Annotated in this window: 52 protein-coding genes (2 of these 52 cut by a window edge); 26 read left to right on the top strand and 26 right to left on the bottom strand. The window is 73.1% G+C overall.

Going from position 1 to position 56,049, the window contains the following annotated elements:
- Positions 1–969 carry the 3' portion of an extracellular solute-binding protein gene (locus tag ABD292_RS03985; RefSeq protein WP_344205261.1) on the top strand. It extends 135 nt beyond the left edge of the window, so the window shows 969 of its 1,104 coding nt (coding positions 136–1,104); the start codon falls outside the window, past its left edge; its stop codon occupies positions 967–969.
- 16 nt (positions 970–985) lie between these two features.
- Here the strand turns inward: ABD292_RS03985 and ABD292_RS03980 are convergent, their stop codons facing one another.
- Positions 986–1,186 (bottom strand): hypothetical protein, encoded by a 201-nt coding sequence (locus ABD292_RS03980; RefSeq protein WP_344205259.1) that lies wholly within the window; start codon positions 1,184–1,186, stop codon positions 986–988.
- Positions 1,187–1,395: 209 nt separating this feature from the next.
- On the bottom strand, positions 1,396–2,724 hold the full coding sequence (gene gabT / locus ABD292_RS03975; protein ID WP_344205257.1) for a 4-aminobutyrate--2-oxoglutarate transaminase: 1,329 nt from the start codon (positions 2,722–2,724) through the stop codon (positions 1,396–1,398).
- A 91-nt stretch (positions 2,725–2,815) separates the two neighbouring features.
- Between gabT and ABD292_RS03970 the strand changes: the two genes are divergently transcribed.
- Entirely contained in the window at positions 2,816–4,345 is a 1,530-nt protein-coding gene (locus ABD292_RS03970) for a PucR family transcriptional regulator (RefSeq protein ID WP_344205256.1), read from the top strand.
- Here the strand turns inward: ABD292_RS03970 and ABD292_RS03965 are convergent.
- Positions 4,317–4,940 carry a TetR/AcrR family transcriptional regulator gene (locus tag ABD292_RS03965; RefSeq protein WP_344205254.1) on the bottom strand — a complete coding sequence of 208 codons (624 nt, stop codon included), beginning with the start codon at positions 4,938–4,940 and terminating at the stop codon, positions 4,317–4,319. The two genes, ABD292_RS03970 and ABD292_RS03965, sit on opposite strands and share 29 nt — an antisense overlap.
- A gap of 293 nt (positions 4,941–5,233) precedes the next feature.
- Between ABD292_RS03965 and ABD292_RS03960 the strand changes: the two genes are divergently transcribed.
- Complete coding sequence (locus ABD292_RS03960) at positions 5,234–6,661, top strand: aldehyde dehydrogenase family protein (RefSeq protein WP_344205253.1); 1,428 nt, start codon at positions 5,234–5,236, stop codon at positions 6,659–6,661.
- Positions 6,662–6,689: 28 nt separating this feature from the next.
- On the opposite strand, the gene ABD292_RS03955 is transcribed toward ABD292_RS03960, so the two are convergent.
- Positions 6,690–7,118 (bottom strand): nuclear transport factor 2 family protein, encoded by a 429-nt coding sequence (locus ABD292_RS03955; RefSeq protein WP_344205252.1) that lies wholly within the window; start codon positions 7,116–7,118, stop codon positions 6,690–6,692.
- A gap of 141 nt (positions 7,119–7,259) precedes the next feature.
- Between ABD292_RS03955 and ABD292_RS03950 the strand changes: the two genes are divergently transcribed.
- Both ABD292_RS03950 and ABD292_RS03945 read left to right on the top strand, forming a co-directional pair.
- On the top strand, positions 7,260–7,868 hold the full coding sequence (locus ABD292_RS03950) for an RNA polymerase sigma factor (protein WP_344205251.1): 609 nt from the start codon (positions 7,260–7,262) through the stop codon (positions 7,866–7,868).
- A gap of 2 nt (positions 7,869–7,870) precedes the next feature.
- The gene (locus tag ABD292_RS03945) at positions 7,871–8,983 is read left to right on the top strand and encodes a CU044_5270 family protein (protein ID WP_344205250.1); all 1,113 of its coding nucleotides are present in this window, start codon (positions 7,871–7,873) and stop codon (positions 8,981–8,983) included.
- Between the two features lie 37 nt (positions 8,984–9,020).
- Here the strand turns inward: ABD292_RS03945 and ABD292_RS03940 are convergent, their stop codons facing one another.
- Positions 9,021–9,461 (bottom strand): MarR family transcriptional regulator, encoded by a 441-nt coding sequence (locus ABD292_RS03940; RefSeq protein WP_344205248.1) that lies wholly within the window; start codon positions 9,459–9,461, stop codon positions 9,021–9,023.
- A 101-nt stretch (positions 9,462–9,562) separates the two neighbouring features.
- Here ABD292_RS03940 and ABD292_RS03935 point away from each other — a divergent pair, with 101 nt between their 5' ends.
- Positions 9,563–10,432: an alpha/beta hydrolase gene (locus ABD292_RS03935; RefSeq protein WP_344205246.1), complete on the top strand. Its 870-nt coding sequence runs from the start codon at positions 9,563–9,565 to the stop codon at positions 10,430–10,432.
- Positions 10,433–10,440: 8 nt separating this feature from the next.
- On the opposite strand, the gene ispG is transcribed toward ABD292_RS03935, so the two are convergent.
- Complete coding sequence (gene ispG / locus ABD292_RS03930; RefSeq protein ID WP_344205245.1) at positions 10,441–11,616, bottom strand: flavodoxin-dependent (E)-4-hydroxy-3-methylbut-2-enyl-diphosphate synthase; 1,176 nt, start codon at positions 11,614–11,616, stop codon at positions 10,441–10,443.
- A gap of 39 nt (positions 11,617–11,655) precedes the next feature.
- Positions 11,656–12,858: a 1-deoxy-D-xylulose-5-phosphate reductoisomerase gene (dxr, locus tag ABD292_RS03925; protein ID WP_344205244.1), complete on the bottom strand. Its 1,203-nt coding sequence runs from the start codon at positions 12,856–12,858 to the stop codon at positions 11,656–11,658.
- A gap of 196 nt (positions 12,859–13,054) precedes the next feature.
- Between dxr and ABD292_RS03920 the strand changes: the two genes are divergently transcribed.
- Positions 13,055–14,200: a trypsin-like serine peptidase gene (locus ABD292_RS03920; protein ID WP_344205242.1), complete on the top strand. Its 1,146-nt coding sequence runs from the start codon at positions 13,055–13,057 to the stop codon at positions 14,198–14,200.
- A 55-nt stretch (positions 14,201–14,255) separates the two neighbouring features.
- Positions 14,256–15,383 (top strand): trypsin-like serine peptidase, encoded by a 1,128-nt coding sequence (locus ABD292_RS03915; RefSeq protein WP_344205241.1) that lies wholly within the window; start codon positions 14,256–14,258, stop codon positions 15,381–15,383.
- Between the two features lie 9 nt (positions 15,384–15,392).
- Here ABD292_RS03915 and ABD292_RS03910 read toward each other — a convergent pair whose 3' ends face one another.
- Complete coding sequence (locus ABD292_RS03910) at positions 15,393–17,930, bottom strand: NACHT domain-containing protein (protein WP_344205240.1); 2,538 nt, start codon at positions 17,928–17,930, stop codon at positions 15,393–15,395.
- Between the two features lie 161 nt (positions 17,931–18,091).
- Here ABD292_RS03910 and ABD292_RS03905 point away from each other — a divergent pair, with 161 nt between their 5' ends.
- Both ABD292_RS03905 and ABD292_RS03900 read left to right on the top strand, forming a co-directional pair.
- Positions 18,092–19,714, top strand: a complete 1,623-nt coding sequence (locus ABD292_RS03905) for an alpha/beta hydrolase (RefSeq protein ID WP_344205239.1) — start codon at positions 18,092–18,094, stop codon at positions 19,712–19,714.
- A 72-nt stretch (positions 19,715–19,786) separates the two neighbouring features.
- The gene (locus ABD292_RS03900) at positions 19,787–20,629 is read left to right on the top strand and encodes a GNAT family N-acetyltransferase (protein ID WP_329592622.1); all 843 of its coding nucleotides are present in this window, start codon (positions 19,787–19,789) and stop codon (positions 20,627–20,629) included.
- A 4-nt stretch (positions 20,630–20,633) separates the two neighbouring features.
- Here the strand turns inward: ABD292_RS03900 and ABD292_RS03895 are convergent, their stop codons facing one another.
- From ABD292_RS03895 to ABD292_RS03880, 4 genes are all read right to left on the bottom strand, one after another.
- Entirely contained in the window at positions 20,634–21,011 is a 378-nt protein-coding gene (locus ABD292_RS03895) for a DUF3037 domain-containing protein (protein ID WP_329583563.1), read from the bottom strand.
- Positions 21,008–21,817 (bottom strand): HipA family kinase, encoded by an 810-nt coding sequence (locus ABD292_RS03890; protein WP_344205237.1) that lies wholly within the window; start codon positions 21,815–21,817, stop codon positions 21,008–21,010. The genes ABD292_RS03895 and ABD292_RS03890 overlap by 4 nt, the downstream gene beginning before the upstream one ends.
- Positions 21,818–21,931: 114 nt before the next feature.
- Positions 21,932–22,804, bottom strand: coding sequence for a TIGR03619 family F420-dependent LLM class oxidoreductase (locus ABD292_RS03885; protein WP_344205236.1), 873 nt, complete (start codon positions 22,802–22,804; stop codon positions 21,932–21,934).
- Between the two features lie 14 nt (positions 22,805–22,818).
- The gene (locus ABD292_RS03880) at positions 22,819–24,066 is read right to left on the bottom strand and encodes an LLM class flavin-dependent oxidoreductase (protein WP_344205235.1); all 1,248 of its coding nucleotides are present in this window, start codon (positions 24,064–24,066) and stop codon (positions 22,819–22,821) included.
- Positions 24,067–24,154: 88 nt separating this feature from the next.
- Here ABD292_RS03880 and ABD292_RS03875 point away from each other — a divergent pair, with 88 nt between their 5' ends.
- The 3 genes from ABD292_RS03875 (at position 24,155) to ABD292_RS03865 (ending at position 28,660) form a co-directional block, all read left to right on the top strand.
- A complete protein-coding gene (locus ABD292_RS03875) occupies positions 24,155–24,982 on the top strand; it encodes an LLM class F420-dependent oxidoreductase (RefSeq protein WP_344205234.1) in 828 nt (275 codons plus the stop codon).
- Positions 24,983–25,000: 18 nt separating this feature from the next.
- On the top strand, positions 25,001–26,449 hold the full coding sequence (locus ABD292_RS03870; protein WP_344205233.1) for a serine/threonine-protein kinase: 1,449 nt from the start codon (positions 25,001–25,003) through the stop codon (positions 26,447–26,449).
- Between the two features lie 108 nt (positions 26,450–26,557).
- Positions 26,558–28,660, top strand: a complete 2,103-nt coding sequence (locus ABD292_RS03865; RefSeq protein WP_344205232.1) for a protein kinase domain-containing protein — start codon at positions 26,558–26,560, stop codon at positions 28,658–28,660.
- Positions 28,661–28,677: 17 nt separating this feature from the next.
- Here ABD292_RS03865 and ABD292_RS03860 read toward each other — a convergent pair whose 3' ends face one another.
- Complete coding sequence (locus ABD292_RS03860) at positions 28,678–29,208, bottom strand: TetR/AcrR family transcriptional regulator (RefSeq protein ID WP_329583547.1); 531 nt, start codon at positions 29,206–29,208, stop codon at positions 28,678–28,680.
- A 99-nt stretch (positions 29,209–29,307) separates the two neighbouring features.
- On the opposite strand from ABD292_RS03860, the gene ABD292_RS03855 reads away from it, so the two are divergent.
- Positions 29,308–31,530: an MMPL family transporter gene (locus tag ABD292_RS03855; RefSeq protein ID WP_344205229.1), complete on the top strand. Its 2,223-nt coding sequence runs from the start codon at positions 29,308–29,310 to the stop codon at positions 31,528–31,530.
- 3 nt (positions 31,531–31,533) lie between these two features.
- On the opposite strand, the gene ABD292_RS03850 is transcribed toward ABD292_RS03855, so the two are convergent.
- Genes ABD292_RS03850 through ABD292_RS03835 form a run of 4 tightly spaced genes read right to left on the bottom strand, consistent with a single transcriptional unit; the run spans position 31,534 to position 34,142 of the window.
- On the bottom strand, positions 31,534–31,875 hold the full coding sequence (locus ABD292_RS03850; protein ID WP_344205227.1) for a hypothetical protein: 342 nt from the start codon (positions 31,873–31,875) through the stop codon (positions 31,534–31,536).
- Positions 31,876–31,887: 12 nt separating this feature from the next.
- Positions 31,888–32,520, bottom strand: a complete 633-nt coding sequence (locus tag ABD292_RS03845; protein WP_344205225.1) for an ArsR/SmtB family transcription factor — start codon at positions 32,518–32,520, stop codon at positions 31,888–31,890.
- Positions 32,520–33,014, bottom strand: coding sequence for a cupin domain-containing protein (locus ABD292_RS03840; protein WP_344205224.1), 495 nt, complete (start codon positions 33,012–33,014; stop codon positions 32,520–32,522). The genes ABD292_RS03845 and ABD292_RS03840 overlap by 1 nt, the downstream gene beginning before the upstream one ends.
- 39 nt (positions 33,015–33,053) lie before the next feature.
- A complete protein-coding gene (locus tag ABD292_RS03835; RefSeq protein WP_344205223.1) occupies positions 33,054–34,142 on the bottom strand; it encodes an alcohol dehydrogenase catalytic domain-containing protein in 1,089 nt (362 codons plus the stop codon).
- 127 nt (positions 34,143–34,269) lie between these two features.
- Here ABD292_RS03835 and ABD292_RS03830 point away from each other — a divergent pair, with 127 nt between their 5' ends.
- Genes ABD292_RS03830 through ABD292_RS03820 form a run of 3 tightly spaced genes read left to right on the top strand, consistent with a single transcriptional unit; the run spans position 34,270 to position 38,869 of the window.
- Positions 34,270–35,526 (top strand): ABC transporter substrate-binding protein, encoded by a 1,257-nt coding sequence (locus tag ABD292_RS03830; protein WP_344205222.1) that lies wholly within the window; start codon positions 34,270–34,272, stop codon positions 35,524–35,526.
- Entirely contained in the window at positions 35,523–38,126 is a 2,604-nt protein-coding gene (locus ABD292_RS03825) for an ABC transporter permease subunit (protein ID WP_344205221.1), read from the top strand. The genes ABD292_RS03830 and ABD292_RS03825 overlap by 4 nt, the downstream gene beginning before the upstream one ends.
- Before the next feature lie 2 nt (positions 38,127–38,128).
- Positions 38,129–38,869 carry an ABC transporter ATP-binding protein gene (locus ABD292_RS03820; RefSeq protein ID WP_344205220.1) on the top strand — a complete coding sequence of 247 codons (741 nt, stop codon included), beginning with the start codon at positions 38,129–38,131 and terminating at the stop codon, positions 38,867–38,869.
- Here ABD292_RS03820 and ABD292_RS03815 read toward each other — a convergent pair.
- Entirely contained in the window at positions 38,857–39,600 is a 744-nt protein-coding gene (locus ABD292_RS03815) for a dienelactone hydrolase family protein (protein ID WP_344205218.1), read from the bottom strand. The genes ABD292_RS03820 and ABD292_RS03815 overlap by 13 nt on opposite strands.
- A 69-nt stretch (positions 39,601–39,669) precedes the next feature.
- On the opposite strand from ABD292_RS03815, the gene ABD292_RS03810 reads away from it, so the two are divergent.
- Genes ABD292_RS03810 through ABD292_RS03780 form a run of 7 tightly spaced genes read left to right on the top strand, consistent with a single transcriptional unit; the run spans position 39,670 to position 45,028 of the window.
- The gene (locus tag ABD292_RS03810) at positions 39,670–40,635 is read left to right on the top strand and encodes an alpha/beta hydrolase (protein ID WP_344205217.1); all 966 of its coding nucleotides are present in this window, start codon (positions 39,670–39,672) and stop codon (positions 40,633–40,635) included.
- Between the two features lie 45 nt (positions 40,636–40,680).
- Complete coding sequence (locus ABD292_RS03805; protein WP_344205216.1) at positions 40,681–41,790, top strand: acyl-CoA dehydrogenase family protein; 1,110 nt, start codon at positions 40,681–40,683, stop codon at positions 41,788–41,790.
- Positions 41,787–42,731: an acyl-CoA dehydrogenase family protein gene (locus ABD292_RS03800; RefSeq protein WP_344205215.1), complete on the top strand. Its 945-nt coding sequence runs from the start codon at positions 41,787–41,789 to the stop codon at positions 42,729–42,731. Before ABD292_RS03805 ends, ABD292_RS03800 begins: the two co-directional genes overlap by 4 nt.
- Positions 42,728–43,564, top strand: coding sequence for a TIGR03619 family F420-dependent LLM class oxidoreductase (locus ABD292_RS03795; RefSeq protein ID WP_344205214.1), 837 nt, complete (start codon positions 42,728–42,730; stop codon positions 43,562–43,564). The genes ABD292_RS03800 and ABD292_RS03795 overlap by 4 nt, the downstream gene beginning before the upstream one ends.
- Positions 43,565–43,578: 14 nt before the next feature.
- Complete coding sequence (locus ABD292_RS03790) at positions 43,579–44,211, top strand: TetR/AcrR family transcriptional regulator (RefSeq protein WP_344205213.1); 633 nt, start codon at positions 43,579–43,581, stop codon at positions 44,209–44,211.
- 2 nt (positions 44,212–44,213) lie between these two features.
- Positions 44,214–44,654, top strand: coding sequence for an acyl-CoA thioesterase (locus ABD292_RS03785; protein WP_344205211.1), 441 nt, complete (start codon positions 44,214–44,216; stop codon positions 44,652–44,654).
- Positions 44,648–45,028, top strand: a complete 381-nt coding sequence (locus ABD292_RS03780) for a hypothetical protein (protein WP_344205209.1) — start codon at positions 44,648–44,650, stop codon at positions 45,026–45,028. Before ABD292_RS03785 ends, ABD292_RS03780 begins: the two co-directional genes overlap by 7 nt.
- Here ABD292_RS03780 and ABD292_RS03775 read toward each other — a convergent pair.
- The 7 genes from ABD292_RS03775 to ABD292_RS03745 form a co-directional block, all read right to left on the bottom strand.
- Entirely contained in the window at positions 45,025–47,064 is a 2,040-nt protein-coding gene (locus ABD292_RS03775) for a CHAP domain-containing protein (protein ID WP_344205207.1), read from the bottom strand. The genes ABD292_RS03780 and ABD292_RS03775 overlap by 4 nt on opposite strands.
- 267 nt (positions 47,065–47,331) lie before the next feature.
- Positions 47,332–48,081 (bottom strand): glucose 1-dehydrogenase, encoded by a 750-nt coding sequence (locus ABD292_RS03770; RefSeq protein WP_344205205.1) that lies wholly within the window; start codon positions 48,079–48,081, stop codon positions 47,332–47,334.
- Positions 48,068–50,131, bottom strand: coding sequence for an acetate--CoA ligase family protein (locus ABD292_RS03765; protein ID WP_344205203.1), 2,064 nt, complete (start codon positions 50,129–50,131; stop codon positions 48,068–48,070). The genes ABD292_RS03770 and ABD292_RS03765 overlap by 14 nt, the downstream gene beginning before the upstream one ends.
- Positions 50,128–51,648 (bottom strand): class I adenylate-forming enzyme family protein, encoded by a 1,521-nt coding sequence (locus tag ABD292_RS03760; RefSeq protein WP_344205201.1) that lies wholly within the window; start codon positions 51,646–51,648, stop codon positions 50,128–50,130. Before ABD292_RS03760 ends, ABD292_RS03765 begins: the two co-directional genes overlap by 4 nt.
- 25 nt (positions 51,649–51,673) lie before the next feature.
- Positions 51,674–51,997 (bottom strand): VOC family protein, encoded by a 324-nt coding sequence (locus ABD292_RS03755; RefSeq protein ID WP_371252946.1) that lies wholly within the window; start codon positions 51,995–51,997, stop codon positions 51,674–51,676.
- Positions 51,994–52,392, bottom strand: a complete 399-nt coding sequence (locus ABD292_RS03750; protein WP_344205200.1) for a Zn-ribbon domain-containing OB-fold protein — start codon at positions 52,390–52,392, stop codon at positions 51,994–51,996. The genes ABD292_RS03755 and ABD292_RS03750 overlap by 4 nt, the downstream gene beginning before the upstream one ends.
- Before the next feature lie 49 nt (positions 52,393–52,441).
- Positions 52,442–54,205 carry a protein kinase domain-containing protein gene (locus tag ABD292_RS03745; protein ID WP_344205199.1) on the bottom strand — a complete coding sequence of 588 codons (1,764 nt, stop codon included), beginning with the start codon at positions 54,203–54,205 and terminating at the stop codon, positions 52,442–52,444.
- 177 nt (positions 54,206–54,382) lie between these two features.
- Between ABD292_RS03745 and ABD292_RS03740 the strand changes: the two genes are divergently transcribed.
- Together ABD292_RS03740 and ABD292_RS03735 are read left to right on the top strand one after the other, a co-directional pair.
- Complete coding sequence (locus tag ABD292_RS03740) at positions 54,383–54,964, top strand: cysteine hydrolase family protein (RefSeq protein WP_344205197.1); 582 nt, start codon at positions 54,383–54,385, stop codon at positions 54,962–54,964.
- Positions 54,965–54,972: 8 nt separating this feature from the next.
- Positions 54,973–55,710 (top strand): SDR family NAD(P)-dependent oxidoreductase, encoded by a 738-nt coding sequence (locus ABD292_RS03735; RefSeq protein ID WP_344205306.1) that lies wholly within the window; start codon positions 54,973–54,975, stop codon positions 55,708–55,710.
- Positions 55,711–55,715: 5 nt separating this feature from the next.
- Here the strand turns inward: ABD292_RS03735 and ABD292_RS03730 are convergent, their stop codons facing one another.
- Positions 55,716–56,049: the 3' end of a serine hydrolase domain-containing protein gene (locus ABD292_RS03730; protein WP_344205196.1), read on the bottom strand. Its footprint extends 860 nt past the window's final position; the window shows 334 of its 1,194 coding nt (coding positions 861–1,194); its start codon lies off the right edge, out of view; the stop codon is at positions 55,716–55,718.

Below are 56,049 nucleotides of genomic sequence, written 5' to 3'. Positions count from 1 at the left end.
ATCCTCACCTACCGGGGCTTCGCCGAGTACGGCGGCGTCAGCCCCCGCTTCAACTGGGTGGGCGACTTCGAGAAGGAGACCGGCTGCCGGATCGCCAAGCTCGACACCGTGCAGACCGCCGAGGACATGATGCGCCAGCTCCAGACCAGGTCCTACGACCTGGTCTCGGCCGGCCCCGCGCTCGCCGCCGGCCTCGTCGCGGCCAAGCAGGTGCAGCCCGTCGATCCGGCGAAGATCAGCAGTTACGGCGACCTCGACAAGCGCTTCCGCGACATGACGACGGTGTCCGGCAAGGTCTACGGCGTCCCCTACCTGTGGGGCTACCACGAGTTCGTCTACGACCCGGCGCGGGTCAAGGGCGAGCTGAAGGAGGCGTTCACCTCCGAGCGCGCCGCGCTCCGCGACAGCCCGATGACGATCGCCGACGCCGCGCTCGCGGCCGGCGAGGACGACCCCTACGCGCTCACCGAGGAGCAGCTCGACACGGCCATGGGGCTGCTGGAGGGGGCGAAGGCGCGCACCTACTGGTCCAACCCGCTCGACCTGGTCAAGGGCTTCGCCACGGGCGAGCTCGACTACGCCCAGGCCACCCCTTACTACCGGCTGCTGCTGCAGAAGGCCGGCAAGCAGGTCAAGACGGTCCCGGCGGGCGAGACGACCGGCTGGGTCGACTCCTGGATGCTGGGCGCGAACGTCCCCGACACGTCCTGCGCCTACCGCTGGCTCAACTGGATGGCCGCGCCGGACGCGCAGCGCGACGCGGCCGCGTGGGTGGGCCTCGCGCCCGCCAACGACAAGGCGTGCAAGGGGCGGGCCAGGCAGGTCTGCCAGATGTACGGGGTGGGCGACGCCAAGAGGCTGTCGCGGGTGCGTTTCGCCGAGCGGCCGCCGGCGGACTGCCGGGCGGGGGAGGGCGGGTGCCCTGACTACGACGCCTGGGCCGAGCGGTGGCGCGAGCTGGCGAAATAGAGCCGGAGCGCGGTACTTAACGGGACGGGAAGGCCACCACGGTGGCGAGGGGCGCGGGCATGAGGGCCTCGGCGCAGTCGGCGCAGGCCAGCACGGCCGAGTCGTCGGGCAGCCGGCCCACGCGCACGCGCGGCCGCGGCCACCGCTTGTGGCAGACGACGCACACGTCACCCTCGCGCTGAGCCCAGCTCAGGCCCTCAGGGTCGAACGTCAACATACTCCGCGCCGTTCTTGTCGGACCCCAGTTCATCACGTTCCCAGCAGCCATCGCCCATCCGTACGTCGGATCCGTTATAACCCCTGACCGCGGCCATGAGCGTCCAGCTGAGCGTCAAGTCAGGGTGAATTCTCTACCCAACTGACCGGCTTTACACCAACAAAATCGGGCATCCAGCCACAAGCTGGATGCCCGATATCGATTGGTATCTACAGTTCGGCGATGGCTTTCTCAAGGATCCCCAGGCCCTCTTCGAGCAGGTGCTCGGGCATGACCAGCGGGGGCAGGAAGCGCAGGACGTTGCCGTACGTGCCGGCGGTCAGCACCAGCAGGCCCTCGGCGTGGCAGCGCTTGACGACCGCCTGGACGGCGGTGGGGTTCGGCTCCTTGGTGCCGGGCTCGACCAGCTCGATCGCGATCATCGCGCCCCGGCCGCGCACGTCGCCGATCACGTCGAAGCGCTCCTTCATCGACTCCAGGCGCGGGAGCATGATCTCGCCGATGCGGCGGGCCTTCGCGACGAGGTCCTCCTCCTCGATGGTCTCCAGCACGCCCAGGGCGGCCTCGCAGGCGAGGGGGTTGCCGCCGTACGTGCCGCCGAGCCCGCCGACGTGCACCGCGTCCATCAGCTCCGCGCGGCCGGTCACGGCGGCCAGCGGCAGGCCGCCCGCGATGCCCTTGGCGGTGGCGATGATGTCGGGGACGACGCCCTCGTCCTCGCAGGCGAACAGGGTGCCGGTGCGGGCGAAGCCGGTCTGCACCTCGTCGGCCACGAACACGATGCCGTTGTCCTTGCAGAACTCCGCGATGCGCGGCAGGAAGCCCCTGGCCGGCACGATGAAGCCGCCCTCGCCGGCGATCGGCTCGATCACCACGGCGGCCACGTTCTCGGCGCCGATCTGCTTGGTGATGGCGTCGATGGCCTGCGCGGCGGCCTCCTCGGCGCAGTTGTCCGGGCCGGTCGGCCACCGGTACGGGTACGCCAGCGGCACCCGGTACACCTCCGGCGCGAACGGGCCGAACCGGTGCTTGTAGGGCATGTTCTTGGCGGTCAGCGTCATCGTCAGCAGCGTGCGGCCGTGGTAGCCGTGCTCGAAGACGACGACCGCCTGGCGGCCGGTGGCGTGCCTGGCGACCTTCACGGCGTTCTCGACGGCCTCGGCGCCCGAGTTGACGAGGAAGGTGCGCTTCTCGTGGTCGCCCGGGGTGAGCTCGTTCAGCTTCTCGCAGACCCGGACGTACGACTCGTACGGGGTCACCATGAAACAGGTGTGGGTGAAGTCCGCGACCTGCTTCTGGACCCGCTCGACGACCTTGGGCGCGGCGTTGCCGACGTTCGTGACGGCGATGCCGGAGCCGAAGTCGATCAGCGAGTTGCCGTCGGCGTCCTCCACGACGCCGCCGCCGGCGCGGGTGACGAAGACCGGCAGTGTGGTGCCGATGCCGGCCGGGACGGCCGCCTGCTTGCGGGCCAGCAGCTCCTGGGACTTGGGGCCGGGGATCGCGGTGACGACGCGCCGCTCCTGCGGAATGCTCATGTCTCCGACGCTACGGTGGCCTTCTACCTGGGCCGATACGTCGATATGGCACACTGGGGGTGCTCGTCTTCGCCGGAATGGACAAAACCGTATGCCGCCTACGCTGCAGACCGTCGTGCGCCGGATGGGCCTGCGGCCGCTGGCCGGAGGGCTGCCGCCGGACACCGTGGTGCGCTGGGTGGCGGTGAGCGAGCTGGCCGACCCCACGCCCTACCTGGAGGGTGACGAGCTGCTGCTCACCACCGGGCTGCGGCTGGAAGGCGACCTGGCCGGATATGTCGGGCGGCTCGTGGCGCGGGGCGTCGCCGGGCTCGGCTTCGGCGTCGGGGTCTCCCACGCCGAGGTGCCCCCCGCCCTCGTCGAGGCGGCCGGGCGGGCGGGGCTGCCGCTGCTGGAGGTGCCGCGCGAGACGCCGTTCATCGCCATCGGCAAGGCCGTCAGCGAGCTGCTGGCCGCCGAGCAGTACGAGGAGATCACCCGCGCCTTCGCCGCGCAGGGGCGGCTCACCCGGGCGGCGCTGCGGCCCGAGGGCATGCACGCGGTCGTCGACCGGCTGGCCAAGGAGGTCGGCGGATGGGCGGCGCTGCTCGACGAGACCGGCGCGGTCCGCCACGCCACGCGCGGGGCCCGTACGGAGGGGGTCACGGCCGAGCTCGGCCGGCTCCTCACCGGCCACCCCAGGCCCTTCGCGGCGGGGGAGGAGCGGCCGGGGGAGGGCGGCCGGGGGCGGTGGCCGGCCAGCCTGGCGCTGTCCGGGCCGGGGGAGCACATCGTGGTGCAGCCACTGGGCGGCGCACGGCCTCGTGGGTTCTTCGCCGTGGGGGCCAGGGAGGCGTTCTCGCCGGTCACCCACACGGTGATCAACGCCGCGGGCTCGCTCCTCACGCTCGCCATGGAGCAGGGACGCACCCAGGCCGCGGCCGAGCGCCGCGTCCGGTCGGCGGCGCTGGACCTGCTGCTGTCCGGGGCCGGGCAGCAGGCGCGTGACGTGCTGGCCGCGCTCGGCGGGCGGCTGCCCGAGCCGCCGCTCACGGTGCTCGCCGCGCGGGCCGACGCCCTGGACGTGCTGGAGACCCGGGTCTTCGCGGCCCCCGAGCCCCACGCCGGCGACGTGGTGTTCGCGCTCGTGCCGGAGGCGCTGGTGGAGGAGGTGGCGGGGGAGGCGGACGCGCCCGTCGGAGTCAGCCTGCCCGCCACGTACGACCCGGCGTCCCTGACCACCGCCCTCGACCAGGCCAGGCGTGCCCTCGCCGCCGCCCAGCACCCCACCGGCCCTCGGGTGGTGCGGTTCGGGGAGCTGGCCGGGCAGGGTCTGCTGGGGCTGCTGGACCAGGCCACGGCCCAGGCGTTCGCGACCGCGCTGCTGGCGCCGCTGACGGCGTACGGGTCCCGCGCCGATCTGGTCGAGTCGCTGCGCGCTTATTTGGAGAGCAACGGCCACTGGGACGCCGCCGCCCAGCGGCTCGGCATCCACCGGCACACCCTGCGCTACCGCATGCGCCGGGTCGGCGACCTGCTGGGCCGCGACCTCGACGATCCCGGAGTGCGCGCGGAGCTGTGGCTCGCCCTGGAGGCGGCCCGCCGTTACCCGGTCACTTCTTGCGCGACCGGTAGCAGCTGACGACGGCGGTGGTCACGGTCTCGTACGTGCTGCCGTCGCGCAGGTGCCCGGCCCGCTCCAGGCTGATCGCCCCCTGGGCGGCGGCCCACAGCGCGTCGGCGACCTTGCGCGGCTGGGTCGGCGCGAGATAACCGGCCGAGATGCAGTCGGCGATCACCCGGTCGAGGATGTTGAGCGCGGCCCGGGCCAGCGTACGGGCGCGCTCGCTCGGCTCGAACCCGGGGATGGCCCGCTCGAACATGAGGCTGTAGTAGCCAGGCTCGGCCAGGCACGCCTCCCGGTAGGCCGGCCCGAGGGCGTTGAGGTGCTCCAGCGGGTCGCGCCGCTGCGGCACCGACTCGAGAAAACGGCGGAAGCGCTCGAACCCCTCCAGATAGAGCGCCTCCGCCAGGCCCTCCCGGTTGCCGAACATCGTGTAGATGACCGTCGTCGTGCAGCCCGCCTCGGCGGCGATGCGGCGCATCGTCAGGCTCTCGGGCCCGTCCGTCTCCAGCAGGTTGACCGCCACGTCGAGCAGGCGGGAACGCAGTTCGTCATGGCCGGCGCGCTCTCCCAGGAGATAGGCGCCCTGCAGCCCCATGGGCGTCGAGGTCATGAGACCACCTCCCCGGCGGCCGAGGACTTCGTCGTCCTGGTGACCTCACGCTGCTCGGTCACGGGGCCCACGCCTTTCTGATCGGGGGCCCGCCGCGCTGGAGACCCGCACTCGATGACTTAGCCAAGGCGGAGTTCCCTCAAACCCCTCCCCACGGTAAACATCCCGAATTAGGTCTACTTCTGTTACATCCTGGGTATACAGAGGGGCTTGTACTTAACGGTGAGCGGTCGCGAGGCTCTTGTGCAACGTGGTGTAATTCCCCGGTCCCGGGCGTGACATAACGTCTCCGTATGGACGTGCGTAGCTTCTGGCTGAACGGCAGCCCGGCGACCGGGGACTCCGAGCTCACTGTCACCAACCCCCACGACGGCCGGGAGGTCGGCCGGCACTCCGTGCCCACCGACGCCCAGGTGGAGGAGGCCGTCGCGGGCGCCCACGCGGTCGCGAAGGAGGCCGCCGCCCTCCCCGTGCACGTGCGCGCCGAGGCCCTGGCCCACGTCTCGCGCCGGCTGGCCGAGCGGGCCGACGAGATCGCCCGGCTCATCTCCGCCGAGAACGGCAAGCCCATCCTCTGGGCGCGCGGTGAGGTCTCGCGGGCCGTCGCCACGTTCCGCTTCGCCGCAGAGGAGACCCGCCGCTGGTCGGGTGAGGTCCAGCGGCTCGACACCGAGCCGGCCGCGAACGGGCGTCTGGCGTACGTGTCGCGGGTGCCGAAGGGCCCCGTGCTGGCGATCACCCCGTTCAACTTCCCGCTGAACCTCGTCGCGCACAAGGTGGCCCCGGCCCTCGCCGTCGGCGCGCCGGTCATCGTCAAGCCCGCGCCCGCCACCCCGCTGTCGGCGCTGGTGCTCGGCGAGATCCTGGCCGAGACCGACCTGCCCGCGGGCATCTTCTCGGTGCTGCCCCTGCCGAACGAGCGCGCCGCCGCCCTCGTCGACGACCCGCGCCTGCCGGTCGTGTCGTTCACCGGCTCCGCGCCCGTCGGCTACGCCATCGCCGACCAGGTGCCGCGCAAGCACGTGACGCTGGAGCTGGGCGGCAACGCGGCGGCCGTCGTCCTCGCCGACGCCGACCTCGACTGGGCCGCCCAGCGCGTCGCCCTCTACTCCAACTACCAGGCCGGGCAGAGCTGCATCGCCGTCCAGCGGGTGATCGTCGAGCAGCCCGTGTACGACGCCTTCGTCGAGCGCCTGCTGCCCGCCGTCGAAGCCCTCGTCACCGGCGACCCGGCCGACGAGAAGACCCAGGTGGGGCCGCTCGTGTCGGAGGCCGCCGCCGAGCGGGTCGAGCAGTGGGTCCAGGAGGCCGTGGCCGGCGGCGCCCGCCTGCTGGCCGGCGGCACCCGCGACGGCGCCACGATCGCGCCGACCGTGCTCGCCGACGTCCCGCAGGACGCCAAGGTCGCCTGCGAGGAGGTCTTCGGCCCGGTGCTGATCCTGCAGCCGGCCGCCTCGATCGACGAGGCGTACGCGATGGTCAACGACTCGAAGTACGGCCTGCAGGCCGGCGTCTTCACCCGCTCCCTCGACGCCGCCTTCCGCGCGAACCGTGAGCTGGAGGTGGGCGGCGTCATCATCGGCGACGTGCCCTCCTACCGGGCCGACCAGATGCCGTACGGCGGCGTCAAGGACTCCGGGATCGGCCGCGAGGGGCTGCACTCGGCGATGGAGGATTACACGTACGAGAAGGTCATGGTCCTCACCGGCCTCACCCTCTGATCTCCGCGGCCGACCGTGGCGCGCGTCCTCACCCCTGAGAGCTGAGGGCGCGCGCCACCGTCAGGCTGTCCTCATAAATGTGGTAGCGGGTGATGAATCCGCCCTCGACCGTCAGCCGCAACGCGAACGGCGAGCTGTACGCGGCCCCGCCTTCCCCCCGCACCGTCTGGACGATCTCGCCGAACACGACGGCGTCCCTCCCGTCCACCAGGACCTGGGTCACGGACGTGCCGTTCAGCTCGGGCACGTGATACGCCGCGAGGGTCCGGAAGTGGTCCGCGACATCCGCCCTGGTCCGGCGGGGCCGGATCCACGGCACCGCCGGGTGCCCCTCGTCCGGCCAGTCGAGCCGCCAGTCGACCGGCTCGGCGAACAACGCGGCGACGCGCTCGTGATCGCCCGCGGCCATCCTGGTCAGCAGCTCTTCCACGACCTCACGGGTGCTCTTCTCGCTCATGCACCGACCCTCCCACCCCGGAGGTCAAGCCGTCGATTACCTCCCAGGTAGCCTCGGCCCGGCGGAATCCGGGGGGGAAGGCGACGGTGGACTTCGGACAACAACAGGTGACCGACGTCCTCACCACCGCGAGGCTTTCGCATGCATGAGCCCTATCTGACCGCTCCTCCGGATGCACCGTCGCAGGACGACGCCGTGTGGATCGAGCGGTCCTGGGACGAGCCCGAGTGTTTCGGCGCCGTTTTCGACGCCCACTACGCCGAGATCCACCGGTACGCCTCCCGGCGGCTCGGCCCGTACGCGGCCGACGACGTCGCCGCCGAGACGTTCGCCCTGGCCTTCCGCCGGCGCCGCCGCTTCGACCTGGGTCACCGCAGCGCCCGCCCCTGGCTGTACGGCATCGCGACCAACATCGTCAGCCGGCACCGCCGTGACGAGGTGCGCCTCCTGCGAGCCGTGGACCGGCTGAACCCCCTGGCGGAGCCGCCCCGGGGCCACGAGGACGAGGTGGCGGCCAAGGTGAGCGCGCAGCACGTCAAGGGCACGCTGGCTCGCGCCGTCGCCGCCCTGCCCGCCGCCCAGCGGGACGTGCTGCTGCTGGTGGCGCTCGCCGGGTTGAGTTACGACGAGGTGGCGCAGGCCCTGGACGTGCCCTTCGGCACGGTGTCCTCGCGGCTCAACCGGGCTCGCGGGAAGCTGCGCAAGGCGCTGGGCGAGAAGAACCCCCTGCTCGATGAGGAAGAGGCCTGACGATGAACGACCTGGATCTCGTCCGCGGCGTCTACGACGACCCGCCTCCTCCGTCCACGGCCACCGCGGCGGCCGCCCGCCGTCGCATGCTGAGCCAGGACGACCGACTGCCGGCGCGCCGCCTCACGTGGCGCATGCCGCTCGGCCTGGTGGCCGCCGCCACGGCCACGGCGGTGGCGGCGGTCCTGGCGTTCTCGCCCGGTGGCGACTCCGTACGACCTCGTCCCAGCGTGACGATGGACCAGTCGCCCCGCGGCATGATGCTGGCCGCCGCCACCCAGGCGGAGCTGCAGCAGGAGGGCCGCTACTGGTACACGCACCAGCGCACCGCCTTCGCGGCGCTCGCGCTCGGCCGCACCGGCGGGTACGTCGTGGAGGAACGCACCGAGTTCTTCGCATGGACGGGACAACGCCGTGGCGACGGCGCTTCCTTCTACGGTCGTGACTTCCCTGGCAAGCTGCAGACCGAGGCAGACGTGGACGCCTGGCGCGCGGCGGGCTCCCCGTCGAGCTGGCAGATCCGTTCGTCGGGCCGTACCAGGACTCTCGCGGCCAAGCCCGGCCCCTGGCAGGAGGCCGACCCGGACGCCCGGGGCGGCGGCGCGTTCGACATCGGCGGCCTCGGCCACTTCACCTACCAGGAACTCCAGGACCTGCCCACCGACCCGCAGGACCTGCGCGAGCTGCTGTGCGAGGGCTCGATCAAGCTCGCCGACGGCCGCACCGGCGCGCCGAAGAGCTGCGAGGAGCCCACGAGCGTGCTCGACCAGGTCTTCTCCCTGCTCGCGAACACGCCCGTCCCGCCCAAGGTGCGAGCCGGTCTCATGCGCCTGATCACCGACCATCCCGGCGTGCAGCGGCTGGGGGCCGTCAAGGATTCACTCGGACGTGCCGCGGTCGGGCTCGCGGCCCCGTTCGAGAGCGCCGACGGCCGCGGGACGATCCAGCGGCAGGTGCTCTTCGACCAGCGCACCGGCGAACTGCTGGGCAGCCGGGACATCCAGCTCGAACCGGGCCCGGACAGCGAGAAGTGGCAGGTCACCGGCCGGGTGCTGGACTACTGGGCGATCGTGGACTCGGGCTGGACCGATGCCCGGCCCGTCCTGCCCAGGTAGCCGACGCCGAGGAGGTCCTTCGGCCCGCTGCCGATCCTCAGAGATCCCTTCCGGCCTCTGACTTGGACAGCCGGTGAGCCAAGGACTCCAGCGTGGCGATGATCTGGGTGACCTCCGCAGGCTCGACGCCCAATGCCCTGGCCAGGACGTCATCGACCGTCGCCGCGTCGGCCTGCCGCTGTCCTTGCTCACGCATGCCCGGCGCGGGGCGTACCAGAGTGCGCCGCCGGTCGGTGGGGTCCGGCTCGGTGACCATCACCCCGGTGTCGCGGAACTTGGCGACCGTCGCCGACACCAGGCTCTGCGGGAAGCCGGTGCGATCGGTGATCTCGCCGATGGAGCTGCCGGAGTGCTCGAAGACGTCGACGAGGATCGTGCGGGCACTGGCCGGCAGCGCGTGGAAGCCCGACCGGGGAATGGCGTCCTGACCGATCCGGATCAACTTGTGTCCCAGCAGGAACAGTTCGAGCCCGTTCATGACGTCCATGATGCACCAATCGACAGATGTATCTGTAATCTGATACATCTGTTTTTAGATGCATCTCTGAGTCGATGCATCACGGATGAAGGGCACCGCTGATGATCTCGAAGAACCTGCACGTCCCCGGAGCGCGACTGCGCTACCTTCTGCGCGGCACCGGTCCGCTGCTTCTCCTGGTCGCGGGCGGGGACGGAGACGCCGCCGCCAGTGACGACCTGGCCGCCCAGCTCGCCGACAGGTACACGGTCCTCACCTACGACCGCCGTGGCCTGTCGGCCAGCACCCTCGACGACCCCGGTGATCCTCCGACCGTCACCACCCATGCCGATGACCTGCACCACCTGCTCGCCGCGCTCACCACCGAGCCCGCCTACGTCTACGGCAGCAGCATCGGCGCGCTGATCTGCCTCGAACTGGTCTCCCGCCACCCTGAGCAGGTCGGCGTCCTGGTCGCGCACGAGCCTCCCGCGACGCAACTGCTCCCTGAGCCCGAGCGCAGCCGCGCCAGGCAGGAGCAGCAAGAGGTCGAGGACACCCACCGGGCACAAGGCGCTCTCGCCGCCCTGCGGAGGTTTGCGGCTCTCGCGGCCATCGACCCGGCCGACCGTGAACCCGACGTCGCGACGACGCCGCCCGGGCCGGAGCGTCTGCCCAATCTGGAGTTCTTCCTGACCCACGACGCGCCGGCGGTCCGCCGTCATCTGCTGGATCTGTCCGCGCTCAAAGCGGCGTCCACCCGCATCCTGCCCGCTGTCGGTGAAGCCTCCGCGCACATCTGGGCACACCGATGCGGCCGCCTGCTCGCGCAGGAGCTCGGTGTCTCGTACGTGGAGTTTCCCGGCGGCCACAACGCGGGTGTGTTCCGGCCGCGCGCCTTCGCGGCACGTCTCCACGAGGTGCTCGACTCGGCGGGGGCTGCGCCCGGCCCGCTCGGGACGGACCGGGCGGGTGATGAACCCGCCCGGTGAAGGCCGTGTCAGCCGACCGTGACGACCGGGCCCGAGGTGGTGGGGGAGTCGTCGTCGAGGTCGATCTCGACGCCCATCTCCTCGGCCAGGCGCAGCGCCTCCTCGATCAGCGTCTCCACGATCTGCGACTCGGGGACGGTCTTGATGACCTCGCCCTTGACGAAGATCTGGCCCTTGCCGTTGCCCGAGGCGACGCCGAGGTCGGCCTCGCGGGCCTCGCCGGGGCCGTTGACGACGCAGCCCATCACGGCCACCCGCAGCGGCACCTTCAGGCCCTCAAGGCCGGCCTGCACCTGGTCGGCCAGGGTGTAGACGTCGACCTGGGCGCGTCCGCAGGACGGGCAGGAGACGATCTCCAGGCCGCGCTCGCGCAGGCCCAGCGACTCCAGGATCTGGGTGCCGACCTTGACCTCCTCGACCGGAGGGGCGGACAGCGAGACGCGGATGGTGTCGCCGATGCCCTCGGCGAGCAGGGCGCCGAAGGCGACCGCGGACTTGATCGTGCCCTGGAAGGCCGGGCCCGCCTCGGTGACGCCCAGGTGCAGCGGGTAGTCGCACTTGGCGGCGAGCAGGCGGTAGGCGTTGATCATGACGACCGGGTCGTTGTGCTTGACCGAGATCTTGATGTCGCGGAAGCCGTGCTCCTCGAACAGCGAGCACTCCCACAGGGCGGACTCGACCAGCGCCTCGGGGGTGGCCTTGCCGTACTTCTGCAGCAGGCGGGGGTCGAGGGAGCCGGCGTTGACGCCGATGCGGATCGGCACGCCGTGGTCGGCGGCGGCCTTGGCGATCTCGCTCACCTTGTCGTCGAACTTCTTGATGTTGCCCGGGTTGACCCGGACGGCCGCGCAGCCCGCCTCGATGGCGGCGAAGACGTACTTCGGCTGGAAGTGGATGTCGGCGATCACGGGGATCTGCGACTTCTTCGCGATGATGGGCAGCGCTTCGGCGTCGTCCTGGGACGGGACGGCCACGCGTACGATCTGGCAGCCGGACGCGGTCAGCTCGGCGATCTGCTGCAGGGTGGAGTTGACGTCGGCGGTCACCGTGGTCGTCATCGACTGCACCGAGACCGGCGCGTCGCCGCCCACGGGCACGTTGCCCACCATGATCTGGCGGGAGTGGCGACGTTCGGCGAGCGGCTTGGGACGGACCGACGGGATGCCGAGAGCTACGGAAGACATTTCAACCCTTACTGTGGCGACGAGTTCAAGTTTATGTAGCTAGCGGGACTGCCCCGCCGTGAGTTCGGCCGCACGGGCGCGGGCCCAGGCGTCGGCCGCGAGCACCTCGTCGACGGACTCGGCCGCGGTGACCCGGTGCTCCTCCACCACCTTGGCGACCGTGTCGACGATCGCCAGGAACGGCAGCCTGCCCCCCAGGAACGCCTCCACGCACACCTCGTTGGCGGCGTTGTAGACGGCGGGCGCGGTGCCGCCCTCGGTGCCGACGTGCCTGGCCAGGGCGACCGACGGGAATGCCACGTCGTCGAGGGGCTCGAAGGTCCAGGTGTGGGCCTTGGTCCAGTCGACGCCGCGGGCCGCGCCGGGGACGCGGTGCGGATGGCCGAGCGCGAGCGCGATCGGCAGGCGCATGTCGGGGGGACTGGCCTGGGCCATGGTGGAGCCGTCCACGTACTCGACCATGGAGTGGATGATCGACTGGGGGTGGACCACCACGTCGATGCGGTCGAAACCCAGGTCGAACAGCAGGTGCGCCTCGATGACCTCCAGCCCCTTGTTGACCAGGGTGGCCGAGTTGACGGTGATGACGGGGCCCATCGACCAGGTGGGGTGGGCCAGCGCCATCTCGGGCGTGACGCCGGTCAGCTCCTCGCGCCGCCGCCCGCGGAACGGGCCGCCGCTCGCGGTGACGACGAGGCGGCGGACGCTCGCCGGGTCGTACGCGCCGGGCCCCGCCGCCCACAGGCACTGCTGGAGCGCCGAGTGCTCGGAGTCGACGGGCAGGATCTGGCCGGGCGCGGCCAGCCGCTTGACCAGCGGGCCGCCGATGATCAGGGACTCCTTGTTGGCGAGGGCGAGGGTGCGGCCCGCCTCCAGCGCGACCAGCGTGGAGGTGAGGCCGAGCGCGCCGGTGATGCCGTTGAGCACGGTGTCGCAGCGCCAGGCCGCCGCCTCGGCGACCCCCTCGGGACCGGCCAGGACCTTGGGCCGGACGCCGTGCCCGGCCAGCGCCTCCTTCAGCGCGGGCACCGCCGCGGGGTCGGCCACCGCCACCGCCTCGACGCCGAACTCGGCCGCCTGCCGGGCGAGCAGGTCGACCTTGGCGCCGCCGGCCGCCAGCGCCACGACCTCGAAGCGGCCGGGGTCGGCGGCGACGACGTCGAGGGCCTGCGTGCCGATGGAGCCGGTGGAGCCGAGCAGGACGACGGACCTTGCGGGGGGACGGTGGGTCTCTGCGTGCACCTGTCCATTGTCCCCGGTACGGGACGCGCCCGGGCACGGGGTGCAGTACGTCCCGAAATTCGTTTACGTATGTGACGGCAGAGAATGAGCCGTATTTGTGCCGGAATATGGCTATATCGGTATGCGCATATCTTGAGAAATTCGCATATTGCGGCGGCTACCTTCCAACCTCACGTCCGGTTTCGGGAGGTACGTAATGCACCGCAGACTCGCTCTGCTCTCCACCCTTGCCCTCGCCATGGGGAGTGCCGCCGCGCTGCTGCCCGCACTGCCCGCGACTGCTGCGCAGGCCCAGCCCCCGGCCGGAGCCTCGGCTCAGCCCTCGGCCGGGGGTCTGGTACGGGGCTCGGCACGTGGCCAGGTCGCCGTCCCGGTCCGGGGGCAGGGCCGGACTCCGGCCCGTGGCTCGGCGGCGGCGCGGCCCAGGCCCGCTCAGCATGCCGCCGCGGACTCGGCCGGCGAGCGCAGGCAGGTCGTGCGCTACTGGACGGAGGCGAGGATGGAGGCGGCCGAGCCCCTGAACCCGCCCAACCCGGCCAAGGGCACCAAGGTGTCACCCGCCGACGTGCAAGCCCCGTCCACGGCGGCTGCCCCGTCCATAGCGGCCCCGACCGCGGTGGCCCCGACCCCGGCGGCTCCCGCGCGTCCGTCGGCGCGCAGCGGTGGCGCCGCCTGGACCGGCGGCGGGGCCGTGGTGAGGACAACCGGCCGCATCTTCTTCACCACCCAGGGCCGCAACGCCTCCTGCTCGGGCTCGGCGGTGACCAGCGCGAACAAGAGCGTGGTGATCACCGCGGGCCACTGCGTCAAGGTGAACGGCGCCTTCCACACCAACTGGGTCTTCGTCCCCGGCTACGACAAGGGCGCCCGCCCGTACGGCACCTGGGCCGCCACCAAGCTGCTGACCACCCCGCAGTGGGACGCGAGCGAGGACGTCGACCACGACATGGCCGCCGCCGTGGTCGCCCCGCTGGACGGCAGGAGCCTGGTGGACGTGGTGGGCGGCCAGGGCGTGGCCTTCAACCAGCCGCGCCGCCGGCAGATGTACGCCTTCGGCTACCCGGCGGTGGCCCCGTACGACGGCTCGAAGCTCGTCTACTGCAGCGGCCGTGCCTTCGACGACTACCTGCTCTCCGACGACCTGGGCCTGACCTGCGACCAGACCGGCGGCGCCAGCGGCGGCCCCTGGATGGTCGGTTTCGACGAGTCGACCGGGCTCGGCACGCTCAACTCGGTGAACAGCTTCAAATACGGCTTCGCCCCCAACTGGATGTTCGGCCCCTATTTCGGGAACGAGGCCCAAGCCGTCTACCAATCAGCACAGACCAGCGGCGTACTCTGAGCAATTCACCGAAAGTAGTCACAACGACACGGCCGGTGGTGCAAACTCGGGGGACATGACCTTGAGCACCCCCCTGCTTGCGGCGGCTCCGCTGGTGGCGGGGCTGATGGGCCCCGCACTCATCGGCGCGGCCACCGGCCCGCGGCAGGCAGATCCCGTCGTCCCGGCGTCCCATCCGGCCCGGCAACTGGCCGCCGGATCGGCCGCCAGGCCCGCCAAGCCCGCCAGGCGCGTCACCGAACGCGTGGTCGAGCACGTCGCCGCGCGCACCGCGGCCGAGCAGCAGCGCGTGCTCGACTACTGGACGCCGCAGCGCATGGCCGGGGCCCTGCCCATCAACCTGCTCGACCTGGTGACCGACGGTGACGGCCTGCTCGGCGAGCTGACCGGCCGGCCGCTCCCGAAATCCGGGCAGGGGGCCGCGCGGACCCTGCCCGCGCCCGCCGCCTCCAAGCTGCCCATGCCGCGCCCGCAGGCGGCGGCGGCGCCCTCGGCCAGCACGATCGGCGCCCGCTGGGGCGCGGGCGGCGCGGTCTCCAGGACCACCGGGCGGGTGTTCATGACGCTGAACGGCGCCGATTTCGTCTGCTCGGCCAGCACCGTGAAGAGCGCCAACCGGGACGTCGTCGTCACCGCCGGCCACTGCGTCAAGGACGGCGCCGGCGAGTGGGCCCAGAACTGGACGTTCGTGCCGGGCTACGGCAGCCGCGGCGGACAGCCGTACGGCCGCTACGCCGCGCGCCGCATGTTCGTGGCCGGCTCGTGGGCGCGCAAGGCCGACGACGACTACGACATCGGCATGGTCGCGCTCGCCACCTCGGGCGGGCGGCACGCGGGCGACGTGGTGGGCGCCCAGGAGATCGGCTTCAACGTGCCGCGCGGCGGCCAGGCGTACGGCTTCGGCTATCCCGCGGACCCGCCGTACCGTGGCGACCGCCTGGTCTACTGCGCGGGACGGCTGCGTGACGACCCGTACAAGCAGACCCGCGACCAGGGGCTCGGCTGCGACATGACGGCCGGCTCCAGCGGCGGCCCCTGGCTGACCGGGTTCGACCCGGCCACCGGGCGCGGCCGGATCACCTCGCTGAGCAGCTTCAAGTACACCGACGACGCGCGCACGATGTACGGCCCCTACTTCGGCGCCGCCGCCAAGGCCCTCTACGACACCGCACAACGCGCCTGAGCCGTCGATTCAGATCATCCGCGGGTACATCGTCAGCGGGCCGGGCCCCGGGTCCGGCCGCGTACCCTCTTGGCCGCTGGTGGCTGGTGCCAGCCGTAGCACGATGTCCCCGCCCTTCGCCTGCGGCATGCTGGAGACAACCTGCACCTGCGCCTCCCACTCCTCGGCCGTGCACTGCGACTGCCACAAGTGGAAGTAGCGCTTCCACTCAGTGTGGACGTCCTCATGACCGGGGAGCACTTGACTGGCCATGACCTGATCCGCAGTGCTTACAGCAAGCACAACGAGGTTGGCCGAGTAGTACGCGTACCGCTCGGCGGGGCTTGCGACACGGGGGCAGTACGCGGCGATGTCGACGTCCGGTTGGGTGTTCAGCCGCTGCAGGAGCTGTCGCACCAGTTCGTGCCATCGTTCGGTCTCGCCGCTCATCGTGGCCAGCTCGCGCAGAAAGGAAACAACAGGTGCGCGGGAGGACAAGGTGGCCCACGACAGAAGCTGGCGGAGAAGGGTGTCGGGCGGGTCCTCGAGCAGGGTGCCGCGTGGCGCGGACACCATCTCGGTCAGCAACGATCTGACGAGGCGAGCGATGAGGAACTCGCCGAACGTGGCGTGCAGGAACTCATAGGCGCGCACCTCGTCGGCATCTCGGGCGGCTCTGGCCTCGTACAGGAAGAAGAACCTTCTGAAGGTCTCCTCCCCGGAGGTCAGGGGCGTGGAGAAGCTGGGCTCACGCGGCCGCTTCCGCCACACCGCGGCCAGATCATCGGTCACCTGCCTGGAGGTGGCCCACTGGCTGCGCCGGTTGGCCATGGAGAAGGCCGCGAAGCCCAGCCGCTGTAGTTCCAGCTCCGCCCGGTGCTGCAGGTTGTCGCCCGGACGGGAGTCCTTCTTCAGCTCTCGTTCGACGAAGCTCAACAGCAGCCGCTCGTAGAGTTCCGCTTGGCCGAAACTGGGGGCGGTCTTGCTCAGTGCGTTGTCGTCGGCGTCGTAGAGAGCCAGCATCAGCAGCAACAGGGGCTGCTCGGCGAGATGCCGGTGGGCCAGCACCAGGCTCAGGTCCAGGGGTTCGATTCCCTGCTGGGTGAAATAGGAGGCGTTGTTCTTGTTCCATACATTGAGCCAACGGGCGATCTGGTCATCGTCGAACGGCTCAAGGCGGGTGACCACGGTCCCGGCAGGAGGGTTCGTGAAGTGAAAGACAGCGGTGCGAGAGGTGACGATCACCGCGACCGCGCGGCCCATCGATGCTTCCCGCTTCTGGAACTGCGCGACCTTGCTGAGGTAATCGGACTGCCGGACGCCGGTGGCCTGGAGCAGTTCGTCGAAGCCGTCCAGGATCACCACCGGCAGTGCGGGCTCCACCGTCCTGGCCAAGGACGGCCATAACACGTCCTCGCCGGTTGCGTGCTGGATCGCCTTCTCGATCTGCTCCTGGACGCTGTCGTGCGCGCGGACCTCGCGCAAGGGCACGCGGATGGGGAAGAACGCGCTGGGCAGACGGGCGGCCAGGATCTTGGTGAGCACCGACTTTCCCGCGCCTGGTTGCCCCAGCACGATCAGCGGCATGCGTCCTGCTGCCGAGCGCGTCAGGCAGGCGGTGAGGAAGCTTGGCAGGTCGTCGAGCACCTTCTTCTCTTTCCACCACGACTCCAGGCTGGGATTGTCGGGGGCGGACCGCACCTCACCTGCGCGGAAGCGCTGTGGCAGGTAAGCCTCCTCCAAAGTCGGCAGCCGCATGCGAACGGAAACATCGACCGTTCCCGTCACCGGATGCGCCAACGTGTCCTGCTGCGCCCGTCTCAGCGCTTCGAGCTGCGCGGGAAGAACATGCCCTGCGGTGATGCCCACCAGCACTCGTTCGAGGCTGGCCAGACCCGTTCGCGTCGCCTGGTGCTCCTGCATATGCGCCCATAAGGCGAACTCCGGGACATCACACGCCAGTCGCCGATAGCCGTCCTCGTAACGCGCGACGGCGAGGCGGGGGAGCCCGTTCCTCAGGATGGCCCCGATGCGTTCCTCTTCGTGCGAGGCCAGGAGATCCCAGCCGGCAACGCCCCGCAGGACGCTGAGGACGCCTTGCGCCAGCTGGCCGTAATATTTCTCTACGTCTGCCTTGACGTCCTCGAAAGGGCGTTGCGGCGAAGGGCAGGGAGGTTCGTCCAGGCCGCCGAGAACGATGTCGATGTTCTCTCGGACAGCGGTGGCTCGGCTCTGGTCCGCCGGGCGCGCCTGCTGCTTGGCGAGCAACAGGTCCTCTTTGCTGAACGGCAGCCGCAAATCGTCCACGGCCTCGAAGAACGACGTGAACACCAGGATCCTGTAGGCAGCCTCGATGAGTTCGGTACGGCTGCGCCAACCCGCGCCGGAGCGCCAATCGCGCCATCGTCCCAGCAAGTCGTTGCCGACCTTAATCAGCTCGTTCTTGGCCTCGATCAAGTCCCAAAGGCCGAGTGTCCCGAGTCCGAGCAGCGTGTCCAGCTTTTTGATGGCTGGGTCCGTGCCGCCCAGCAGACGCAGGGCGTCGCCATATCGGTACTCACGGTTCATGCCGGGATTATCGGACGGGGATCACGGTCGCGTCCGCGTTTTCCATGCGATCACTTGTTGTCATGTGTTGATTACGGATTGGCAAGGATCTTCCTATACGTACAGTGATACCGCGCTCACTCCGCAAGCATCTGCAGGACCTAATAACAGGAGGGGGCCGGGTGAAGAGGGTACTTGGGATGGTCGCCGGGATGGCGGTCCTGGTCGCGCTGGTCGCGAGCGTGGAGCAGCCGGCGATGGCCGGGAACACCGCCATGGGGACGACGCGGGTGGCGCCCGCGGTCTGGAGCGCGTGTCCCCGGGTGGCGGGCAAGGCGGCCGACGCCGCGCTGGAGTGCGCCACCGTTCAGGTGCCGCTCGACTACAGCCGGCCCACGGGCAGGTCGATCACGGTGGCGATCAACCGGATCAAGGCCAGGACGACGCGGAGCGCCGACCGCCTGGGGGCGCTGCTGATCAACCCGGGCGGGCCGGGGGCGTCCGGGCGGGCGCTGACCGAGTACGTCGCCGCCGGGCTGCCGGCCGGCGTGCGCGAGCGCTACGACATCATCGGCTTCGACCCGCGCGGCGTCGGCGGCAGCGAGCCGGCGGTGCACTGCGTGGACCCTGAGGTCTTCTACCAGGCGCCGCGCCAGGACGCCGTGCCGCACAGCGTGGCCGACGAGCAGCGGCTGCTGGCGAGGGCCGCCGAGTACGCCCGCAGCTGCGGCGAGCGTTACTCCTGGCTGCTGCCGCACCTCACCACCGAGAACGCGGCCAGGGACCTCGACCAGATCCGCGCCGCCCTCGGCGAGGCCAAGATCAGCTATCTGGGCTTCTCGTACGGCAGCTACCTCGGCGCCGTCTACGCCACGCTGTTCCCCAAGCGGGTCAAGCGGCTGGTCCTGGACAGCAACGTGGACCCGACCGCCGTCTGGTACCGCTCCAACCTGGCCCAGGACCACTCCTTCGAACGCCGCCACCGCCAGTTCCTCACCTGGACCGCCGAGCACAACGACGTCTACAAGCTGGGCCGTACGCTCAAGCAGACGCAGTTCGCCTACTACGCGATGCGTGACCGGCTGCGCACCCGGCCGGCGGGCGGCCTGCTCGGGCCGAGCGAGCTGGACGACACCTTCACCCTGGCCGGCTACAGCGACCGGCTCTGGCCGCAGTTCGCGCAGGCGTGGTCCGACTACGTCCGGCAGGGGGACACGAAGGGGCTGATCGACCTCTACGACAAACACGGCAAGAACGACGTCGACGACGAGAACGGCTACGCCGTCTACCTCGGCGTCCAGTGCCGCGACGCGCAATGGCCGCGCCAGTGGTCCAAGTGGCGGACCGACATGACCGAGGCGCACCGCACCGCGCCCTTCCTGACCTGGCCGAACGCGTGGTTCAACGCCCCGTGCGCCTTCTGGCCGGTGTCCGGCGGCACCCCGGTGGACGTGCGCGGCTCGGCGAAGCTGCCGCCGGTCCTCATGCTGCAGGCGCGCGACGACGCCCCGACCCCGTACGAGGGGGCGCTGCGGATGCGGCGGCTCTTCCCGACCGCGAGGATGGTCGTGGACCAGGGCGGCAACCACGGGGTGGCGCTGTCCGGCAACCGGTGCGTGGACCGGCATCTGGCCGCCTACCTGCGTGACGGCACGCTGCCGCGACGCGACGCGACGTGCGCCGCGCTGCCCGCGCCGCGCCCCGCCGAGCGGATGGCGGCCCACCGCGCCACGGCCTCGACGTCGTCCGGCGCGGGGGGACTTCTGGGCGTTCTCGGCCTGCTGGGGCTGCCGTCACTGAAATGACGTCAAGAATGGGTCACTGTGGGCAGCGCCGGATGAGCTAATCGGTGACCCTTCGCGTAGTCTGACCATGTGATGCTGCGTACCTCGGCGTCGCGCGTGCTGGACGACAGCGACCGGGACGAAGTCCTCGCCCTGCTGGACACCGATCCGGTCGCCAACGTCTTCGTCTCCTCCCGGGTGCGGGCCGTCGGACTCAATCCGGCGCGGCTCGGCGGGCAGATGTGGGGGTTCGGGCCGCGCGGAGCCCTCGTCTCGCTCTGTTACGCCGGAGCCAACATGGTGCCGGTCAACGCCGGGCCCGAGGCGGTCCACGCGTTCGCCGACCGCGCCCGCAGGCAGGGGCGGCGCTGCTCGTCCATCGTCGGCCCGGTCGACGCCGTGTCGTTGCTGTGGGAGCGGCTGGAGCCGCACTGGGGCCGGGCGCGGGCGATCCGCTGGGCGCAGCCGGTCATGGCGATCTCGCGCAAGCCGTCGGTGCCCGTGGATCCGTGGGTGCGCCGGGTGCGGCCCGAGGAGTTCGACATCCTGCTGCCGGCGTGCGTGGCCATGTTCACCGAGGAGGTCGGCGTCTCGCCCAACCTGGGCGACGGCGGCGCGCTCTACCGTACGCGGGTCGCCGAGCTGATCAGGATCGGCCGCTCCTACGCGCGCATCGAGGACGGCCGGGTCGTCTTCAAGGCGGAGGTCGGGGCCGTCACGCCGCAGGCGTGCCAGATCCAGGGCGTGTGGGTGGACCCGGAGCTGCGCGGGCGCGGGCACGCCGTTGCCGGGATGGCGGCGGTCGTGGAGGCCGCCAGGGAGTGCTTCGCCCCCGTGGTCAGCCTCTACGTCAACGACTACAACCGCTCGGCCCGCGCGGTCTACAAGAAGGTGGGCTTCACCGAGGTCGACACCTTCATGTCGGTCCTCTTCTGAGTCTCTAGACGCGGACCAGCTTGTCGAACAGGCGGGCCAGCTCGGTGTCCGGGTCGGCGGTGAGTCCCGCGTGCACGGGGCCGGACTGCACGATCGTGCTGCGCGGCGCGGTCAGCCAGCGGAACCTGCCGCCCAGCGGCTCGGCCGCGAGCGGGCCGGGACGCTCGCCGCAGGCCAGCTCGTACGCGGTGAGCGCCCGCCGCACCGCGTCCACGTCCGCCGACGGGTCGAGCGCCCGCAGCCGGGCCGCGTCCAGCTCGACGCGTGCGCACAGGTAGCCGCGCGGCTGGCAGTAGAGCAGCACGCCCACGTTGATCTGCTCGCCCCGCTCGACCTTGGGGATGACGCGGATCACCGCGTACTCGTAGACGTCCCTGCTCATCGGCCGCCTCCCCGCCAGAACTCGCCGACCGAACCCGGCCCGGAACGCTGCTCCCGCCGCTCGCCGCGCACCAGCCACCCGCCCGGCCCGTGGGCGCGGGCCAGCAGGTGCTCGACGTACGCCGCCCGCACCGCAGCCGGCCCGTCGAAGCCCGGCTCGCCGGCCAGCCACTCGTCGGGCACCAGCGCGGTCACGGTCTCCAGCAGCTCGCGGGTGATCCTATCGGCCAGGTGGGCGCCGGCGGCGGTGACGTCGCCGGCGTAGGGGGCCAGCACGTGGTCGGCGGCGTCGAACGGCCGCTGCGGGTCGGCGGTCGGCCAGTTGTGGTGGAACCACAGGGACGCGCCGTGGTCGATCAGCCAGGTGTCGCGGTGCCAGATGAGCAGGTTGGGGTTGCGCCAGCTCCGGTCGATGTTGTGGATGAGACCGTCGAACCACACCACCCGCGCCGCGAACACCGGGTCGGCCGCCCACGCCAGCGGCTCGAACCCGAGCGCGCCCGGCAGGAAGTCGACCGCCAGGTTGAGCCCCGCGCTGGCCTTGAGGAGGTCCTGGACCTCCTCGTCGGGCTCGCGGGCGCCGAGCTGCGGATCGATGTCGATGAGCTTGAGCTCGGGGGTGCGCAGCCCCAGCCTGCGGGCCAGCTCGCCGGCGATGATCTCGGCGACCAGGACGCGGCGGCCCTGCCCCGCCTCGCGGAACTTGACGACGTAGGTGCCCAGGTCGTCGGCCTCGACGACGCCGGGCAGCGAGCCGCCCTCCCGCAGCGGGGTGACGTAACGGGTGGCTGCGATCCTATCCAGCACGACACGAGGCTATCGCCCATCGGAGGTACTTTCGTCCCGCGGGCGTCACGGCCTCCCGCCCCGGCCGGGCGCGGGCGAGGAGGTCTGACCCGGCCAGGGAGGGGAGCGGCCGGGTCAGAGCTTGGCGATGACCTCCTCGGCGAAGCGCTCCATGGTCGCGAGCTTGAGCTCCAGCGTGCCCTCGCCGTGCCTGGCCTTCTCCTCCGGCGTGGCGAGCCACCAGGGGGCGGACAGCGTGCCGGTCACGCCCTTGGCGGCGTAGCGGCGGTAGGTCGCGGCGTCGGGCAGCTCGGCCAGGGGCGCGATGATCTCGAACGGCTCGCCGTCCCTGCCGTGCTCGGCCAGCAGCCGGCGCAGGGTGGCGAGCACCGGGTCGAGCTCGTCCTCGGTGTAGATGCGGTTGCCGATCCAGCCGTCGCCGAGCCGGGCGGCGCGGCGCAGGGCGGCCTCGCTGTCGCCGCCGACGTACACCGGGATCGGCCCGGCCGGGGTCGGCGAGATCGACAGCTCGGGCAGGCCGTCGAGCGTGACCTGCTCGCCCGCCCACAGCGCCCGCAGCACCGGCAGCATGGCGTCCAGACGCCGGCCGCGCGTGTGGAAGTCCTGCCCGGTGCCGACGAACTCCTCCTTGCACCAGCCCACCCCGACCCCGAACGTCACCCGGTCGCCCGACAGCACCGCCGCCGTGGAGACCTGCTTGGCCACGGTGAACAGGTCGCGGGCGGGCGCGATGTAGACGTTGGGCGAGAAGCGCAGCGTGGTGGTGACCGCCGCCATCGCCCCGATCGTCACCCACACGTCCGGCCAGTGCGTGGCCGCGTCCCAGCGGGGCCGCCCCGAGCGTGAGTAGGGGTAGGGCGTGTCGAAGTCGGCGTAGAAGAGGTGGTCGGAGAGCGTCAGCGTGTCGAACCCGCAGCGCTCGGCGGCCCGTGCCAGCTCGGTGAACTGGCCGGTGTCGACGAAGGAGGCGGCCAGCCAGATCTTCATCGCGGCTCCCTCGCTCATCGGAATTCCGGGGCGACCTTGGTGGCGAACAGTTCGAGGTTGCGCTTGACCGTGTCGAGCGGCAGCACGCCCTGCTGGCCCTGCATGTAGAGGCCGAACCACTCCAGGTCGGGCATCCGGTCGAGCATGCGCTGGATGCCGCGCTTGACGTCGTCAGGGGTGCCGAACAGCGCCATCTCGACGTCCTTCATGCGGTTGGCGTCGCCCTTCTCCGGCGAGATGGGCTTGTGCTTCTCGTCCTCCTTCTTGCGCAGCACCTCCAGGTAGCCGAAGGGGCCGAAGAAGGCGGCGAAGTCCTTGGGGATGCTGCGGCCGAAGGTGTTGATGGCCTGCTCGGTGGTGTCCGCGATGCCGACGATCTTGAGGATGCCGGTGTGCTCGCCCAGCTTGTAGTCGCGGCCCTGGCGGGCGGACTCCTCCTGGTAGAGCTTGGCCTTGGCGGCGTGGTCGTCGGGGTTGGGGGTGAACATCCACGGCAGGATGTTCTCCTGGGCCGCCCTGATGACCGACCGGTCGGAGATGGTGAACGGCTGCCACAGCTCCGGGTGGGGGTTCTGGTAGGGCCGGGGGCAGACGGAGACGGAGACGACCTTGCCGTCCTCGTCCAGCTCGCCGGGCGCGCCGAAGGTCTTCGTCCACTCCTGGGCGGGCCAGCCCTCGATGCCCTCGTACGGGTAGGGCACCTGGTAGTCCAGCACGTCCGACTTGTAGCGGATCGTCTCCTGGGTCCACGCCATCTTCATGATCTTCAGCACCTCACCGAAGACGTCGAAGTTGCGCGTGTCGGAGGCCGAGCCGTCGGAGCGGGCGGCGGCGGCGTGCCAGCGCTGGCCGAGCACGTTCATCCAGCGGTTCTGGTAGCCGCGGGCCACGCCCAGCCGCAGCCGGCCCTTGCTGAACTGGTCGAGCAGCGCCACGTCCTCGGCCGCCCTGATCGGGTCCCAGGCGGGCAGCACCAGGCCGAGCGGGGCGAGCAGGATGCGTTCCGTGCGGGCGGCGAGGTCGGTGAGGAACATCAGCGGATTGACCGAGAACTCCATGCCCTCGGAGTGGAAGTGGTGCTCGGTCATCATCAGCGCGTCGAACCCGAGCTGGTCGGCCAGCACCGCTATCTCCCGCACCTCGTGCAGCAGATTCTGGTACGACTCCGTGTCCCGCCCGATGGGGCGCTTGGCCTTGGCGTTCTCCTCGGCCGCGTATCCGGAGCCTGGAATCTGCGGGTTCAGGAAGATGGAAAACTTCACCGGGGACCTCTTTCCGCGGAGTGTTCCTACGCAAGGTACTCTGGAAATCTTAGCCGAGCAATCGCTTGGTTAACTACGAGGAGGGCCCATGAGGCTGGGCGTCACCATGTTCGCCACGGATCTCGCCATGCCGATCGACGAGCTGGCCAGAGCGGCCGAGGAGCGCGGGTTCTCCTCTCTCTACGTGCCCGAACACACCCACATCCCCGTCTCCCGCCGCACCCCCTACCCCGGCGCGGCCGGCGGCGAGCTGCCCGAGGAGTACCGGCGCACCCTCGACCCGCTCGTGGCCCTCTCCTTCGCCGCCGCCGCCACCCGTACGATCGAGGTCGGCACCGGCATCCTGCTCGCCGCCCAGCGCGACCCCATCGTCACCGCCAAGGCCATCGCCTCGCTCGACCACCTGTCCGGCGGGCGGGTGACGGTCGGGGTCGGGTTCGGCTGGAACGTCGAGGAGATCGAGAACCACGGCGTCCCGTACGCCGAGCGCCGCGACCTCGCCCGCCGGCACGTCCTCGCCATGCAGGCGCTCTGGCGCGACGAGGCCGCCTCCTTCGACGGCCTGCTGGACGGGGTCGAGCCGGCCTGGTCCTGGCCCAAGCCGCGCCGCCGCCCGCCGGTCTACCTCGGGGGCGCGGCCGGGCCGAAGCTCTTCGCCCACGTCGCCGAGTACGCCGACGGCTGGATGCCCATCGGCGGCAAGGGCGTCAAGGCCGCGCTGCCCGCGCTCCGCGAGGCGTGCGAGCGGGCCGGGCGCCCGCCGGCCCGCGTCATCCCGTTCGGCACCCTGCCCACCGCCGAGAAGCTCGACCACTACGCCGCGCTCGGCGTCGAGGAGGTCGTGGCCGGCCTGCCGAGCGGCCCCGCCGACGACGTGCTGCCGGTCCTCGACCATTACGCCCAACTGATCGCGTAGACGGCATAATGCCGGAGCATGTCCGAGTTACGTCCCGACGACCCGCGCCATCTGGGGTCCTACCGGTTGTCGCGACGGCTCGGGCAGGGCGGGCAGGGAGTCGTCTACCTCGGCCACTCGCCGCAGGGCGCGCAGGTCGCGGTCAAGCTGCTGCACGCCGGGCTCTCCGCCGACCCCGCCGTACGGCGGCGCTTCCTCGGCGAGGTCGAGGCCGTCCGGCGGGTGGCCGCGTTCTGCACCGCCCAGCTCCTCGACGCCGACCTCGAAGGCGACCGCCCCTACCTGGTCAGCGAGTACGTCGAGGGACCGTCGCTGCGCGAGCACGTCGCGGCCAGGGGGCCGGCGCTCGGCGGCTCGCTGGAACGGCTGGCCATCGGCACCGCCACCGCGCTCGGCGCCATCCACCGGGCCGGGGTCGTGCACCGGGACTTCAAGCCCGGCAACGTGCTGCTCGGCCTGGACGGGCCCCGCGTCATCGACTTCGGCATCTCGCGCCTGGTGGGCACCACGGTCACCACCGGGATCTCGCCCGTCGGGACCCCCGCGTATCTGCCGCCCGAGCGGATCAACGGCGAGGGCGCCGGGCCGCCGGCCGACCTGTGGGCGTGGGCGCTGACGGTGGCGTACACGGCGAGCGGACGGCACGCGTACACGGGGGAGACCTATCAGGAGGTGCTGGCGAGGATCCTGTTCGGCAAGCCCGACCTGGGGCCGCTCGCCGGGCGGCTGCGGGAGATCGTCGAGGCGTGCCTGGCGCGGGAGCCCGGTGACCGGCCGGACGCGGAGGAGGTGCTGCGGCGGCTGCTGGGGCAGGACGGGGCGGGCGGGGATGTCCTGACCTCGGGCGCGATGGCCGCCATCACCCCGCGCTCCGTCCCCGTCACCTCGGGCTCCGTCCCCGCTACTTCGGGCTCCGTCCCGGCCGCCTCGGGCTCCGCCACCATCGCCCCGCTTTCTGTCACCACCCCGGACGCGGCCCTCGCCGACCCGGTCCAGACCACCGCCTTCCCGGCCGTCACCGGGACCGCCCTCGCTCCCGAGCCCCGGCCGGCGCGGCGGCGGCGGCCCCGGGCGTGGCAGGTGGCCGTCGGGCTGGCCGGGCTGGGGATGGCGGTCGCCGGGGCCTTCTTCTGGCTCCAGGGCGCGCGGGCCCCCGGCCTGGCCGGCACCTGGACAGGATCGGCCGAGCACGCCACGGCCGAGCGGGTGTTCCCGGTGGAGCTGCGTCTCGGCGAGGACGGCTCGGGCACCATGCGCTGGGGCAGCGACCTGCACTGCTCGGGCCGCGTCGGCCGCGAAGGCGACGGCGGGACGGTGTACGCACTCCACGAGGTCGCGGGCGAGGCGTGCTATCCGGGGACGCTGCGGCTGCTGCCCACCGCGTACGCCGACCAGCTCGCCATCAAGGTGACGCGCGAGGGCCAGGAAGAAGTGACGTATTCGGGCACCGTGACGCGCGCTTCCTGACGGGCGAGTATCACGGTCAGGTGGCATTGTCCTGCGCGAGGTTGACTGCGAGCAACCGGTTGCTTCCACTGGTAAGCAGGAACGGGTGGCGGCGAGGGGAGGCACCCGGTGCCAACGGCACAGCCGCTCAGGACGGGGGACCCGGCCCGGCTCGGAGCGTACGAGCTGTCCGGGCGCCTCGGGGAGGGCGGCCAGGGCGTCGTGTTCCTCGGCGCGAGGGACGGCGAGGCGTACGCGGTCAAGCTGCTCCACGGGCCGGTGGGCGACGAGCGGGCGGCGTTCCTGCGCGAGGTCGAGCTGGCCAAGCACGTGGCGAGGTTCTGCACGGCGCAGGTGATCGACGCCGGGTTCGACGAGGGCCGGGCGTACATCGTCAGCGAGTACGTGGACGGGCCGTCCCTGGCCCGCGAGGTCGCGCTGACCGGGCCGCGGCGCGGCGGCGCGCTGGAGCGGCTGGCGGTCGGCACGGCGACCGCGATCACCGCGATCCACCGGGCGGGCATCGTCCACCGCGACTTCAAGCCCCAGAACGTGCTGCTCGGGTCCGACGGGCCGCGCGTGATCGACTTCGGGCTCGCCCGCGCCCTCGACGCGGCGGCGACGGTGAGCGGCAGGGGGGTGGGGACGCCGGCGTACATGGCGCCGGAGCAGATCACCGCGTCGGCCGTCACCGGGAAGGCGGACGTGTTCTCGTGGGCCGCGACCATGTGCTTCGCCGCCAACGCGACGGCCCCGTTCGGGCAGGACTCGGTGGCGCCGGTCCTGCACCGCATCCTCACCGCTCCGCCCGAGCTGGGCCGGCTGGAGGGGCGGCTGCGGGCGCTGGTGGAGGCGTGCCTGGAGAAGGACGCCAGGAACCGGCCGGGGAGCAGGGAGCTGCTGTTCGAGCTGCTGGGGGAGTCGTCGGCGGCGGCACTGCCCTCCGAGGTCCTCGCCACCCCGCCCCCGCACATCCTCCGCGCCCCGCCCCCGCCGGACCCGCCTGCCCAGGCCCTGGTTCCCGAGCAGCGGTTGCCGGTCGCCGAGCCCGAGGCCACCGGCACCCCGGGCGGCTACGTTCTCCCCGGAGGAGACGACCCCAGTGAGCCCGCCTCCCCGGGCGCCGCGGCCTCCTCGGCTTCACCCGCTCCCACGTCCCCGGCCGCCGGGCGAGGCGGGGCGGGGACGGGGCCGCCCAGGAGGGGCGGGCCGGGGGTGGGGGCGCCCGGAGGTGGCCGGCTGCGGGTCGCCGGGGATCCTGCCAGGAGGACGGGATGGTTGCGGGCGGCGCTCGCCGTCTCCGTGGCCCTGCTGGTGACCGCGACCGTGCTGCTCGCCGTCCTCGTCCCCACCATCGGCAGGAACGGCCAGGCCGCGCAGGTGGCCGGTCCGGTGGCAGGGACCCGGCCCGTGACGTCCGGGCCCCGCACCACGAAGCCGCCGTCCACCGCCGGCCCGCCCCGCCAGGGCCAGCGGAACCAGCCCGCCGACCGCACCCAGCCCCGGCCGGGTACGAACCCCGCAACCAACCCCGCCACCCTCCCGGGCACCGCCGGGCCGCCCCCGGTGACCGTCCCGGCGCTGACCGGGCTGGACCGGGCCGCGGCGGTCAAGGCCATCAAGCGGGCAGGTCTCGTCCCCGGCGCGGTGACCCAGGCCGACTCGCCGGAGAAGATCGGCAAGGTGCTGTCCAGCGAGCCCGCCGCCGGCGCGCGGGCGGTCAAGGGCGCGGCGGTCGCGCTCCGGGTGTCGGCGGGGGTCCCCGTCCCGTCCGTGGCCGGGCAGCAGCGCGAGGCCGCCCTGTCGGCCCTGGCCGCCGCGGGCCTCAAGGCGGGCGCGGTCACCCGTATGTGCTCAGCCAAGCCGGACGACAGCGTCATCGCCGCGCGACCCGAGCCGGGCACGCGCGTCGCGGGGGGCACGGCGGTGGCGCTGACCGTGTCCAGGGAGGGCGTGAGCGTCCCCTCGGTGGTCGGCCGGTCCCGCGCGGACGCCCGCGCCGCGCTCCGGGCCGCCGGCCTCGCCGTACGGGCGCGAGGTCAGGTGGTCGACAACGCGTCACAGGTGGGCCTGGTCATCGCCCAGAGCCTCCAGGCGGGCACGTGCGCTGGTTCCGGCGCCGCCGTCGTCCTCACCGTCGGCCTGCAGCGCCAGCCCGCCCCCGAACCCGAGCCCACCGCCACCCCGACGCTCCCGTCCGGCGGCAGCGAGGTCCCCCCGGAATCCTCCTGAGAAGGCTGCGGCGGGGGTCATAAGGTGCGGACCGCCTCCAGGAGGAACGCCTCGACCTCGTCCTCCGGCAGGTCCATCGTCTTGGCCACGCCCCACTGCAGCGCTCCGAGCAGTGCCCAGCAGCGTACGGTCGTCGCCGGGTCCGGGTCCTCTCCGGCCAGCTTGACGAAGATGCCGTCGCGGAAGGTGCGGATCGCCGCCGCCTCCGAGTCGGGCGAGACGGGGGAGACGGCGTCGTCGCCGGCCAGGTCCTCCATGAACAGCCGGATCACCGACCGGTAGCGCACCGCGAACGAGACCAGCGCCGACACGAACGCCTGCCGGTCGGCGTAGTCGTCGCCGAGCAGCGCCAGCATGTCGCCGGCCACCGGCGACAGCAGCTCGGACGCCAGCCGGTCCTTGGGGTGGAAGTGGTAGGCGACGGCGGTCTTGGTGAGGCCGACGGCGGCGGCGATGTCGGCGAGTGAGGTGGCGGCGTAGCCGCGCTCGGCGAACAACTCCCTGGCCGCGGCCAGGATCCGGGTGCGCGTGTCGTCGGCTGTGGTCATCGTCTCATTTCCCTGAGGGGGGCAGCCTGCCGGACTGTTCCGGCCTTATCGTATTTTGTACGACCGTACAGGACGGGCGTCGAGGGTGGGGGCGGAGCGATGACGCGGTTGCTGGGTCGGCTGGGCGGCTGGTGCGCGCGGCACGGCGGGATCGTACTCGCATTATGGGTCGTCGTGGCGGCCGGCCTCATGGGAGCGAACCTCGCCTTCCCCAGCCCCACGAGCAACGACGCGAGCATCCCCGGCACCGACGCGCAGCGTGCCCACGACCTCATGAAGGAGGGCTTCGGGCCCGGCTACGACCAGGGCGGGAGCATCCAGCTCCTGGTGTACTCGCCCGACGGCCCGCTGCTGGAGGACAAGCGCAAGCGGGCCGTCGAGGACGCGATCACGGCCATCCGCCAGGTGCCGCACGTCGACAAGGTGGACACGCCCTTCCGTGTCGGCGGCATCTCCTCGAACCTGCAGATCGGCGTCATCGGCGTCAGGCTCCAGGGCCAGGACCCCAACAAGGTCGCCGAGACGACGCAGACCCTGTCGAAGGCCGCCGACCCCGCGCGGGCCGCCGGGCTGGAGGTCGTCCCCGCCGACAGCTCCAGCCCCGCGGACAAGGAGATCAAGACCGGGCCGAGCGAGATCATCGGCGTGGTGTGCGCGCTGCTGGTGCTGGTGTTCGCGTTCGGGACGCTGGTCGCCGCGCTGGTCCCGATCTTCGCGGCACTGGTCAGCGTGGCCTCGGGGCTCGGCCTGATCGGGCTGCTCGGCTGGGCCGTGGACATGCCCAAGCAGGCCGGCATCATGGCCACGATGATCGGGCTCGGCGTCGGCATCGACTACGCGCTGTTCCTGCTCTCGCGCCACCGCCGGCTGCTCGCCCAGGGCGTGCCGGTGGTCGAGTCGGTACGCCGCACGGTCGCCAGCTCGGGCGGCGCGGTCGTCTTCGCCGGCGGCACCGTGATCATCGCGCTGAGCGCGCTGCTGCTGGCCGGGTTCCCGCTGCTGGCCACGCTCGGCTGGGTCACCGGCATCTCCGTCGTCGCCGCCGTGCTGACCTCCATCACGCTCGTCCCGGCCCTGCTCGGGCTGCTCGGCCACCGCGTCAACGCGCTCAAGGTGCCCGGCCTGCGCACCGGCGGCTCCGGGGGCGGCGGCTGGGCCGGGCTCGGCTCGTGGGTGGCGCGCCGGCCGTGGCGGGTGCTGCTCGCCAGCGTGGTCGTGCTGGGCGCGCTGGCCGCCCCGGCGCTCGCGCTCAAGCTCGGCTCGCTCGACGAGGGGTACGGCACCCAGGGCTCGGACTCGCGGCGCGCGTACGAGCTGATGGCCACGGCCTTCGGCCCCGGCTCCAACGGCCCGCTCATCGTGGTCGCCGAGCTGCCGGAGAAGGTGAAGGACGCCAAGGACCCGCTGGTCAAGGAGCTCAAGAGCGCGGTCGCGGACGTCGAGGGCGTCGCGCACGTCACCGACCCCAAGGTCAACGACTCGGGCCGCTCGGTGCTGCTCCAGGCGATCCCCGAGTACGCCCCCAGCGACAGCCGGACCGTGGACGTCGTCCACGAGGTCAGGAAGATCGCGTTGCCCGGCGTGGACGTGCACGTCGGCGGCAAGGTCGCGGGGCTCACGGACGCCGGTGACCGCATGGCCGAGCGCACCCCGCTGGTCATCGGCGTGGTGGTGCTGCTCAGCGCGCTGCTGCTGCTGTTCGCCTTCCGGGCTCCGGTGGTCGCGATCAAGGCGGCGGTGATGAACCTGGTCTCGCTCGGGGCCGCGTTCGGGGCGCTGGCGCTGGTGTTCTCGATCGGGCTCGGCAGCGGGCTGGTGGGCATGGACGCGCCGGTCAGCTCGTCGTACCTGCAGACGGTCTTCTTCACCGTGCCGATCGAGAGTTATGTGCCGCTGATGCTGTTCGCGGTGCTGTTCGGGCTGTCGATGGACTACGAGGTGTTCCTGCTGACGGCGGTGCGGCAGTCGTACGCGCGGCACGGGCGCAACGCGCGGGCGGTGGCCGAGGGGCTCGGCTCGACCGGGCGGGTCATCACCTCCGCCGCGCTGATCATGGTGGCCGTCTTCGTGGCGTTCATCGCCTATCCGGACGCGCTGGTCAAGACGTTCGGCGTGGGGCTCGCGGTGGCGATCGCGGTGGACGCCACGATCATCCGCGGCTTCCTGGTGCCCGCCACGATGGTGCTGCTCGGCCGGGCCAACTGGTGGTGCCCGCGCTGGCTGGACCGCATCCTGCCGAACCTGTCGGTGGAGGGTCACGAGGAGGACGAGGAGGAGGCCGCGACGCCGGCCCCCAAGCACCGGCAACCCGCCGGGGTGTAGGCGTCAGTCGGGGTCGTCGGTGTCGCAGGCGGGCACCCAGCCGGTGACGCCGGTGGCCAGGTTGCGGCCGTGGTGCCACAGGGTGCTCGCGAACGGGCCGCAGCGGTAGAGCTCGTGCTCCTCGGAACGGTGCAGGGCGAAGCTCTCGCCGGGCTGGCCGAGGCCGACCTGGCCGGAGCTCGCCGTCGGCTCGCTCCGGATGACGACGTCGGGCACGGCGAAGTCGTAGAGGCGGGCGGCGGAGACCGGGGCCGGGCCGCCCAGGGCGAGAGCCCCGAGCAGACCGGCCGTGGCGGTGCGGGTGGCGCGCAGGCGCGCCTGCCCCTGTCGTGATCGTTTGGTCACTCGCAGTGAATATCACATTCCGCGCCGCCAGCCCAGGTAGCCGCCGTCCAGCGGGCGGGCGTCGAAGCCGTGCTCGCGCAGCACGCGTACGGCCTCGGGCGAGACCACGCAGTACGGTCCGCCGCAGTAGGCCACGATCGAGGCGTCGCGCGGCAGCTCGGCCAGCCGCTCGCGCAGCTCGGCCAGCGGCATCGAGACCGCCCCGGGGACGTGCCCGGCCGCGTAGTCGGCGGCCGGGCGCACGTCGAGGACGAGCGTGGCCGGGTCGGTCAGGCGGCCGGCCAGCTCGCCGGCGGTGACGCCCTCCATCGTGCCGAGCCGGTCGCGTACGGCGTCGCGCAGCCCCGCCAGCCGGTCGTGGGCGAAGCCCTGGAGCTCGCCGAGGAAGCGGGAGACCCGCTCGTCGGCGAGCCGGTAGTAGACCCGGGGGCCGTCCCTCCTGCTGGTCACCAGGTGGGCGGCGCGGAGCTGCTGGAGCTGCGCCGAGGTGTTCTTGAGCGCGACGCCGGCCGCCGCGGCCAGCTCCTCGACCGTGCGCTCGCGCTGGTCGAGCACGTCGAGCAGGCGCAGCCGCACCGGGCTCGCGAGCGCTTTGGAGACGCGGGCGAGCTGCTGGTAGATCGGCTCCTCGGGGAACTCCGGCATCAGACCATGTACTGGTCGTGCCGGAGGTAGAGCTCCGTCCACTCCTCGGGCGTGAGCTCCCGGCCGGTGTTGGCGATGTCGGCCAGCTCCTCGAAGTACGCCTCGCGGGGCGCCCCCGGCGTGAACAGGATCAGCATCGAGGCGGGCACGCCCGACTCGTTGCGGAAGGCGTGGATGCCGCCCTCCGGCACGAACAGGAAGTCGCCGGGGCGGCCCGTGGCCCACGTGTCGCCGTTGAACAGCTTGATCTCGCCGGACAGCACGTAGAACGACTCGGTGATCGTGCGGTGGAAGTGGGGGCTCGGGCCGGACGGGTTGGGGCCCATCTCCCAGCGGTAGAGGCCGAACGCGCCGCCGGTGGAGTCGCCGGTGCCGAGGTAGTGGACCTGGGTGCCGTTCTCGCCCATCCGGAGGTCGGGGGCGAGGTCGCCGGCCCGCAGGACGCCGCCGGTGGTGCCCTTCTCGCCTTCGTAACGGATCGGGGGGTAGGACATTCCGCCTCCTTCTAACGTTCTAAGGAAGCTTAGAATAGCCTAGAACGTGATGACCGTGCGCGCGACGGTCCCCTCCCGTACGTGGGCGACGGCGTCGTTGACCGCGTCGAGCGGGAGGCGTTCGGAGATCAGGCCGTCCAGGTCGAGGCGGCCCCGCCGGTAGAGGCCGGCCAGCGTGGGCAGGTCGCGGTGCGGCGCGGCGTCGCCGCCCTGGGTGCCCATGAGGCGGCGGGAGGCGAACAGCAGCCCGGAGTCCAGCTCCACCGGACGCCCCGCCGGCGGGCTGCCCACCATGACCGTCGTGCCGCCCTGCCTCGTGGCGGCGAACGCCTGCGCCAGCACGCCGGGGACGCCGGTCACGTCGAAGGCGTAGTCGGCGCCGCCGCGTACGAGCTCGCCCACCTGGCGTGGGAGGTCGGCGGCGAGCAGGGTGTGGGTGGCGCCGAAGCGCTCGGCCAGCTTGAGCTTGGGCTCGGCCACGTCCGCCGCGACGATCGTGGTCGCGCCCGCCAGCACCGCGCCCTGGACGACGTTGAGCCCCACGCCGCCGCAGCCCACGACCAGGACCGACGAGCCGGGCTCCACCCGGGCGACGTTGAGCACCGCGCCGACGCCGGTGACGACGCCGCAGGCCAGCAGGGCCAGGGCGGCGAAGTCGGCGGTGCCGTCGACCTTGACGCACATGGTCTCGGCGACGACCGCGTACTCGGCGAAGGAGCCGATGCCGATGAAGCGGCGGGTCTCCCGGCCGTCCAGCCGGACGCGGGGCGCACCGCCCATGATCGCCTGCAGCCGGGCCGGGCCCGAGCACAGGTGGAACCGTCCCGCGCCGCAGTGCCGGCAGCGCCCGCACGGGCCGTTCATGGCGATGACGACGGGGTCGCCGGGCCTGAGCCCCGTGACGCCCGCGCCGACGCTCTCCACCACGCCCGCGCTCTCGTGCCCGAGGATGAACGGCGGCTCGCGCACGACGGGGCTCTTGCCGTCGATGGCCTTGAGGTCGGAGCCGCACACGCCGGACGCCTTGATCCGTACGCGGACCTCGCCGGGGCCGGGGTCGTCGATCTCCACCTCGCGGATCTCCATGGGGGCCTGGAACCCGGTCAGCACGGCCGCGCGCATCAGCATGCGCCTCACGCTAACCGGGCCGAGTAGTTCGAGCAAGCGGTTGCTAGGTAGGCCGTTGACACCCTTTCCCGCCGAATTTACGCTCACCCCAAACCAAGCGAGCGCTAGGCCAAATCATGAGGTGACCATGATCGCACGGCGGGGTGTGACGGCGGTGCTCCTACCGGTGCTGCTGGCGGCGGCAGCAGGCTGCGCCGCCCAGCAGAAGGGCGCACCCCGGCAGGAGGGCGGCGCCGCGCCGGGCGTCACCGGCACGACGGTCAAGGTCGGCGGCGTGCTCACCAAGACCAGCGCCAGCGGCTACTCCACCAAGGACGCCGAGATCGGCGCGAAGGCCCGCTTCGAACGGGCCAACGCCGAGGGCGGCGTGCACGGCAGGACGATCGAGTTCATCGGCGCGGAGGACGACGCCCAGGACGCGGCCAAGGGCGACGCCGCCGCCAAGAAGCTCGTGCAGAAGGACCAGGTCTTCGCCCTGGTGCCGGTGCACGCGCCCAACTTCGGCGGCGCGGCCTTCCTGGAGCAGCAGGGCGTGCCGTGGTTCGGCTGGGCCACCGGGCCGCAGTGGTGCGGCACCAGGACCGGCTTCGGCTACAACGGCTGCCTGGCCCCCAAGCAGGGCGACGGCTCCCAGACCTGGTGGGGCCGGCAGATGGCCGAGCTGCTCGGCGGCGCCGAGGGCAAGAGCGTGTACGTCCAGACCAGCGACTCCAGCGGCAGCAAGTACGGCGGCACCACCATCTCCCAGTCCTTCACCGCCGCGGGCTTCGAGCTGGCCGGGGTCGACTCGGGGCTGCCCGCCGCCGCGCCGCCCCCCGACTGGCTCCCGTACGTCAACAAGATCATGACCTCCGACGACGGCGGCCCGCCCGACGTGGTGGTCTCGGTGATCGCCGGCACCAAGTTCAACGTCGGCCTGTACGGCGCGCTCAAACGGGCCGGATACAAGGGCACGCTCACCGACGCCACCAGCTACGACGTCGCCATACTCAAGGACCCGGCCAGCGCCAGGGCGCTCGACGGCGTGATCGCCGCCCCGATGTTCGAGCCCTTCGAGTCCACCGCCCCCGAGATCGCCCGGCTGAAGCAGGACGTCGAGAAGGTCGCCCCCGGCACCCCGCTCACCCAGCACCTGGCTATCGGCTACTGGGCCGCCGACATCTTCCTCGACCTGCTCGGCAAGACCGGCAAGGACCTCACCAGGGAGAGGTTCCTCGACACGGCCAACGGCTCCTACCTGTACGAGAACCCGGGCTTCGGCCGGATCGAGTACCCCAAGGACCACACCGAGCCGAACGGCTGCGGCGCCCTGGTCAAGCTGGAGGGCGGCGCCTTCCAGGTGGCCAAGAGCATGAAGTGCTTCGACAACGTCCCGCTCAAATGATCGTCGGATACGTCCTCAGCGGCCTGGTCACCGGCGGCATCTTCGCGATCATGGGAGCGGGCCTGACGCTCTCCTACGCCGCGACCGGGGTGTTCAACTTCGCCCACGGGGCGCTCGGCTTCCTGGCCGCGCTGCTGTTCCACGAGCTCAACGCCGCCGCCGGGCTGCCCGCCTGGCTCTCGGCGCTGCTCGCGGCCGGGGTGTTCACGCCCGCGCTCGGCTACGTGCTGCACAAGGCCATGTTCAGGGGCCTCGCCAGGGCCGGGGAGACCGCGCAGATCGTCGCCACCATCGGGCTGACGATCGCGCTGCCCGCACTCGGCCTGCTCGTCGTGGACCTGGCCGGGCTGCCGCCCGCCGACGCCACCTCGCTGCCGCGCGGCGTCGGCCCGCACCCGTCCGTGCCCGTCGGCGTGCTGGGGGTCACGCTCGACACCGACCAGCTCATCACGTTCGGCTTCGCCGTGGTCACCGCGATCGGGCTGTGGGCGTTCCTGCGGCACACCCCGTACGGGCTGCGCATGCGCGCCTGCGTGGACCGGCGGGACCTGGCGGCGCTGCGCGGCATCGACCCGGACGCGACCTCCGCGCTGGCCTGGATGCTCGGCTCGGGCCTCGCCGGGCTGGCCGGGGTGCTGGCCGTGGCGGTGCTCGGGCTGGACGCGACCGCGTACACGGTGCTGCTGTTCGCCTCGGCCACGGCGGCGGTGTTCGGGCGGCTGCGCTCGATCCCGTGGACGTTCGCCGCCGGGCTCGCCCTCGGCGTCGTGCAGAACCTGGTCGCCGGGTACACCGGCTTCCTCCAGGAGGTCACCGGGCTGCGCACCGCCGTGCCGGTCATCCTGCTGTTCGCCGGGCTGGTGCTGCTCAACCGCTCGCGCGAGCGGGTCGCGGGCAGCGCCGCCGAGGACGCCCCGCCGCCGGACCACCTGGCCGGGCTGCCGCAGTGGCGCCGCCGCCTGCCGTGGGCGGCCGGGCTGGCCGCGCTGGCCGTCTTCGCGCTCGCCGCGCCCCCGTACTACGTGGGCGTGGCCGCGCAGGGGCTGGTGCTCGCGCTGATCTTCTGCTCGTTCGTCGTGGTCACCGGGATCGGCGGCATGGTGAACCTGGCGCAGGCCGCCTTCGCCGCGATGGCCGCGCTCACCTGCGGCTGGGCGTTCGCCTCCGGGCTGCCGTTCGCCGCCGCGATCGGGCTGGGCGTGCTCGCGGCGGCGGCCGCCGGGCTGCTCGTGGCGCTGCCCGCGCTGCGTCTCGGCGGGCGGGTGCTGACGCTGGCCACGCTCGCCCTCGCGCTCCTCGCCGACCAGGTGCTCTTCCAGGTGGACGCCTTCAGCAACGGCACCATCGGCTGGCCGCTGCCCGCGCTCGGGCTGGGCCTCGCCGACACCTCCGACCCCCGGGTGCTGGTCGCGGTGCTGCTCGTGCTCATCGGCGGCGTCGCGGTGCTGGTGCGCAACCTGGAACGGTCGGCGTCCGGGCGGGCCATCCTCGCCGTGCGCTCGGCCCCGGCCGCCGCCCTCACCTGCGGGCTGTCGCCGACCCGCGCCAAGATCACGCTGTTCGTGCTGGCGTCGGCGATCGCCGGGCTCGGCGGGGTGCTGTACGCGGTCGCGAAGGGCTCGATCACCGCCACCGACCTGCCCGCCTTCTCCGGGTTCGTCTGGCTGGCGATCGTGGTGCTCCAGGGCGTGCGCCGGATCGGCGGCGCGGTGCTCGGCGGGCTCGTCGCGGTCGCCGTGCCCGAGCTGCTGGCCACCTGGGACGTCTCCGCGCACGTCGGGGCGATCCTGTTCGGCCTCGGCGGCATGATCCTGGCCAAACACCCGGACGGCGTGCTCACCCAGCTCGCCGAGCTGCGCCACCGGAAGCCGCCGCCTGCGGAACCGGTCACCGGCCCATCGGTGTCGTCGCCGGTCGAGGGCGCGGTCTTCCGGCTGGAGGGTGTCGCCGCCGGGTACGCCGATTCCCCCGTCCTGCGCGGCGTGGACCTCGCCGTCCGCCCAGGCGAGGTCGTCGCGCTGCTCGGCGCGAACGGCGCCGGCAAGTCCACCGCCTGCGCCGTGGCCGCCGGAGACCTGCCGGTCACCGGCGGCCGGATCCTGCTCGACGGCGTGGACGTCACCTCCTGGCCCGCCCACCGCCGCGCCAGGGCCGGAATCCTGCTGGCCCCCGAGGGGCGCGGCGTCTTCCCCGGCCTCACCGTCGAGGAGAACCTGCGCACCTGGCTGCCCGACCCCCGGCCCGTCTACGAGCGGCTGCCGCGCCTCGCCGAGCGCCGCGACGTGCTCGCCGGCGCCCTCTCCGGCGGCGAGCAGCAGCTCCTCACGCTCGCCCCCGCGCTGGTCCGCCCGCCCCGCGTGCTCATCGCCGACGAGCCGTCGCTCGGGCTCGCGCCGCTGCTCGTCCGGCAGGTCTTCGAAGTCTTCGCCGAGCTGCGCGAGCGCGGGGTGGCGCTGCTGCTGGTCGAGGAGAAGGCTACCGAGGCGCTGGCGCTCGCCGACCGGGTGGCGTTCATGCGGCTCGGCCGGATCACCTGGGCGGGTCCGCGGTCGGAGGTCGACGGCGACCGGCTCACGGCCGCGTACCTGGGGGTGGGCTGACGGTGCTGGCGATCGAGGGGGTGTCGGTGGCGTTCGGCGGGGTCCGGGCGCTGGAGGAGGTGTCGTTCGAGGTGCCCGAGGGTCAGGTGTGCGGGGTGATCGGGCCGAACGGCGCGGGCAAGACCACGCTGTTCGACGTGGTGTCCGGGCTGCGGCGGCCCGACGCGGGCCGGGTCCGGCTGCGCGGGCGCGACCTGACCGGGACGTCGCCGGCCGCGCGGGCCAGGGCGGGGGTGCGCCGCACGTTCCAGCGCACCCAGGTCTTCGGCCGGCTCACCGTGGCGGACAACGTACTGGCCGCGCTGGATTGGCACGGGGGTGGAGGCGGGCTCGTCGCCGACCTCGCCGGCTGGCCGGGACGGCGGCGGCGCGAGCGGGAGCGGCGCGAGCGCGTGGCCGAGGTGCTGGAGCTGTGCGGGCTCGCGCCGCTGCGCGAGGCGTACGCCGCCGCGCTGCCCGTCGGCCGGCGCCGGCTCGTCGAGCTGGCCAGGGCGCTCGCCGACCGGCCCGCGCTGCTGCTGCTCGACGAGCCCACCTCCGGGCTCGACGCCGCCCAGACCGCCCGGCTCGCCGAGGTCGTCCGGGCGCTGGAGACGACCGTGCTGCTGGTCGAGCACGACATGGGCTTCGTCATGGACGTCTGCGACCGCGTCGTGGTGCTCGACCTCGGCCGGGTCATCGCGGCCGGCGCCCCGGCCGCGGTGCGGGAGGACCCGGTGGTCCGCGCCGCCTACCTGGGCTGAGCGTGCCGCTCGGTGAAGGACAGGATCCGCCGCCAGGCGTCCTGGCAGGCGCTCTCCCACTCCTTGTACGAGCGGTCGAAGAACGAGTGCGGTGCGCCCTCGTACACGTGCTCCTCGTACGGGGTGCCGACGCGCTCCAGCGCCGCCTCGTACGCCGCGAACTGCTCCGGCGTGGAGACCGTGTCCGCGCCGCCCCGCAGCAGCAGCACGGGCGCGCCGGGACCGGTCTCCGGCGCCTGAATGGCCCGCAGCGCGCCGTAGAAGCCGATGCCGCCGGCGATCCCGTTGGTGCCCTCGTGGGCCTGCCGCCAGGAGTGCGCGCCGCCCATGCAGAAGCCGACCGTGAAGACCGGGCCGGGCAGCGCGTCGGTGGCGGCGCGCACGTCGGCGCGGATGCCGTCGGCGTCGAGCTGCTTGACGTGCGTCATGAAGTCGAAGTCGTCGCCGCGGTCGCCGATGCCCGCGGTGCGGCCGAAGTAGTCGATCGCGATCGTACGGAAGCCCGCCTCGGCGAAGCGCAGCGCGAGGTCGCGGTAGAACGGGTGCAGCCCGCGCACGTCCGGCATGATCACGACGCTGCGGCCGTTCGGCTCGGCGGGCTCGGCCCTGAAGGCCATGAAGCGGTTGCCGTCGGCCGCGGTCAGCTCGAACTGCTCGTGCGAGGCCACCTCTCCCTGGACGGGCGGAGCGGGCGGCCTGCTGTCGGTGGAATGGCACATGTCCGCCAGCATGCCGCCAAGGATCACGGATATCCACCTGCGGAGGAGTACCGCCCGGCGTGGCGTGGAAGGGTCACTGACATGACCTACCACCCCAATCTCGATCCCGAGCTGCGCGCCGCGATCGAGGCGGCCCCTATGCCCGTCGTCGACCTCGCGGCCATGACGCTGGAGGATCTGCGGGCGCGGCGCGCGGAGGCCGACGCGTTCGTGGCCGCCGTGCCACGGCCGGAGACCGGCGTGACCATCGAGGACCGGCACGTCCCCGGGCCGGACGACGCGCCCGAGGTGCGGGTGCGGATCTACCGCCCGGCGGGCGGCGGCGGGGAGCGGCCGGGCCTCTACTGGATCCACGGCGGCGGCATGATCATGGGCAGTCCCGAGTTCGACGACGCGATGATGATCGACTACGTGGAGCGGCTGGGGCTGGTCGCGGTCTCCGTGGACTACCGGCTGGCTCCGGAGCACCCGCACCCCGCGCCGGTCGAGGACTGCTACGCGGGGCTGGTGTGGACCGCCAAGTCCGCCGCCGAGCTGGGCATCGACCCGGCCAGGCTGGCGGTGGGCGGGGCCAGCGCGGGCGGCGGGCTCGCGGCGGCGACCGTGCTGCTGGCCCGCGACCGCGGCGGCCCCGACGTGGCCTTCCAGCTCCTGCTCTGCCCGATGCTGGACGACCGCGACGCCACGCACTCCAGCGAGCAGCACGCCGACGCCGTGGTCTGGAACAGGTCCGCGAACCGCTACGGGTGGCGGGCGCTGCTCGGCGAGCGGGCGGGCGGGCCCGACGTGTCCCCGTACGCGGCCCCGGCGCGGGCCGAGGACCTGTCGGGGCTGCCGCCGGCGTTCATCGACGTGGGCGAGGTGGAGGTGTTCCGCGACGAGGACATGGACTACGCCGTGCGGCTCGCACGGGCCGGGGTGTCGACCGAGTTCCACCTGTATCCGGGGGCCTTCCACGGGTTCGACATGATGGTGCCGGGCGCGGCGCTGAGCCTCCGGGCGCGGGAGGCCAGGATCGCGGCGTTGCGGCGGGCGTACGGGGTCTGACCGGGAGGCTGGGCAACCAACCAAGCGTGCGCTAGGTTGGTTGCTGTGGATCTCGACTTCTCCCCGGCCGAGCGGGACTTCCGCGCCGAGGTTCGCGACTGGCTGAGCGCCAACGTCCCCGATCCGCCGCTGCCGTCCATGGACACCGCCGAGGGCTTCCAGGCGCACCGCGCGTGGGAGGCGCGGCTCGCCGCGGCCCGGCTCTCGGTGGTCTCCTGGCCCGAGGAGTACGGCGGCCGCGGCGCCTCCCTCATCGACTGGCTGATCTTCGAGGAGGAGTACTGGGCCGCCGGCGCCCCCGCCCGCGTCACCCAGAACGGCATCTTCCTGCTGGCCCCGTGCCTCATGCGGTTCGGCACCCCCGAACAGCGCGCCCGCTGGCTGCCGCGCATGGCCGGTGGCGCGGACGTCTGGGCGCAGGCGTGGTCGGAGCCGGAGGCGGGCAGCGACCTCGCCGCGCTCACCTCCCGCGCCGAGCCCGACCCCGGCGGCGGCTGGCGGCTGCACGGGCACAAGACGTGGAGCTCGCGGGCCGCCCACGCCACCCACGGCTTCGGCCTCTTCCGCACCTCGGGGGCGCGGCACAAGGGCCTGACCTACTTCATGTTCCCCCTGGACGAGGTCGCGGTCCGCCCCGTCGCCCAGCTCGACGGGCTGCCCGGCTTCGCCGAGCTGCACTTCGACGGCGTACGGGTCGAGGAGTCGATGGTGCTCGGCGAGGCCGGGCAGGGCTGGTCCATCGCCATGGCCACCACCTCCTCCGAACGCGGCCTCACGCTCCGCAGCCCCGGACGTTTCCTCGCCACCGCCGACCGGCTCCTCGCGCTGGCCCGCGTGTCGGGGGACCCGGCGGCGGCCGACCGGGCGGCGCGGTGCTGGACGGAGGCGGAGGCGTACCGGCTGCACACGTACGCGACCGCGCGCCGCGTCATGGCGGGCGAGGAGGCCGGGGCGGCCACCAGCCTGGGCAAGATCTTCTGGTCGGAGCTGGACCTGCGCATGCACGCCCTCGCCCTGGAGCTGCTGGGCGAGCGGGCCGGGGAGACGCCCTGGCTGGACGGCTTCCTGTTCGCGCTGGCCGGGCCCATCTACGCGGGCACGAACGAGATCCAGCGCACCATCGTCGCCGAACGCGTCCTGGGGCTGCCACGATGAACTTCGCCTTCACCGACGAGCAGCTCGCCTTCGGCGCGACCGTCCGCGACGTGCTCGGGGACGCCTGCCCGCCGGCCGCGCTGCGCGCCGAGCGGCGGCCCGGCTGGCGGCGGCTCGCCGAGCTCGGCCTCTTCGCCGCGCTGGTGCCGCCGGAGCACGACGGGCTCGGGCTCGGGCTGACCGACGTGCTGCCCGCGCTGGAGGAGACCGGGCGGGCCTGCCTGCCGGGGCCGGTCGCGGAGACCGTCGTGGCCGCGCCGCTGCTGCCCAAGGCCGCCGGCGGCGAGCCGTGCGTGAGCGTGGTCGCTCCCGGCCAGGCGTACGCGGCGGACGCCGACGTCGCGGGCCTCCTCGTGGTGCTCCGCCCGGACGGGTCCCGGCTGGTCGAGGCGGCCGAGATCACTCCCAGGCCGGGGATCGATCCCTGCCGGCCGCTGTTCGCCGTCGCCTACGACGTGTACGAGCCGCTGGAGGCCCCGGCCGAGCCCGTGCTGCACCGGCTCGCCGTGGCGACCGCCGCGCAGCTCGTCGGCGTGGCCAGGGAGCTGCTGGCGCGCTCCGTGGCCTACGCCCGGGTGAGGACGCAGTTCGGCGCGCCCATCGGGTCCTTCCAGGCGGTCAAGCACCGGCTCGCCGACGTGGCGGTGGCCGTGGAGTTCGCCGCGCCGCTCGTGTGGCGGGCCGCGCTCGGGCTGGACGCCGGAGCGCCCGCCGCCGGCAGGGACGCGAGCGCCGCCAAGGCCGCCGCCGGTGAGGCCGCCGCGCTCGCCGCCGGCTCCGCGCTCCAGGTGCACGGGGCCGTCGGCTACACCGACGAGCTGGACCTGCGGTTCTGGCTGGCCCGCGCATGGTCGCTCGGGGCCGCGTACGGGACCAGCGCCGTCCACCGCGCCCGCCTGCGGGCCGCGTTGCTCGGCGGCGACGCGCGGAGGTGGCCGTGAAGTTCGGGGTGCCGCTCGGGCTGCTGCATCCGGCCGCGTGGAAGGACGTCGCGGTGGCGGCCGACGAGCTGGGGTTCGAGTCGGTGTGGCTGCCCGAGCACCTGGTGTTCGCCGCGGACCTGTCGCTCGCCCGCTACCCGGGCGGCGCCGACCCGGGGATCAGGCCGGAGACGCCGCTGTTCGACGCGCCCGCGTACCTCTGCTGGCTGGCCGCGCACACCAGCCGGGTGCTGCTCGGCACCGCCGTGCAGCTCCTCGCCCTGCGCCACCCCTTCGTGTCGGCGCGCGCCTTCGCCACGCTGGACGTGGTCTCGGGCGGGCGGGCCGTGTGCGGAGTGGGGGCCGGCTGGTACCGGGGGGAGTGGGACGCGGCCGGGATCCCGTTCGAGACGCGCGGGGCGCGGCTGGACGAGGCCGTCGCGGTCGTACGGCGGCTGTGGACCGAGCCGGTGGTCGCCCACTCCGGCAGGTTCTACTCCTTTCCGGAGGTCGCCTTCGAGCCCAAACCGGTGCAGCGCCGGCTGCCGGTGCTCGCGGGCGGCGAGTCGGCGGCGGCGCTGCGCCGGGCGGCGCGGCTCTGCGACGGGTGGATCAGCATGCCGCACACCCTCGACTCCATCAGGCCGCAGCTCGACCGGCTGGGGGGCGGGGTGCCGGTGACGGCGCACGCGTACGCGCTGGGCTCGCCCGAGGAGGTCCCGGCGTGGGCGGCGCTGGGCGTGGAGCGGCTGATCGTCCGGCCGTGGACGCGCGGCCGCGACGCGGTCGCGGCACTGACCGCCTTCGCGGCGCGGTACGGAGTCGGCCGAGATATACAAACGATCGGTCGTTAATGTAGTTTGTGTTCATGACACAAGACGGCCGGCGGCTGCGCGGGTTGCGCAGCCGCGAGGCGATCCTGGAGCAGGCGGTGAGCCTGGCCTCCGTCGAAGGGCTGGACGGGCTGTCCCTGGGGCGGCTGGCGGCGGCGACCGGCACCAGCAAGTCCGGATTTTTCGCCCATTGGCGCGACAAGGAGCAGCTGCAGCTCGACGCCGTGGAATGGGCCGCCCGCCAGTGGACCGAGCAGATCGTGGCGCCCGCCCTGCGGGCCCCGGCCGGGGTACGGCGGCTGTTCGCGCTGCACGAGGCGCGGCTGCGGTTCTACGGCGAGGGCGTGCTTCCCGGCGGATGCTTCTTCTTCACCGTCCAGGCCGAGTTCGACGACCGCCCGGGCGCGTTGCGCGACCGCGTCGCGCGGGCCATGAACGACTGGCAGGAGTTCATCCGGCGGCAGGTGACCCAGGCCGTGGCGATGGGCGAGCTCGCGGAGAGCGTGGACGCCGCCCAGCTCGCGTACGAGATCGACGCGCTCGGGGAGATGGTGATCATCCACTCCCGTCTGCTCGACGGGTCGGCCTCCCTCGTCCACGCCCGCCGCGCCGTGCTGCAACGCCTGCGCGCCCTCTGCCCCGACCCGACGCTTCTCCCGGAGGACTGACCATGACCGAAGACGGCGTGCACGAGCCGGTCCAGGTGCATTTCGACGACCTCGACGCCATGGGCCTGCTGCACAACTCCCGGTACGCCCTGCTGGTCGAGCGGGCGATCAGCGCGTACTGGCAGCGCCTGGGCTGGGCCCCCGACCTGGCCGGGTCGGCGTTCAAGGACGTCTTCCTGGCCGTGCGCGAGTTCAAGGTGACCTACCACGTGCCCATCGCGGGGCCGGGCGAGCCGCTGGTGCACTTCTGGATCGAGCGCATGGGCCGCACCAGCGGCGTCTACGGCTTCCGCGTGCTGTCGGCCGATCGCGCGGTGGTGCACGCCGAGGGCTATCGCGTCAACGTCAACCTGGACCCGGCCACCCTGCGGCCCGCGCCGTTCAGCGACGAGCTGCGCACCGCCGCCGAACCCCTGCTCCGGCGGGCGGCGGCGGCGTGCTGACGTCCCGCTGGATCGCCGGGCCCGCGGACGGCCTGCCGGGCCCGCTGGTCGCCGCCCTGACGGACTACCGCACGCACCGGCTGCTCGACCTGCCCGGCATCGCCAGGCGCGGTCTGTCGCTGAGCCGCCTGTGGCCGACGCTGCCCGGCGCGGTGGGCATGTGGCTCTGGGCGGACGTCGGCGCCCGCCGGGCCGGCTCGCTGTCGGTGTGGCGTACGGAGGACGATCTGCGCGCGTTCGTACGGGTGCCGGCGCACGTGCGGATCATGCGCGCGTATCGCCACCGGGGCACGCTGCGGTCCCGCACCTGGCGGCTCGACACGCTGGACCGAGCCGCCCTGCGGCGGGACCTCGAGACGGGCAGAACCGCCTAGGCGCGGTGGCGGCCCCGGCTGCGCTGGCCGGTCGAGGTGGCGCTGATCGCGCCGACCAGCTCGCGCTCGTCGTGGCGGTGCCGGCGGCCGCGCGGCAGCAGGTCCACGAAGGGCTCCTCGGCGGGCGGGTCCTGGCGGCGGCGGCGTCCCCGGTAGGAGACGGGCGCCGGGGCGGGGCCGTCGAGGACGTCGCCGGTCCAGGCGGGGGCGAAGGCGTCGAACGAGCTGGTCGCCTCCGGGATGACGATCCGCTGGAACGGGCCGGTCTCGAAGACGAACGCGCCCGTGTCGCGCGGGTCGGCGTCGCTGATGCGCCGCATCGGGCCGGTGTCCCAGCACGGCTCGAACGGGCCGACGTCCACCGGCTCGCCGAAGGCCTCGGCGTCGGCGTGGCGGCCGGCGCGCCGGTAGGGGTTGTCGACCGCGATGCCGGTGCGCGGGTCGGGGGCGGCGGCACGGCGGCCACGGCCCCGGCGCAGGGGCGCGGCGTCCGCGAACGGGTCGAAGGGCCGGGCCTCCCTGATGCGGCGTACCTGCTCGGCGGGCGAGGCGTCGCTGCCGCTGCCGCCCGCCGCGACGAGCCGGGCGTCCCTGGCCCCGACGGGGGAGGTACCGGCCGCGACCACGTCGGCGTCGCCCCGTACGAACGGGGTCTCGGCGGCGAACAGGTCGGCGTTCTCCCGCGCGAAGAGGGTCTCGGCGGCGACGCGGTCGAACGTGGTCTCCGCGGCGGTGAGGTCGGCGGCGGACGTGGCGGCCAGGTCGGCGGCCGTCGTGGTGATCAGGTCGGGGGTGGCCGTCGCGGCGACGAGGCCGGCCGTGGTGGCCGGTTCGGGCGTGAGGCTCGGGGCCGGGCCCGTGACGAGCCCCGTGGTGAGCTCGGCGGCGCCGGACGCGAGCGTACGGCTCCACGCGGGCCGCGTGACGGGCAGGGCGGCGCCACGGCGCTTGCGGCGGCGTCCCCGGTGGGACGGGACCGGACGCGGGGCGGGGGAGGCGGCGGCAGCGGCGGCGCGTACCCGGTTCTGGCGGGTCTTGGCGACGGCGAGCAGCGCCAGGGCGGCCACCAGCGTCGAGCCGATCAGCGTCGGCGAGGAGATGGCCGGGAGCGGTCCCGTGGCGCTCGCGTCGGCGTGCGTGGGCAGCGGCTCGGCGGTGGCCGCGGTCGTGTCGGCGGTGGTCGGCTTGGCGTGCTTGCCCAGCTTGGTCCCCTGGCCGGGGGCGGCCGGGGTCGGGCCGGCGCCGGTCGTCGTCGCGCCGGTCGAGGCGCCCGTCGAGGAGTCCGTCGTCGCGCCCGCCCGCACGTCCGCGGGGGAGCCGGTGGACCGCTCGGTCTTCTTCGGGGGCGTGGTCTGCTTCTTGGCGACGGTGGTCCGCTCGCTCTTCCGCTCCGGGGCGGCGGGCCGGGCGGCGAGCGGGGGCCGCGCGCCGCTCTCCTGCTCGACGCCGGTCTGCGGGATCATCGCGGTGAGCGAGCCGTCCTGCACGTAGAGCGTGGGGGTGCCGGGGCCGGAGTCGGGCGGCAGCGACCCCTCGACCTCGGACTTCTTCTTCGCCGCCTTCGCGTCGAGCTTGGCCTTGACGACGTCGGGGTAGCCGTAGCCGACGACCTTGCTGGTGTCACGCTTCTTGTACTTGGCGACACCGCCGTCGATGTTGCCCTCGATCGTGATGATCGTGTTGCCCTCGACGCGGACCACGACGCCGACGTGGTCGATGCGGTCGATGCTCTTGGAGCCGCCCCAGTCGTAGAAGACGAACGCCCCCGGCTTGGGCTTGTTGCCCCAGGCGCCCTGCTTCTTGAACCACTTGGCGTGCTCCACCGTCCACGCGAACTGCCCCATCCACTCCTCGTAGCCGAGCTTGTGCGCGGCCCAGGAGAGGAGCATGTCGCACCAGGGGGCGGTGGTGAAGGCGTCGTCGAACTCGACGTTCTTGCCGTACCAGTCGCCGAACTTGGTGTACGCGCCGGCCTTCTCGGCGTAGCCGAGCTGGCTCTGGAGCAACTCGATGAACTTCTGCGTCTCTGGCGTCATGGAAGTATGAGGGCACCTTCCGGGCAAGGCCGGTTTCGCCCCACGCCGCACTGGGTAGAGAAGCCCCCTGTGACTGGTGGGACAAGACCGGAGGCTTGTCATCTACCGTGATGAAGCGAGGTTACCGTGCCGTAATACCAGGTCAAGCATGCTCAAAGGGACGGCAAAGCCTGCGGGGCAAGGAAATCGCAGGTCAGGATGCTGCCAGAAATGTCCATGCGAGCGCTGTTTAACCGTAAAAGATCTTACTGTCCCAAGGGTTAGTAATCAGTAGCCCGCGCCCGTGAGCAGCCCGCCGTCCACGGTGAACTCGCTGCCCGTGCAGTAGCTCGACCGGTCCGAGGCCAGGAACGCCACCACGTGCGACACCTCCACCGGCTTGGCGAAGCGCTTGATCACCATCGCCTTGACGAACGCCTCCGCGTCCACCTCCCGCGCGAGGTCCGGATCGTGCACCATCGGCGTGTTGATCGCCCCGGGATGCACAGAGTTCACCCGGATCCCGAACCCCGCCAGCTCCCGCGCCGCCGACTTCGTGAGGCCGCGCACCGCGAACTTCGAGGCCGCGTACGCCGACAGCCCCGCAGCGCCGATGAGCCCCTCGATGGAGGAGATGTTCACGATCGAGCCGCCGCCGGCCGCCCTCAACGGCTCGATCACCGACTTGACGCCCAGCCAGGCGCCCTTGAGATTGACGTCCACCACCCGGTCGAACTCCTCGGGCGGCATGTCCGCGATGCGGCCGTACCTGAGGATGCCGGCGTTGTTGACCAGCACGTCCAGCCGGCCGTGCAGGCCCACGGCGGTGCCCACGGCCTGCTGCCACTCGGCCGCGCTGCGCACGTCGTGCCGGACGTAGGCGGCGCCCGTCTCCTCGGCCAGCGCCTTGCCCTCCTCGTCCAGGACGTCGCCGAACACCACCCGCGCGCCCTCGGCGAGGAACAGCCGCACGTGCGCCGCGCCCATGCCCCGCGCGCCGCCGGTGATCAGCGCGACCTTGCCGTCAAGCAGCCCCATGATCTCCTCCTGCCGCCACGGCCACCGCGGCCGCCTCCATGGACCGGTAAACCGGGATGCCCGCCGCCGCCGCGACGCGCCGTACCTCGTCCTCGACGCCCGGCGGCGCGCACTCGCCGTTCCTGGTGACGAGCGTGAACCTGGTGCGCGGCAGCGTTCCCTGGGCGGCGGCCAGCGCGTGCGCGTAGGCGTACAGGGCCTCGGGGGCGTCGCCGTAGGTGAAGAACGCCTGCACGTTGACGTGCGCCACCACGTCGCGGTACGCCCGTACGCGCAGGATCGCCGCGACCGCGGCGGGCACCAGGTCCGGGCGGCCACGCGGGCCCACCGGCGCCTCCAGGGGGTTGCCGAAGGCCGCCACGCCGAGCCCGCGCAGCTCGCCGGCCACGTCCTCGGGCAGCGGGTCCAGGCACACCCCCGCGGCGTCGAACGCGTCGGCCGCCAGCACGCTCGCGCCGCCGCTCGGCCCGACCACCAGCACCCCGTCCCCGTCGGCCGGGCGGGCGGCGTGGGCCTGGAAGTACGCGAGCACGCCGATGAGGTCGTCCTGGCTCGTCACCAGCGCCGCCCCGGCCTGCTCGGCGACCGCCTCCCACAGGCGCCGGTCGCTCACCAGGCCGCCGGTGTGCGAGGCGGCGGCCGCCCGGCCCTGGCCGGTGCGCCCGCCCACCAGCAGCACGACCGGCCGGTCCAGCGCGCGCAGCGCCTCGTACAGCTCCCGCCCGTCGCGCGGGTCCTCCAGATAGAGGCCGACGGCCCGCGTCTCCTCGTCCCGCGCCAGCCAGCGCAGCAGCTCGGCCGGGGTGACGTCGGCGGCGTTCCCGACGGTGACGACCCGGCTGAAGGCCAGGCCGCGCCGCTCCCCGACCTTGATCACCTCGCCGGCGAGGCCGCCGCTCTGCGAGATCAGCGCCACCGAGCCCGGCGGCCCCAGCCCGCCGCCGACGAACGTCTGCCGGCCGCGCGGGCAGTAGACGCCCATGCAGTTGGGCCCGAGCAGGCGGGCGCCGGCCGCGCGGGCGGCGGCGACCAGCTCGTCCTCCAGCCCTGTGCGGCCCGCCTCGCCGAAGCCGCCGCTCATCACCTGCACGAACGGCACGCCCGCCGCCTGCGCCACCACCTCGGGGCAGCGCTCGGCGGGCACCGCCACCAGCGCGTAGTCCACGTCCGCGGTCTCGGCGGCTTCGGAGAGCGAGCGCACGGCCGGCACGCCCGCCACCTCCTCCGCCTTCGGGTGCACGGCGACCAGCGGCACCCCGGCGGCCCGGTAGAAGTCGAGGAACATGTTCCCGAAGGTGGGCCGCGTGGTGGACGCGCCCACGACGGCCACCGCGCGCGGCTCGAACAGCGCCAGGAAGTCGGCCGTCCCCCCGCGCGTGACGGGCGGGGGCGGCGCGGCGGGCAGATGACGGGCGTCCACGGCCGTCACGCCGTCCGCGGTCGCGATCACCGGGTTCAGCTCGAACTCGCCGAGCTCCAGCCGCTCCCACAGCCCGCCGGGACCGCCGACCGCCAGCAGCAGCTTGACCAGCGCGGCCAGGTCCACCGGCGGCCGGCCCCTGCTTCCGGCGAGCAGCGGGGCGGCGCGCAGCGAGGCCAGCATGCGCCGCGCGTCCGGCTCCGACACCGGGCACAGCCGCAGCGCCGTGTCCCGCAGCGTCTCCGTCCACACGCCGCCCAGCCCGGCGAGCAGCACCGGGCCGAACGCGGCGTCCCTGACCAGGCCCACGATCAGCTCGAGCCCGGCCGCCGCCTGCTCCTCGACCAGGAACCCGGCGAGGTGCGGCACCCGTTCCCGCATCCGGGCCGCCGCGCGGGGCAGCTCGGTCGCGCGCAGCCCGAGCGTCACCGCGCCGGACTCGGACTTGTGCACCAGCTGCGGCCCGAACGCCTTCAGCACCAGCGGCTCGGTCAGCTCCCCGGCCGCGCCGAAGTCCCGCGTGTCCGGGGGGAGCACGACGCCGCGCGGCACCGGCACCCCGGCCTCGCGCAGCATCGCCTTGAGAGTGTGCTCGTGGACGTGCTCCTGGACGTACTCCGGCGCGCTCACCCGAGCAGGTGCCCGTACTGGTCGCGGATGGCCTTGCGGAGCAGTTTCCCTGGCCCGCCCGAGGCGTCCTGCGTGTGCGGCAGCTCCTCGGCCACCACGATGTGGTCCGGCCGCCGGTGCTCCGGCAGCGTGTCGGCCAGGGCGAGCGCCAGCTTGGAGGCGTCCAGCGAGTGCCCGGCGCGCGGCACGACGGCCAGCAGGATGCGCTGCTCGGCCGCCCCTTCGGGCACCCCGACGGCTCCCGCCTCGGCCACGCCGTCGAGCGCCGCGACGGCCTCCTCGACCGCGGCCGGCTGCGTCCACACGCCGCCCTTGGCGATCGCGTCCTCGCGCCGGCCCAGCACCCGCAGCACGCCGTCGGCGGAGACGGAGCCGAGGTCGCCGCCGACGTACCACTCGCCGCGCAGCACCTCCGCCGTCCGCTCGGGCAGGCCGTCGTAGCCCGCCATGCGGTGCGGCCCGGCCAGGTTGATCTCGCCGACCTCGTCGATCACCCGGCGGCCCTTCGGGTCCGTCACCCGTACGGCGTTGCCGGTGCGGGCCCGGCCGGAGGAGCCGAGCGGCGTCGAGCCGTCGTCCACCCGGCCCATGCACGTGTACGGGGCCTCGGTCTGCCCGTAATAGGAGTAGACGCCGGCCTCGGGCAGCCGGGCCTTGATCCGGTCCAGCATGGGCGCGGTCAGCGGCTCGCCGCCCAGCATGATCACCCGGATGGACGACAGGTCCACGTCCTCGTGCTCCGGCGAGCCGAGCAGCGCCGCGTAGAACGACGGGATCTGCGACACGTGCGTGACCCGTTCGCGCGGCACGACGCGCAGGAAGTTCGCCGGTCCCCAGTCCTGCTCCAGCACCAGGCGCATGCCCGCGTACAGTGCGGGGCCGACGATGGCGGGGAAGCCGATGCCCCAGATGATCGCGCCGGTGCCGAACACCGCGTCGGGGCCGCGCGGCACGTCCAGCCAGATCTGCGCCGTGGCCAGCGAGGAGGCGTGCGTGTGCACGACCGCCTTCGGCAGGCCGGTGGTGCCCGAGGTGTAGTAGAGCGCGAGCGGGTCGTCGTGGAAACCGGCGAGCGGCGGCTCGGCGTCCGGGCCGCCGGTCAGCTCGCGGGCGTCGATCCACGTGGTGACCTCGGGCAGCGAGCCCCTGATCCGCTCGACCGTCTCGGCCACGGTCGCGTCGTGCACGAACGCCGTGCAGCCCGACGCCGCGACCACGTCCCGCAGCGTCTCGACCGGCCAGTACGGGTTCAGCGCCGCCGTCACCGCCCCGATCTTGGCCTGCGCCAGATAGACCTCGGCCACCGTCAGCGTCTCGTTGAGCAGCGCCGCGACCCGCCGCCCCGGGCCGATCCCGGCGGCGAGCAGGGCGTTGGCGCGGCGGTTGACGTTCGCGTTCAGCTCCTCGTAGGTGAAGCTCCGCTCGCCGCAGTACGTCAGCGCCACCCGGTCGGGGGTGCGCAGCGCGCCGGCGGTCAGGATCGCGTGGCCGTAGTTGCCGTACGGTGATGGGGCCATGGGGGCGCCTCCAGATCGGCGGGGCTCAGAGGGGGGAATAGAGCACGAAGACGTTTCCCGAGGGATCGCGCAGCACGGCCCGCCGCTCGTGCGGCCCCTCCTCGGGGCCGCGCACCACCTCGGCCCCGCGCGCGGCCAGCTCACGCACGCTCTCCCGCACGTCGTCCACCTTGTACGACGGCGCCGCCCCCGGCGTGACGTGCTCGGCGGGCCCGGCCAGCGCCACCGTGACGCCGCCCCCGTCCAGCGCCGCGAACCGGTCGCCGTCGCGGAACTTCACCGGCAGCCCGTAGAAGGCGATGGCCTCGTCCAGGTCGGCCACCGGGATCAGCACGTTGCCCAGCTTCACGCGGGCCTCCAATGCGGCAACTCGTCGACGAACGTCACCCGCACCGGCATGCCGATGCGTACCTCCTCCGGCGCGCACCCCACCACGTGCCCGAACGCGCGCACGCCCACGGGCAGGTCCACCCACGCCATCACGTACGGCTCCCGCCCCCGGTAGTCAGGCGCGAACGACCGGTGCACGACGGTGAACGTGTGCACCACGCCCGTGCAGGTCACCGGCTCGTACGTCAGCTCCGCGCCGCCGCACCACGGGCACGCCGCCTCGGGGAGGTGCACCCACCGGCCGCAGCCCGCGCAGCGCTGGACGACCAGCTCGCCCCGCGCGCAGGCGGCCCGGTACCCGGCCAGGTGAGCGGGCGGGTCGGGGGGAGGGGGCGTGGCGGTGTCGGCGCTCATCGCTTGCCAAGCTAGCGCACGCTTGGTTGCCCGGCAAGGCCGCGACCGGTCACTCGACGGGGGCCAGCGTCCCGACGAGCTCAGACGGCCCGTCCATGGCCTCCCCGGGGCCGGTGGCGGGGCCGGTTCCAGGGCCGGTCGCGGGGGCGTTGACGGGGCTGGGGGAGTGGGAGGTGGTCGGGGTGGAGGACGGGGTGGGGCAGGCGGGGCCGTCCACGGGGATCTCGCTCACCTGGGGGCCGTTGCCGGACGCGGGCTCGGTCATGACGACGATGCCGGCGTAGACGCGCCGGCCGCAGGCCACCGTGCCGGGGTCGTGGCCGACGGCGCTGGTGTACGACGTGTGGCCGCTCAGGACGCGGGTCTCCTGGTGCAGCGTCGTGGCGGGGGCGTCGTCGCCGTCGCGCCGCGTGTACGTCACCCGCAGCCGCACCTGGCCGGTCCCGTCGGCGGCGACCCGCACCGACCCGCTCCGCCCGCTCCAGGCGGTGATCGTGGCCGCCCGCACGGCGGGATGCGGCCCGCCGGTGCCCGCCTGGCCGGGGGTGGGCCGCGCCGGCGCGGTCGCGGTTGCGGTGGTGGGCGGGGTGCGGCGCGGAGCGGCGGCGCTGGTCCGGCCCGGCGTGGCGGCGGGCGTGCGGGGCGCGGCCTCGCCGGTGGCGCGGGACGTGGGGCGTTTAGCGGGGCCGGGAGTGGGGCCGGTCGTGGCGTCGGCGGGTGAGGGCGCGGGCTCGGACTTCTCCTCCTCCGGCGGCGGCAGGAGGATCGCCCCCGGCCCGGTGGGCAACCGCCCGCCCGACAGCACGATCCCGATCGCCACCGCCATCACCAGCACGCCCGTCACCCACAGGTGCGGCGGGAGGCGCGGCATGCGCGCGAGCCGGTCGCGCAGGGCCACGGCCGCGCCGCCGCCGCTCGTGGCGCGATCCGTGCGCGCCAGCGGGAAGCGGAGAGCCATCAGCGTGGCCAGCTCGGCCAGGTGGCGGCGGCCGCGTTTCTCCCATTCCGGGCCGTAGCCGGCGACCGCGTCCTCCTCCAGCTCGGCGGCGAACGCACGGGCGGAGGCGTACCGTACGGCCGGGTCCTTGGCCAGGCCGCGCCTGAGCAGGTCGCGCAGCGTGTCCGGCACCACCTCCAGAGGGATCGGCTCGGTCAGGTGCCGGTCCCTGGTGGCCGGCACGTCCAGCTCCTCCTGGCCGCCCTCCCCGGCGGCGCGGAACGGCGGCCGTCCCCTGACCGCCTCGAACAGCGTGCAGGCGGCGGCGTACAGGTCGGCGGACGGACCGGCCTCGTGCCGGGTCCACAGCTCGGGCGACATGTACGCCGGGCTGCCCGCGGGCACGCCCGGCTCCTCGGCGTGCACCACGACGCCGAAGTCGGTGAGCTTGCTGGTGCCGTCGGCCTGGACGAGGACGTTCTCCGGCTTGACGTCGCGGTGCGGCACGCCCTTGTCGTGCGCGGCGGCGAGGGCCAGCAGGATGCCCTTGAGCACGGTGAGCGCGGCCTCCGGGGTCACGTGGCCGTGCTCGGCCAGCAGCGCGCGCAGGGTCACGCCGTCCACCAGCTCCATGACGAGGGCCGCGCGGTCCGGGGTCTCGACGTACTCGTAGAGGCGGACGATGTCGGGCTGGTCGAGCTCGACCAGGTGGTGGGTGTCCGACCGGAAGCGTTCCATGAACTCGGCGTCCCTGCGCAGCGTGGCGTTCAGGTACTTGATCGCCACATAGGCGCCGGTCGATTCGTACGTGGCGAGGAACACGCGGCCGGTGCGGCCCGCGCCGAGCTGGCGTACTTCGCGGTAACCAGGGACCAAGTCCTACCCCCATACGGCGGCCGTCTCTGGGTTCGACGGTCTCACCCGGGGTGTTGGTTGTCACGAGTGCGGCTATTTCGCCGTGAGTTAACCCCTTATGACGGGAGGTGGCGGTGATACCCTCATTGTGCCAAGCAAGCGCTCGGGTAAGTGGAGAGGGGTGGGCGGGTGGAGGGCGTGGCGGTGCTCGTGATGGAGATGCAGCGGGGCGTCGTCGGTGATCTCACGAAATTTCCGGATCTGCGGGCGGCGTGCGAGCGGCACGACGTCGTCCCCAACACCGCCCGGCTCCTCACGGCCGCCCGCGCCGCCGCGATCCCGGTCGTCCACTGCACGGCCGCCTTCCGCGCCGACCGGGCCGGCTCCCACACCGCGAACTGCCCCTTCATCGTCTCCCTCCTCAAGGACCCCGCCCACATGCTGGAGGGCACCCCGGCCGTCGAGGTGCTGCCCGAGCTGCGCGCCCCTGGCGACCTGGAGAGCCGCAGACACCACGGCTTCTCGCCGTTCACCGGCACCTCGCTCGACATGACGCTGCGCTCGCTCGGCGTCTCCACCGTGGTCGCCACCGGGGTCTCGCTCAACCTCGGCATCCCCGGGCTGGCGCTGGAGGCGGTCAACCTCGGCTACCGGGTCACGGTCGTCACGAACGCGGTCGCGGGCATCCCTGAGGACTACGCGCGGGCCGTCCTGTGGAACACGATCAGCCTCCTCGCCACCCGCGCCACCGCCGCCGACCTCGCCGGGACGTGGAAGTGAGCGGCCCGATGGACGGCATGCGGCTCGACGGCAGGACCGCCGTCGTCACCGGAGGAGCGGGCGCGATCGGCGCGGCCATCGCCACCGACCTGGCCGCGCTCGGCGCCCGCGTCGTGCTCGCCGACGTGGACCTGCCCGGCGCGCGGCAGGCCGCCGCCGCCCTGCCGGGCGCGCGGGCCGTCGCCCTGGACCTCACCGACCCGGAGTCGATCACGGCGTTCGTCCGCGTGGCCGGGGACGTGGACGTGCTCGTGCACAATGCCGGGGTCGCGGTGATCGGGCCGTTCGCGGAGAGCGACCCGGCCTCGTGGGACCTCATGTGGCAGGTCAACCTGCGCGGGCCCATGCTGCTGACCAAGCTGCTGCTGCCCGGGATGACGGCGAGGGGCTGGGGGCGGCTGGTGTTCGTCTCCAGCGACGGGGCGCGGGCCGGCTCCGGCGGCGAGGGCGCCTACGCGGCCACCAAGGCGGGCCTGTTCGGGCTGGCCAAGACGCTCGCCAGGGAGGCCGCCCGCGGCCAGGTCACCTCCAACGTGGTCTGCCCGGGACCGACGGACACGCCGATGCTGCGACGGGTCTCGGCGGCCGAGCCGGGGCTGGTCGACCGGATCGCCCGGGGCATCCCGCTGCGCCGCCTCGGCACGCCGCAGGACGTGTCCGGGCTGGTCGCCTTCCTCTGCACCGACCGGGCGGCGTACATCACCGGCCAGACGCTGTCCGTCAGCGGCGGCGTCACGATGCATTGACCGGCTCAGATGGACTGGTACACCGCCTCCACGAGGCGGATGCCGCGCAGGTTGCCGGAGAGCGCGTTGGCCATCTTGTTCATGACGTACGCGATGCCGAGCCCGCGCTCGGGGTCGCCCAGGCCGATGGAACCGCCCGCGCCGCTGTGCCCGAACGCGCTCGCCGACGGCATCAGGAACGTCAGCGACGGCCGCATGTAACCCAGCCCGAACGCCGTGTCCAGGAGCAGGACGCGGTCGGGGCCGTTCACCCGGGTACGGGTGGCCTCGCGCAGCGTCCCGGGGCTGAGGATGTCGCCGGCGGCGAGGGAGCGGTAGAAGCCGGCCAGGCCCCTGGCC

It is taken from the genome of Nonomuraea bangladeshensis, assembly GCF_039529455.1.
In the GTDB taxonomy this organism is placed as follows: domain Bacteria; phylum Actinomycetota; class Actinomycetes; order Streptosporangiales; family Streptosporangiaceae; genus Nonomuraea; species Nonomuraea bangladeshensis.
Note: the sequence above shows the minus strand (reverse complement) of the source record. Positions and strands in the feature narration are given on the sequence as shown.

Coding starts and splice junctions, on each gene's coding strand:
- ABD292_RS03980 (WP_344205259.1), bottom strand. CDS start 1,186: ATGTTGACGTTCGACCCTGAGGGCCTGAGCTGGGCTCAGCGCGAGGGT.
- gabT (WP_344205257.1), bottom strand. CDS start 2,724: ATGAGCATTCCGCAGGAGCGGCGCGTCGTCACCGCGATCCCCGGCCCC.
- ABD292_RS03970 (WP_344205256.1), top strand. CDS start 2,816: ATGCCGCCTACGCTGCAGACCGTCGTGCGCCGGATGGGCCTGCGGCCG.
- ABD292_RS03965 (WP_344205254.1), bottom strand. CDS start 4,940: ATGACCTCGACGCCCATGGGGCTGCAGGGCGCCTATCTCCTGGGAGAG.
- ABD292_RS03960 (WP_344205253.1), top strand. CDS start 5,234: ATGGACGTGCGTAGCTTCTGGCTGAACGGCAGCCCGGCGACCGGGGAC.
- ABD292_RS03955 (WP_344205252.1), bottom strand. CDS start 7,118: ATGAGCGAGAAGAGCACCCGTGAGGTCGTGGAAGAGCTGCTGACCAGG.
- ABD292_RS03950 (WP_344205251.1), top strand. CDS start 7,260: ATGCATGAGCCCTATCTGACCGCTCCTCCGGATGCACCGTCGCAGGAC.
- ABD292_RS03945 (WP_344205250.1), top strand. CDS start 7,871: ATGAACGACCTGGATCTCGTCCGCGGCGTCTACGACGACCCGCCTCCT.
- ABD292_RS03940 (WP_344205248.1), bottom strand. CDS start 9,461: ATGAACGGGCTCGAACTGTTCCTGCTGGGACACAAGTTGATCCGGATC.
- ABD292_RS03935 (WP_344205246.1), top strand. CDS start 9,563: ATGATCTCGAAGAACCTGCACGTCCCCGGAGCGCGACTGCGCTACCTT.
- ispG (WP_344205245.1), bottom strand. CDS start 11,616: ATGTCTTCCGTAGCTCTCGGCATCCCGTCGGTCCGTCCCAAGCCGCTC.
- ABD292_RS03920 (WP_344205242.1), top strand. CDS start 13,055: ATGCACCGCAGACTCGCTCTGCTCTCCACCCTTGCCCTCGCCATGGGG.
- ABD292_RS03915 (WP_344205241.1), top strand. CDS start 14,256: ATGACCTTGAGCACCCCCCTGCTTGCGGCGGCTCCGCTGGTGGCGGGG.
- ABD292_RS03910 (WP_344205240.1), bottom strand. CDS start 17,930: ATGAACCGTGAGTACCGATATGGCGACGCCCTGCGTCTGCTGGGCGGC.
- ABD292_RS03900 (WP_329592622.1), top strand. CDS start 19,787: ATGCTGCGTACCTCGGCGTCGCGCGTGCTGGACGACAGCGACCGGGAC.
- ABD292_RS03895 (WP_329583563.1), bottom strand. CDS start 21,011: ATGAGCAGGGACGTCTACGAGTACGCGGTGATCCGCGTCATCCCCAAG.
- ABD292_RS03885 (WP_344205236.1), bottom strand. CDS start 22,804: ATGAAGATCTGGCTGGCCGCCTCCTTCGTCGACACCGGCCAGTTCACC.
- ABD292_RS03875 (WP_344205234.1), top strand. CDS start 24,155: ATGAGGCTGGGCGTCACCATGTTCGCCACGGATCTCGCCATGCCGATC.
- ABD292_RS03870 (WP_344205233.1), top strand. CDS start 25,001: ATGTCCGAGTTACGTCCCGACGACCCGCGCCATCTGGGGTCCTACCGG.
- ABD292_RS03860 (WP_329583547.1), bottom strand. CDS start 29,208: ATGACCACAGCCGACGACACGCGCACCCGGATCCTGGCCGCGGCCAGG.
- ABD292_RS03855 (WP_344205229.1), top strand. CDS start 29,308: ATGACGCGGTTGCTGGGTCGGCTGGGCGGCTGGTGCGCGCGGCACGGC.
- ABD292_RS03845 (WP_344205225.1), bottom strand. CDS start 32,520: ATGCCGGAGTTCCCCGAGGAGCCGATCTACCAGCAGCTCGCCCGCGTC.
- ABD292_RS03840 (WP_344205224.1), bottom strand. CDS start 33,014: ATGTCCTACCCCCCGATCCGTTACGAAGGCGAGAAGGGCACCACCGGC.
- ABD292_RS03835 (WP_344205223.1), bottom strand. CDS start 34,142: ATGCTGATGCGCGCGGCCGTGCTGACCGGGTTCCAGGCCCCCATGGAG.
- ABD292_RS03830 (WP_344205222.1), top strand. CDS start 34,270: ATGATCGCACGGCGGGGTGTGACGGCGGTGCTCCTACCGGTGCTGCTG.
- ABD292_RS03825 (WP_344205221.1), top strand. CDS start 35,523: ATGATCGTCGGATACGTCCTCAGCGGCCTGGTCACCGGCGGCATCTTC.
- ABD292_RS03815 (WP_344205218.1), bottom strand. CDS start 39,600: ATGCTGGCGGACATGTGCCATTCCACCGACAGCAGGCCGCCCGCTCCG.
- ABD292_RS03810 (WP_344205217.1), top strand. CDS start 39,670: ATGACCTACCACCCCAATCTCGATCCCGAGCTGCGCGCCGCGATCGAG.
- ABD292_RS03800 (WP_344205215.1), top strand. CDS start 41,787: ATGAACTTCGCCTTCACCGACGAGCAGCTCGCCTTCGGCGCGACCGTC.
- ABD292_RS03790 (WP_344205213.1), top strand. CDS start 43,579: ATGACACAAGACGGCCGGCGGCTGCGCGGGTTGCGCAGCCGCGAGGCG.
- ABD292_RS03785 (WP_344205211.1), top strand. CDS start 44,214: ATGACCGAAGACGGCGTGCACGAGCCGGTCCAGGTGCATTTCGACGAC.
- ABD292_RS03775 (WP_344205207.1), bottom strand. CDS start 47,064: ATGACGCCAGAGACGCAGAAGTTCATCGAGTTGCTCCAGAGCCAGCTC.
- ABD292_RS03770 (WP_344205205.1), bottom strand. CDS start 48,081: ATGGGGCTGCTTGACGGCAAGGTCGCGCTGATCACCGGCGGCGCGCGG.
- ABD292_RS03760 (WP_344205201.1), bottom strand. CDS start 51,648: ATGGCCCCATCACCGTACGGCAACTACGGCCACGCGATCCTGACCGCC.
- ABD292_RS03750 (WP_344205200.1), bottom strand. CDS start 52,392: ATGAGCGCCGACACCGCCACGCCCCCTCCCCCCGACCCGCCCGCTCAC.
- ABD292_RS03735 (WP_344205306.1), top strand. CDS start 54,973: ATGGACGGCATGCGGCTCGACGGCAGGACCGCCGTCGTCACCGGAGGA.